Below are 57276 nucleotides of genomic sequence, written 5' to 3'. Positions count from 1 at the left end.
CGCAAAACATTGGAAGAAGGCCGTGATCCCTGAATACACCAATCTCGATATAAAGAAACCCGTTTACTTGGCGATATTTACAAAGGCTTAATTTTCAATTTTCGACCTGCTAGTGTTCAGAAAAAGGAATTGATTGTCGAGACCAAAGTTCAAAAAATAGCCCAACTGTATTGCACATATTGATTAAGAATTTCGATGCTAGTTCCGAATTTGAGCTATTTGAACAAGCCGTTGCACTTCTTGTAAATCACTCTGTTGATTTAAATGTCGCCGATGCTCAAGGATATGCTCCTATGGAGTTGGCACTGAGAAATAAGACAATGGATATCAATTTCTTAAATGTGCTAATGAAATATGGAGCAACATTCACATGTACTATATCAACGGAGAGTTTAATTCGTTGGATAAAAACAGGAATTCCAGATCGGATTGAGTTTCTATTGGAGCACTGTATTGGAGAAGAAAAAGTCGACCTGTCTAGATTGTTGGAAGTCGCTATTGAGGAAAAAATTATACGGCTTTTAATTATTTGATAAAACGGATAACTCGTCTTGTAAATCATAAAAATTTAAATTGGTCACTAATGCTATACAAAGCAATCCAAGCAGGCAATAAGGCAATATTCCAAAAGCTTTTTCAAAAGTCAGGTATTTCTGGTCATCATAAAATTTATTCTGGTCGAACTGTCTTTTGTAGCGCTTTAATCCACCAGCAAAAAGAAATATATACCTATTTATTGCGCGGAGGACAAGTTACGCTTGCCGAACATGGAGTTGCAGCACTATTCCATGCAATGATGACGGATAAAGCAGAACTGCTGCAAGAACTTATTGAAATAGGTGTTCCGGTTACATGTGATTTAAGAAATAATGAAACAGCACTAAATTTTGCGCTGTATTACGCAAGTACAAACGCCTTCTTGATACTTATCAAAAAGGCTCCAATACTTGCGCAAATGCAAAATTATGACAAACAACTACCCCTGCATATAGCTGTCATCAAAACGGAACTGACGAAGGTTAAAGCTTTACTCTCGGTATATCCAGAAGGTGCTCTCATTAAAAATGAACTAGGACAAACACCTTACTCTCTTGCCTTAGAGACAATGGACGACGCCATGATTAGCCTTTTTGAACCCTATGTTGAAGCTCACGATATGAAGCCAAAACTTAAGCGAGTAGCCCCAATAATTCCTAGTTCAAAAGAGACTTATATTTAAGCAGAGTAGACTTTTAAAATTTCATCAAAAAAAGCTTTCTTTCTAGAGGCTGGTCTTAAGCTGAACGATTTGATTTTCAATTTTTTTGTCCATAAAAAGGTCGCATCAAACCAAATTTAAGTCGAATTCTTATCCTAATTTTAAAATAGAAATGTTTAGCTTTATTGATAATATGTAGGCTATTAATAAGGAAGTGATTTTTACGTCATTTTTAATAGCCAGACTTAAAGTGATTTTAAGCAGACAAAACTTCAAACAATTGCTTATTTTCTTCAGATAAGCATTCAGCAGGTGTGAGTACAGCGCTTTCTAACGAATGATTACAGCGGCTCTGACATACTGCTGATGTACCTTGAATGTAAGTTGCCAACACTAATTTTGCTTTTTCTAAGCTAGCGCCATAGCGACTTATTACTTGTTCAACCGTAACATGGTGTGCAGGATCGTCTTGCCAACAATCGTAATCAGTGGCGATGCCTATAGTGCAATAACAAATTTGAGCTTCGCAAGCCAGAAATACTTCAGGTACATTGGTCATGCCCACTAAATCGGCATTAACCGCATTTTTTAAAAATAAGCTCTCTGCTTTAGTGCCTAGCCTTGGGCCATCTACACAAGCGTAGGTTTTATTTGTGTGTAACCTAACTTCAGACTTAATCGCTGCCTCTGAGATCTTTTGTGCAAGGGCAGAGCAAGTAGGTTCCGCTGTAGATACATGGGCTACTAGTCCATTTCCAAAAAACGTTTTTTCACGATGGCCTTTTACAAAATCAAAATATTGATCAGCAATGGCAAGATCGCCAGGTTCGATTTCTTGTTGGAGACTGCCTACAGCAGATAAGCCAATTATTTGCTTTACCCCCAAACTCTTAAGCGCCCAAATATTAGCTTTGTAATTAACTTCTGATGGTAATAGCTGATGGTTACTTCCATGGCGGGGTAAAAATAAAATTTCTTTGCCATGATAGACGCCTCGAATGATTTCAGCAGATGGTTTGCCAAATGGGGTGCTGATATCGTGCTTTTCGATAGTGATTAGGCCTTCGATATTGTAAATACCAGTGCCGCCGATAATTGCTAACATTTGTTGTTCCTTTTATACTCGTGATACTTGAAGATGCAACTTTCAGGGCTTTTTCAGCATTGTATTATTCGCGGCGTGAAAGTGCAGAACTAGCGAGCTAATTTAAGCTTTCACAACAAAGAAGAATCAATGCTGAAAAGCCCACGAAGTGCGAGTTTAATTGCCATTTATGCTGCGTTACTTCCCCTTGAAATAGAACAACTATTACTGCGGGTAAGTGCCTTACCTAAATGGCAATTAATTCTCGCTGAAATCCTGCATCTTCAGGTATCACGAGTATGATTCAATCTAGTTAGACCAGAAACCCAATTTTGTATTTCATCTCTTACTCGGCGGTAATGATTTAACGCTTCTTCATGAGAGGTTGCTTCTTTTGCTAATTTAGGTGGATCGTCAAACTGACGTTTGATCAGCTGATTTTTTTGAGTGAAAGTAGGGCAGTTGTTTGCGGCGTGTTCGCAAACCGCAACCACATAGTCAAAATCTTTGTTTTGGTATTCATCAAGGGTATTTGATTTATGATTACTGATATCTATGCCAACTTCTTGCATTACTTGTACGGCAGTAGGATTAAGACCATGAGATTCAACACCTGCTGAATAACAGTCAAATTGTTCTGCCAAAATTTTATTGGCAAAGCCATGAGCCATCTGACTACGGCAAGAGTTTCCTGTACATAAAAATAAAATAGATTTCATTTCATTCCTCCAGTATTAATTTCCCTTACGCTCAGAGTAAAAGTGCTCATAGCTGTCAGGGAAGCAATAGTGAGATAAACCAACCGTTCGTGACAGGGTGTCACAGTCGTCAGTACACGGCCGTTCACACTATTGCTTCTTTTCTAAACAACCACTTAAGCTCCTTTCACATCTCACTACAACTGGCGCCGTGGGCAAAGCAGCTATAGCATCTATGATGCTTAAGGTTGACCTTTTTAGGCATACTTTCTTGTAAGCTATTACCCATAAAGTAATCAGGATCGTCATCAACCAAAGTACATGCATAAACTTGCATTGAATCGTCTTTCTTAATGATCATTTTTGAGTTAGCACACATATAGTTGTTACGTTGTTCTTCCGTCTGATAAGCCGTCATACAATGGGTAGTGATGTGTGGCACATGGGGCAGTGAGTTCGGCGGTAGAAAGTCTGGAAACGCCACAATGTTCATGTCTGCTGGTAAGCCATTAAGAGCAAATAGATTTTGGAACTGCTTATCAACTTGAGCTTGATCTTCTCCATTTTCGATATGACGTGCTAAAGACACTGAAAATCCATGTTGATGTAGTTTTCGCATTCCAATAAACGCTTTGGAAAAATTGCCATGACCACGCCCTAAGTCGTGCTTTTGCTCATTAGGCGAATCAATGCTGATGCGAAACGAAATCTGGTTTTGATTTTTGGCTTTTAAAGCGATAAGACTATCTAATCGTTTAAGTAGAGGCTCAGTACCGTTTGTGAGTACTAAACAAGGTTTGAATCGTGAGGCGTAGTCTAAGATGGCGATGATGTCTTTGGCTAAAAAGGGTTCCCCCCCTGTAAACGAAAATTGCTCAACGCCCATCTCTATCGCTTCATCGATTAAAGGCATCACTTCTTCAAGTTTTGGTGAAAGCAAGCGTTTATCAGACGGACTAGAACCTTCCAAGCAGAAGTCACATTCCAGATTACATTTTGTACCTGTATGAAACCATAACTCCTTTAGGGAGTGAGGCTGAATGTAGCCTCGCTCATCGCCTAAAGGTGTATGCGTCCAAGAGGTGATTTGCTCTGCAATTCCCATTAGCAGCAACTCGTAATGTTGGTTTGCGCTGGAGCGCAACAGCTTGATGACGGTACTGTTGAACTTGTTCGGAAGTCGAAGTCTAAACTTGTACGCAGTTTCTGTGATTGATCAAACCCTAAATGTCCATCACCTTCATTTATAAACTCAAAATGTTGGCTAAAACGAGATTGCTTCAAACTATGCCAAACATTTCCGTTTACATGTGTAATTAAGCCTTGAGTAAAACTTGTTGCAGTATCCAGTTGCCATTTTTTCTCGTGTTCAGGGATCGTGCCTAAATATACAACCTGTTGGCCATAATCTTGAGGCTGAGGCTCTAATTGCTCTGCTTTGAATAAACGATAGGTAGCAGAGGTAAATCGAATGTCATCCAGCTTTGCTGCTAGATCATTATTATCAATGGTGATCGCACGGCTGGTGACTAACCTTGGTTCTGCAAAGCCAACTTGCTTGGCAAGATTCTCAAAGTCGTTCCAGTAGAGGGCGCCACTCAAGCATTCACCATAAAGTAGGGGATCATTCACTAGGTGTCGAGGAACTCGTCTATCTGCATAGACATCAGAGAAATAAATTTCTCCCCCCGGCTTTAGAATTCGGAATACTTCTTTTAAAACCGCATGCTTGTCTGGACTGAGGTTAATCACGCAGTTGGAAATGACGATATCAATGCTGTTATCAGGAATATTAAGTTCATCAAGCTTTTCAATATAGCCTTTTAGAAAGCGTGTGTTCGGTTCTGCGTAGCCAAACTTTTGCTGGTGGTGTTCAATGTATTTATTTGCAACGGCTAGCTGCTCGTCTGTCATATCGACACCGATAACTGAACCTTGCTCACCCACTAATTGGGCTAAGGCATAACAGTCGCGTCCCGCGCCACAGCCTAAGTCTAGAATGTGACAACCCTCAAGCGATTCAGGGGTCACCAACCCACAACCGTAGTAACGGGTAAGCACTTCATCGTGAATGTTAGATAACACGGTTTTCATTTGAGGAGATAAGCTGTCATCAGTACAGCAGGCATTGGTTTGTAAGTCTTCTGAACTTTCTAGGACTTTACCGTAGTAGTCTTTTACCGAATCACGGGTAGCGTCATCGGCTTTATTTGTGTCTGAGCTAGGGCTGCAGCATGAAGAAGTCTGAGTCATCTTGGGTACATCCTGAAAAAATAAATCGGAAATAAGTTTGAGCAATTTTTGTCGCGCTGGGCGTGGATCTCCTTGGAGATCTTGGTAGAGTATTTTGATGTCAGCTACATAATCAATATCGTAGCCACCAAGAGTTGAGGTTACGGTTAATCCTTGGTTCAGACAAGCGTTTGCAAGTGACTCACCAAGTTTATCGGTACTCCAAGGCAAATGTTTGATATTCGGCCATGGTGTCCGGTTAGCCATAATCACCACTCCGCCATCTCGTGCGTGACTTAACGCTATATCATGCTCGTTAAGACCATCAAGTGCTGAAAGGAAATGGGATTTATCTAACATTGGTGCATCGGTGCCAATATAAAAAGTTTGGCGATGGCCAAGCTTTCTAAGCTGTGAATCAATATAGTTGATACGCTCGCCTAAATTGCCATCCTGATCAAGCGGTAATTGCCCTATAATTGTGGCTTCGGGCAGTTGGGCTTGCATCCAACTTATGTCTTGTTGATGGGCACAAGCTAAGACGACACGCCCAGCCCATGCTCTGGCGTCTTCTATTGCGCAAGCCAACAATGCGTTGGCGATTGCTAACGCACTTTCTGGGCTTGTATCTTGTGTTAATCGTTGTTTACCTTGATTGAGCTTAGGCCTTTTACAAAAAACAACGAGTGTCGGCACTGGATTCTTCATTGATTGTTAAACTAATGTTTACTTAATTAACATGACCTGCCAATGGCACATTTAATTTCCAATCATATTGAAATTCTATATTGAATGACTTTTGCTTGGTGATTTCAGCAAGTTTGTTTTTCAGCTCTGGCTTAGCGAATTGTGATATATGCGTCATTAGTTCAGTTTGGTTTTCCCCAAAGTCTTCAGAAAACCAATTATAAATACTCGAGAGTACCAGTTTCTCATTGTTGATATCGACGCCTTTGTTTTGATTAATAAACATAACCGCAGCCTGATTGAGCTGATATTCAATATCACTACTACTCAAAGCCTTATAGGGTAAATCAGGACAACCTAAACTGGCACAATTGATAACATAGTGGATTCTTGGATCTTGCCAAATTGGGCGTAAGATTTTGTGTTCAATTTGGTTTAGGGTAACGGCTTGGTCTGCAATTTCGATGGCTTCGATATTCCAAGGGCCGGTTATTCCATCTCCGATTTCTTTGATAGAAGCGATAGGGTAGTGCTCAACTACTAAATCCACTGTTAATGCATTGTAGAGGTTGACCCAATAGGCTAGCTGCTCGTTACGATTAAGCTGTCTAGGGTCGATTGAGCTTAATGATTGTATATAATCTTTGAGCGCTTGTTTATCGGCACTTGAAACAGTCGAATAGTTGAAAACTCGAAAGTTTTCCTCTTCTAGTAAGTATCTATCGAGCAATATCTGCCAAGCTTGATGGTCGACTATTTGGGTACTGTTTTGGTTACTTACTTGCCAAAAAGTATTAGCCTGAGGTGTGATAGCAGAATAAAAGGAATAGCCTTTATATAAGAGTGCTGCTATCACTAGACTAAAAATGGTGAATACGACTTTCTTCATATACGGTTGGTACTGCGTTTAAGTTGAGCTTGAGTTAAAAACAGCTTGCCTATCATTGATAAAATGCCGATTCCTGCTTTTACTGAACCTTTTAAAGTGCCGCTTATTTTAGACTCACCAATTCGGATTTTTGAATCTACGGGATATTCATTGACATTCATTCCATGAATAATGGCTTTGACTTGCATTTCCACCGTCCAGCCAAAGGTTTTGTCTTGCATATCGATAGCTTGCAATGCCGAATATCTAATGGCGCGAAATGGGCCAAGATCGGTAATTTTTTGTCCCCAGAACAAGGTGATGAGGTGGCTTGAAAGCCAATTACCAAACATTTGAGTTTGGGTGAGGGCGCCTTCTTCGATTTTACCTAGATTGCGTGAACCTATGGCTAAGTCATCACCTTTGACGATACCCTCAAGCATAGGAATGGCTTGTTCAACAAAACAGGAGTCATCACCATCAACAAACAAAACGATGTCACAAGCGGGAAGGCGTTCGATAGCCGTTAAGCAAGCGATACCATATCCTGGAACGTTTTGTCTGACTGTAATCGCTCCCGCCAATTGTGCTACTGACGCTGTGTTATCAGTTGAGCCATTGTCACAGACAACAATGTCATCAATCACTTTTTGATTTTCAAACTCCAATTCAGTCAGCGCAGATGTAACAACGCCAATGGCGTTTTCTTCATTTAGGGCAGGGATCACTACTGCTACTCTGTAATCCTTATACATTTTGTACCTCTATCACTCCGTGGGCTTTTGCTTTCTCCGCCATTTGTACTTGGCTTGCAGCAAGTGAGTCAGTTTTTATCACTTCAGATGTTTTACGATTGATTTGTGCAAAAGACAAAGTACCGGTTGGACATGTGCTTACGCAGGCTGAACAACGAACACATTGAGGATCAACCATAGGTTTCCCTTTACTGGCAAACGCCATCACATCAATGCCTTGATGACATACACTGGTACATAAATTACAGCTGATGCATTTAGATTTTTCACTGGCAATGGCGAACTTACTAAAGCGAGCATAAATGTGCATAAGTGCAGCAAGCGGGCAGGCGAAACGGCACCAAGTTCTTCCTGAATATTTAAAGTACAAACCAAAGCCTAGTACGCCTGCAAACAGAACATCAATGATCCACTTGTAGCTGAAGCCGTTGACTAACTGACCGCTTGAGTTCTCACCTTTGAAGATCAAGTTAAACATCCCGTTCATCCAAGTATCTGGGAATATCCAGCCTAGAATACGGATAATCAATAAAGTCACTGCGAGCAATAAAATGAATTGCCCAAGCATGTTGAGCTTGTTCCATTTCGAACCATGCGGCATTTTATGGCGTTGAGTATCCCCTAAAGTTTCAGCCATAGCACCACAAGAACAAATCCAGCCGCAATAAGCACCTTTACCCCATTTGTACACAATGAAAGGTATGATCACTAACACTTGTAATGCAGCAATGACTAGCCAAGCGATTTGTGGAGTATCGGTAAATACTGTATAGACACTTAATGGCCAAGCGAGGATTAAACTGTAGGCATGCCAGTAGGCACGGTGATGTCCCCAGACAGGCCAATTTTGAGCGGCAATGTCTTGAGCTGAGATGTAACTTGGGAATAAGGTGTCAGCAAAGATTTTGCCAAAGCCAGCATCATAAACGCCGTTATAACCTAGATACGGAAGAATGATTTCGGGCAGTAAAAACAGTGGCAGTACTTGAACCGAAAATAACACTAAGGTTTGTCTGGTGACATAAGGCGTATTTCGCCTTTGAATCCTTTGCCAACCAAAAATGGCGATGATAATGGTATAAAGCAAGGTGTAATAAAAAGAACGACTTTTTAATGAAATCGCTAGTGTTCCAATTAAGGTGCTTCGATCATTAACTTGTGCCTGCCACCATTCGCCCCAACCAGAAATCAGTGTTGGCATTTGATCTGGATAGGAAAAAGTACTCCAAAAAGCGTTTAAAAAACCAAAGCCTTTCCAATCGTAAAGGGCGAACATCGCTGCTAAAAATAGAACGAAAGCAATCCAGCCTTGCCAAGTACTTTCACCTTGAATGTTGATTTTAGAACGTCTGAAGAAATCTAGAGGCGCTTCACGACCCGTAGCCAAAAGAACATTGTCGTTTTCTAGTGTTTCAGGCCCACCACTTTGATTAGTAAGAGTGACATTACTTTCAGTGATTTCACTAAGATTGGTGTTTAATCTTAATTTTATTTGGTTGGTATTTGCCAGTTGGTAGAGCTGTTCAACGTTTTCACTTTTCGCACGACTGAACTCTCCCTTGCGATAAGAAAGTGTCACTTCGGCTTTTTCATTGGCGGTTGCGATAGCGGATTCAAGTGCGCTATCACCACCTCCGACTATCAATAATTTCTTATTAGCGTAAACCGCTGGGTCGATCAAACGATTACTGACTTTTTCTAACTCTTCACCTTGAATATTGAGTTTTCGATATCCACCAGAACGCCCAATGGCTATAATAACTCTATGGGCTTTTAATTTGTCACCATTTTCTAGGACTACATCAATATATTGTGAGCATTTTTCTACATGGCTCACCTTAGCAATCTCTGCCTTGATGTCGAACTTAGTCAGCTGCGCTTTTAATTCAGACAATAAATTTTCTTTGTGGGTGATTTTGTCCGTAAACTCTAATTCACCTTCTGGCTCTAAATTCGTTGGATAAGTATAAATCGGTTTGTTTTTTGGGAAGTTCTCGATGGTTGATAATGGCTGATTCGTTTCAAGTAATGTAAAACTTAACCCATGCTTTTTGGCTTCAATCGCTGAGGAATAGCCGCTGACACCACCACCGACAATGATGACATCAGCTATTTCATCACTGTGAGTTCGCTTGTAAAAAGCATCTTCATTGACAATCTGTCTAATTGCTTTTGCGCCAGTGTCTGCCGAAAACTTGAGTAATGGTATGCCTGTGAGATCACCAACGACATAAACGCCTTTTATGTTTGTGGTGCCGTTAATATTAACGAGAGGGAGTTTTTCTGGTGTTCCATCGGGCCACTGTCCATGAAGCCAATGAGTATAGTTTTTGATTGCTGTGATCATAATGCGTTCCTCAAGTACCTGACCATAAGTTTCTTAAGATTTCTTGCGCTCAGCTTCAGCACTTACGGCGTTGCAATTCCGGTTACATGGCTTAGGCTATGCGCCCTTCATTGCGCCTTGTATTGCACAAAAGCCGAGCACAACAATTTTCAAAGTACTTATCGACAGGTACTTATTCTTTGGTTGTCATTGCTCAAATGGCTTTTTAATTTTAGTAATGATTTATTTTGGTAAAGCCATTTTGTGAGTTTAGTTGTTGTTATTAGATATAGAATTCCAAGAATGATGATTGGCCATAGTGCTGGTTGCCACTGCTGGCAACATAAGAAATCACCAATGACTTCATAAGTCAGAGGCATTAATAATGTCCAAGCAATTAAATAAATGTTCGGTCTTAATGCCAGTAATGGGAGCAAGGGCATTAAATACCAAGGAAATAGCACTGGGCTTAAAAACAGAGGTACAGCCAGAGAAAGCTGTAAACACCAAGCTAACTTACTGTCTTTTGATGCTAAATGCGATGACGATAAGCTGACAAAACCGATTAACAAGCAAATAATTGTCGCAATCGCTATTAGAGTTAAAATCAGCGGATAGCCAGATATAAAAGCATCGAGTGAATTAAATAGAGGAGAGGCGAATCGCCATTTTTCAAAAAAGACACTGATGCTACCAACTGGATGATAACCAAGTGCAATGGTGAGTGAATAAATGCTGACGACGGTTAGAATTGTGCTAGCCAGTAGCACTGCAAAGGTTTTGAATTCTTTTTTGCCAAGTAAAAAGAACAAAAAGGGCAGTAACAACATCATAGGTAATATCTTTGTCGACATTCCTATTCCAATCATGATCCCTGTCAACACAAATCGCTGCTGTAGCCACAAATAAACAGCCACAATCACACTCAATGCTGAAAGTGTATCCAGATGAAGCCCAACACCTGTTTCTAAAATCAATAATGGAGATAGGGCGACTAAAGGTAGATGTTTTAGCTTGCCCTGCTTTTGCAATGCTTTTGCAGAAAAATATAAGGTAAGTAGACCACTGATAAGTAAGATAACACTCCACGCCATTTGAGCATGTTCAACACCTGCTGATGCAGCCAAAGCAAATAAACTTAATGCTACAGGCGGATACAAGGTGACGTATTTTTCGTGTTCTTGAGGTGGTTGCCATTGAGCTCTAAGCTCTTTTAGTTCTGGTGCATCGTGACTGATTCGATAAGGATCAAATCCTTCGTAGGCAATTCGTCCATCAAACAAGTATCTATCGACATCATTTGAGGTGTAGGGAGTCACATCAAGCAAAACTACTCTAGCAATCACGGCTGCAATCAAAATCAGTTTAAAGTCTTTCAATTTGTTGGAAGCAGGAGCTGTCGTCCAAGCTAATAACATGAATAGCCCCATCACGCTGAACTGAATGATGATATAGACACCCATTTCAGCTAAGTGAGGAGAGTTAGGTGTCATTTTAAACTCTGATAGCCAATAACTCGCTAGGCTAGAAACAACAACTCCAGCCAAACTTGAGAAGTGCAGGTATGCTCGAAGCTTCACGGGTAAGTTTTGTTGCAAATGACTGATCAGCTGAATCATAACGTCACGCCTTATTGCTTTGATAGCTGTATGTGACTATAAAAGCTATGAAGCGCGGAGAGTACAAAACCCACAGCCAATAACAGTAAGAATGGCAACATAAACCAATGACCTTGTCCTACCGCCCATAAAAATACAGTGGAATAGACAAGGGCTATTGCCAATTCAAACAATGCACCTTTAGGAGCAATAGCTCGATATTGTTTTTTCTCTGCTTTGACTTTTACTTGTGACGAATCCACTTCATTGCCTAGCTCACCAGTTTTTGGAGTGCGAACAAACTCAGATCGCATACCAAACAAACCTTCTAAGCCTGCTTTTGAGTTGTTGATAGCAAGTAGAATTCCAAGCACCATTAAGCTGGGAAGTTTTAAAAATGCGCGAGACTTCGAGCGACCTAAAACTACTTGCCCGAAAAACAAGTAAGCCAAATGCCCGCCAGAGGACATGGCTAACAATGGAATATCTAGCCACCAAACATTGACGAAGTCATGTTGATCTCTGAGGTACAAACTGGGTACTAAAAAGATTAAGGTATCAACCAGCATGACAAAATACGCAAGGTTGTTAGAAAGGTGGAAAGTTGATTCTAGTTTTTTGGTGAAAGGAATTTTAGCTTTCCATACGGTTGGAAGCATTTTCATCATGACTTCCACACCACCTTTTGCCCATCGGAATTGCTGACTTTTAAAGGCATTCATATCCGCAGGTAATTCACCGGGGCAGGTTACATCATTCAAATAACGCATTTTCCAGCCTTCAAGCTGTGCGCGATAACTTAAATCGAGATCTTCTGTGAGGGTATCTGCACTCCAATGACCAGCATCAATAATGGCTTCGGTGCGCCAAATACCAGCGGTACCATTAAAGTTGAATAACATACCACTGGCACAGCGGACTCGTTGTTCTAGACCAAAGTGAGCGTCAAGCATAATGGCTTGGAGTTTGGTTAATAGGCTACTTCTTCGGTTTAAATGCTCCCACCTGAACTGCACCATCGCCATATCTTCTTGAGTAAAATGGTGAATGGTTTTTAGTAGGGTGTCAGGGTGCGGAATAAAATCAGCGTCAAATATGGCAATAAACTCACCAGTGGCAGTCTCCATGGCATCTTTTAATGCTCCAGCTTTAAAGCCATAGCGGTGGATACGCTGAACATGCTGAATATTAATGCCTTGCTGTTGGTAGTGTTTTACTCTTTCAGCGATAAGCTCACAAGTTTCGTCGGTTGAGTCATCAACAATTTGAATTTGCAATTTATCTTGTGGGTATTCGAGCTTTACGATTGAGTCAACAATACGTTTGGCAACTAAGCGTTCGTTATAAAGGGGGATTTGCACCGTTACTTTGGGTAATGTTGAAAATGCTTTAGGTTGCGTTGGTTGATAATGACGGTATTTAAACCAGCGAAATACCATTGAAAGGCGATGAAGACCAAAGAGGCATAAAATGCCTAATAAAACAAAATGAGTGGTGATAAAAAACCAACTTATCGACGACATGGCTAAACAACCCTTTATGAAAATTTTGTTCGGTAATTTGTAGATTCGAAAAAACACAAAGGAAACGCTCCCTTTGTGTTTCGTTAAGGGTTAAAACACTTTGGTTAAAGCCAACTCAAAACGGTCACCTTCTAATACATTCTCACCGTAAATTTCGCGGGTATAGGTAAATTCAATGCCATAACCTTTGAAAGCTTTGTTGCCAAGCTTTAGACCTGTAGTGAGCTCAAGCTTTCCTACGTCAAATTCCAGTGGGTTAGATAGATTTGAGTTGATTGTATTTGGGGTATCTGAGTTTTTTGCACTTAGGGTACCGTCTAATTTAGTGCGGAAGTACCAGATTTTATTAAAATCAAAACCATATTCAACAAGGTAACGGTATTCATCAGATGGTGCACCAGCTCTTAAACGATAACCAGCTTCAAGACCAAAGTAACCGTATTCATTCAAGCTCTTTCCGATAAGAGCACGTGCTTCATAATCTACTTGGTGGTTACCTAAACCGTCCTCTGCTTTATAAAATAGTGGTGCTTTAACTAAAAACGAAGTGGAGAAAACAAATGGGTTAGCTTGCCATTGGTATTTAATACCAAGCTCAGTGTCACTTAAACCACTTGCACTGTTTTGGCCCGTTTTTGAGTCAGATTGGTCGTATGATTGAAATAATTGAGAACCATATAGAGCAAAATTATTTCCTAGTCCGTACTCGCCATAGAATGAGACATTATCACTTTTAAAGCTCTCAAAAGTAGGGTTGTTTCCCTTATATTTATCTGCGTCATAGCCAGCGTAACCAAGCTTGGCATATCCTGCGCCTTTCTCAGCTACCCAAGCCCCTGCAGAAGCATTGGTTGCGGCAAGTAAAAAAGGAGCCGTGATTAACAGCGTTTTGAGGTAAGTATTGTTCACTTTCAGTTTGTTGGTCATAGCGTTCACTCGTCCATTCGAAATGATTGTTAGCTTTTTGTTAAGACCGAGTGATGTGTTGTTGTATTTCAAAAAAAGTAAATTTGTTTACTATTTAACCTTAAACCGCTGTTTTATGGGTAAAAATTTTGACGAATGCTAGAAAATAATTTTATCGACTTAAATCGTCAGAAAGATGACGGTTTAAGTTTTGTAATCATCTGAAAATAAAGGGTATTTACTCTATTTGTTCTACTTTGTTTACAGTACAATTGTTGATGGTGATTCATTTTGAATGTCTCCATATTTCAAATTTATATGAATTGATTTACATTGTGAAAATCTACCTGTTTAACCTGAACCTTTATAACGAAATCAGTATCGTGTTGCTTATGCAGAGCTCAGGTTATTTAGATAGCAAACAAAGTCAATCAAACGTGGAGTGCGGTATGTTAAAACCGTAATGGTCATTATGAAAAAAGCATTAAATAAGAAGTCTAAGGTAAAGCTCATGAAGCAGTATGAAAGAAGTAGTCGCTTTTTAATGCAAGCGACTTTGGGAGCAGACTACAACTTGATCCGTCAAGTACAGGAAGTTGGTGCTGAAAATTGGTTAGAGCAGGAGTTACAGCATCAAGCTGAGCCATCCCTTTTTGAATCGAAGACCAATCAAATATGGCAACAGTTCCGGCAAAAGCTGGTTTCAACTTACGGTGAACACGCAATTAACGGGGAAGGCAATAACCCTGCACTTCCTTATAAGTGGTATTTTCGAATGGCATGGTGGGACCATACCTTACAATCAAACTCAGGTTTACTAAGGCAGAGAGTTGCACAAGCGTTGAGCGAAATTTTGGTTATCTCAGACAACTCTTTGTTAGAGCTAAACTCCGTCGGTATGGCAAGCTATTACGATTTATTATATAAGCATGCTTTTGGTAACTTTGCCGATCTTCTATACGACGTTTCGTTCCATCCTTGTATGGGTATTTACCTCTCTCATATGAACAACCGCAAGGCTGACCCTGCGAAACATATTCATCCAGATGAGAACTATGCGCGTGAGATCATGCAGCTGTTTAGTATCGGATTGTTTGAATTAAATCCAGATGGCACCCGCAAACAAAACAGTCGTGGTGAAGATATTCCGACTTATGACAATGTCGATATTCGTGCAATGGCACGAGTATTCACTGGATTAAAAGCAAATAGTTATCAATATGAATGGCAAACCAGCTTTTGGCAGCCCAGTTTCAATGGCCATGACGTTGGCTTTAATGATGGTGTTGATAAGTCGTATAAAGTTGTGCCATTTGTAAACATGGTCAAACCTATGACAGCCGATGAAAATTACCATGACCGTGAACCTAAGCGTTTGCTAAATGGCCATATTAATCTTCCAGGTAATCAAAGCTGTGAACAAGAAATTAGAAGCGTTACTCGCTCATTAGTTAGCCACCCAAGTGCAGCACCATTTATTGCCACTAAATTGATCAATCAACTGGTGACTTCAAATCCATCTAAAGCGTATGTAAAAGCGGTTGCTGATAAATTTGGTACTCAAGGTGATTTAAGAGCTGCGATTAAAGAAATTTTACTTTATCCACTCAATAACCCAGCAAGCGATGCCAATTTTGCCTCTCATGATGACGGAGTGCAATCCCAAAAATTAAAATCACCAGCATTGAGAACCACTCAAATTTTAAGAGCTTTTAATGCCCACAACAATTCAGGCAAGTTGTGGTTTATAGGTGACGACATTAAAGAGCTGACACAGCAGCTACCTATGTCCTCTCCTAGTGTGTTTAACTTTTATAAGCCTGATTTTACCCCTCACGGTGAGATTGAAGATCTAGGCTTGGTTGCGCCGGAGTTTGAACTTCATACTTCTGCAACTTCTATTTCTTATACCAACATGATGTATTTCTGGTTCTTCGGAGGCTTTTATCCAGCCGTATCTACAGTCATTAATCGCTCTCCAACGATGCAAAACGTACCAGAGCTTAATCCGAATGTATTAAAGAAAAACCAACAAGACTCCTTAAAGTTGAACTTCAGCAAAGAAATCCAAATGGCAAAAGATGGTCAGCACGATGACCTGATAAAGCGCATGAGTCTTATTTTAACGGGTAAGCATAAGCTAGATATTCATGAGCAGATAAAATCGTCATTCCAGCAGTTTAAAAATAACCCAGAGTGGGTGGTGCAAACGATTGCGTTCATGTTAACGATTTCACCAGAATTTACAGTGCAGGAGGCTTAATCATGTCTACTACAAACATATCTCGACGTCGATTTTTGAAATCCAGTGCTGCGGTAGCTGCAGGTGTTGGTATTACAGGTGTCGCACCATCTTTTGCGGCGCCTTCCGCGGGAAATCAATCAAATATAAAAAATCAAAAAGCACTGGTTTTCATTATGCTTGATGGTGGTAATGACAGCTATAACATGTTGGTACCATACTCTCAGCACCATTATGCTGAATACAACAAAACCAGAAGTAACTTAGCTTTAAAGCACCCAAAACTGTTGGCGCTTGATGGTTTTAAAGATAAGGATAACAGAACTTTTGCTTTGCACCCAAGTATGCCTGAAGTGCAAGATTTATTTGCTAAAAAGAAGCTGTCCTTTATTTCAAATATTGGTCTGTTAGTTGAGCCTGTTACAAAGGAAAGCTTTAAAAACAACAGTGCGAAATTGCCACTGGGCTTGATGTCTCACTCAGATCAATTCAAGCATTGGCAATCAGCAAGACCGAATGAGCGAATTAATCAAGGCTGGTTTGGGTTTATGGCTGACTCAATTCAACCTAACCCTAAACTGAATCAAATACCGATGGGGATTTCACTCGCTGGCCGTAATATTATGCAAGACGGTGTAGGAAGTACCAGTTATGCGATTACAGAGAAGGGAAGTGTTGGCTTAGTAGTGAAACCGAGTCGTCGTCAATCTAGTGATATGCGTGAGCTAAATCGTATCATATTAAAGAACTTCGAAGCCTTGCTTAACTACAAATATGACAATGATCCTTTCAAGCAGACGTACTTATCATTAACTCGTAAAGCTCAATCATTGCATGAGAAGTTTAGAGACTCGATTAAAAGTGTACGAGTTCCGGGGCGTTTTTCGGGTTCACCTCTATCTCAACAATTGAAAATGGTGGCGCAAAGTATCAAAGCAGCTGATGAACTTGGTACGCCGCAGCAAACTTTCTTTATCCGTTATATGGGCTGGGATCATCATGATGAGCTTTTAGATAACCAGCAACGCATGTTGCGAGTGCTGAGCCGAGGATTAGGAGAGTTCCAGGCTAGTTTGGATCAAATGGGACTTACTGAACAAGTTGTGACTATGACGGGTTCAGACTTCGGACGGACGCTAACCTCAAACGGTAATGGTACCGACCACGGTTGGGGCGGCAACGTTATGGTTATGGGAGGGCCTGTAGATGGAGGTAAGGTATTCGGTAGATACCCAGACTTGACGTTAGGTAGTTCAAACTCTCTTGATGTAGGTAATGGAGTGCTTATTCCGACTACCTCTACTGATGTCGCCTATGCTGAATTAGCCATGTGGTTTGGTGTACAGAAAAATGAGTTAGGTAAGCTGTTCCCAAATCTGCATAAGTTCCATGACTTATCCAGTGGTTCTCTGCCGTTAGGTTTGATAAAGCAAGCGTAAATTTTATCGTTATGAATTTGAGGTCAGTAAATTTAACTGGCCTTATTAGGTGCTGTTTATCTTTCGAGATTATTTTTGCAGCGATAAATTGGTTATTTTATGCAAGGCGGAGCTTGTGAAGTGTGGTTGCTCCACATGAACAAGCGATAACGCTGCAGAAATGACCAATTTACGCTGTCTTCGATGCTTTTGAGCGCTTCCTGTTCTGTGTTGTGAGCAATTTACTTAGAATGCTAAGCCTCATTACTCACGCCTTGAACAGAAAAGCGCTCAAACAGCACAAAATTTCATCCTGAAAGATAAACAGCCCCTAGCCAGAAAATTTTTTCACTTCAGTATATACTTGCGGCCTTATTTTATTGGCTTACCTCAGAGTTCTCCTTATGCCGTATATTTGCCCAATCTGTGAATCTTCTTTGAAATTGGATAACCGAACATGGCGCTGTTCTCAGAATCATTGCTTTGATATTGCAAAAGAAGGCTATGTAAATTTACTACCAGTTCAAAAGAAAAAATCAAAAGATCCGGGTGATAATCAATTGATGATGCAGGCAAGACGGGAGTTCTTGAACCAAGGCCATTATCAATTTTTAAGTGATAGAGTAAATGTTCTGCTAGAAGAACATCTGAAAAATCACGCTACAATGTTAGATTTAGGCTGCGGAGAAGGCTATTACACAGGACGTTTGGCAGAAGCATTGCAAGTTAAATCGCTTCAAATCTACGGTTTGGATATTTCTAAAGTTGCTGTTAGATATGGTGCTAAACGCTATAAAGACATTACTTTTTGTGTCGCTAGCGCCTTTGATACGCCATTTGCGCCACAATCTCTTGACGCTGTCTTAAGAATTTATGCACCATCGAAATTGGAAGAGTTAAAAAGAATTATTAAACCGGGTGGGGTTCTTTTAACCGTTTCAGCAGGTCCCATACATCATTGGTTTTTGAAAACCGTGATCTATAAGGAACCAAAGCCACATCCAGAAGAAACGGATAATCTTGATGGGTTTGAATTAATATTTAGTGAAAGATTGCAGCAGAAAATCAATTTAAAACAAAAAGATGATATTGAAAATTTTCTTAATATGACACCTTATGCTTGGAAGTTAGATGACTCACAAAAACAACAGTTATGTCAGCAAGGATTAGAGTGTGAGCTTGACTTTAAGCTTCAATTACATCGACGACAATAATACACCTTCGATTTGAATTTAATGGAGTTTTAGTCAGTCATAGTTCAGTTTAAAGCTCAGTGTTTAAGCAAAAAAATCTGAAGATTTTTCATATTTTTAGCTGATTTTATTAATTTTTTTTTTAACCGTGGTTCGTAAGTTGACATAGTTGCAAAATGGTATATAGTCTACTCAGCTAGAAAGTTGGACTTATATTTATGTATTCATCACGACCTGTTCGTCCTGTAAAACATAAGTAATACCGGCATTTTCAGCTCCACCGCCGCTAAGGCTTAAATTTAAAATTTACAGGATTTATATCATGGCAAAGACTACTGGTACCGTTAAATGGTTCAACTCTGACAAAGGTTTTGGTTTCATCGAGCAAGAATCAGGTCCAGACGTATTCGTTCACTTCCGCGCTATCCTTTCTGATGGCTTCAAAACTCTTGAAGAAGGCCAAAAAGTTGAGTTCAACGTAACTCAAGGTCAAAAAGGTCCTCAAGCTGAAGAAGTATCTGTAATTGGTTAATACTGATTAGAGCAATAAGAATTCGAAAGCCGTGACTCATTGAGTTTCGGCTTTTTCTTTAGAGCGTCTCACTTAGTATTTTTAATTGAAGAGCACTGCGTTCTGTATTGAATTTGTCAACATTTGCGTGAACTCGAACAACCTTTGATTGAGGATCAAAGGAATCATAGGTTTTCCAAGGCTGATCTTTCAATGCAACTCTGCTTTCAATTGCGAATATACCCTCTCCGAAACCTGCTTGCTTTATCTTTTTGATAAACTCCGCTCTAGTAATATTTCTGGAATGTATCATATGTTCTATTCTTGCCATACATTCATTGTAGTTCTTTCTGTTTTCAGGTGAAACTCGATCTACCATGTCAGTAGGAGGCGAAGAGAGTTGCTTAGCGTATTCTATCTCCGCTTGAAATTTTGATTCTTGTATCTTATCGGCCAAAAATTTATGGCACTCTCTAATAACCATTGCAGGCTTGGTTGTTGGATTCTTAAGTATATCCCTATAGTTGTCGATGTTTAACTTGCCATCCGGACGATGATGAATAAAAGCACCCAAGGCATAGCTCATATTTTTATTGTCATGATTTAAAAAGGCTTTTAAATTTTTGAAGTCTTGTTTAGATAACACAACTTGCTGAACTTCTGATAGTTGAGTTTCTAGGCTAACAGATGTAGCTTCTACCGAAGATGGGTTGGTAGTTAGATACATATTTCCAAAAGTGCGAGCAAGTTCTGCCTGCATAACTTGATGCCCAGCTAGCCTGATAGCATTTTGTTCTTGCTGGGTAAATTGCTCTTGCGGGCGCAGGCTTGACGAAGCTAAAGCTTGAGAAACTAATTGTTTACTCATTCTCACATCCTGATGATTAGCAATTGAATCCAAATCGATCCACGAGTAATCTTTTTGTAAATCTTGTACGGCATCATCAAACGTGGGGGTTTCATTTAACTTAGGTTCGTTATGATATTGCGGTGATGCTGCACTTGAACTGTGCCCCTGTATATCTTGGATTCGATAAGCACTTGACTGAGAAGGGGCTGTGGGAAAGTGTTTTAATTCTGGCCTTGGTTCAGAATGTGTTAAAGTATGTTGCGGTTGAGGTGTAGGGATCACATATGAAAGTGTTTGTGATGTCGGGCGTGCTACCCTTGATTGATATTCTTTAATAGCAATGTTTGCGACTTTATCAAAAGTTTTTTGTTTAGTAGTTTGAGCGTCTTCATCTCCGAAATGCAAATCTATCATTTCTTGAAAAAAGCTAATAAATCTAGTAATAACGCTTTGTTTTATTGTCACATCGTAGTCATGACCTTCAATGGGGGATTCAGCTACTGTGGCAATGTAGGTTTTTCCTTTGCCGAAACTCACTTTCACAGTTGTGGGCGATACATTTTCAGTATCAGTGACTGAAGCTTTACTTGTTTGGCTCGCTGCTGAAATACCTGAGAAGGACATACTCATTACCATTGAAAAGTTACAATTTATCCTTAAAGTTTGACTAAATTAAGGTAAGTTGCAACTTTTCAATATAATTGCAGTTAGGAAAATAGCTTATCTTCTAATCGTTTACCTTTATAAATGCTTTGGTATTGGCATTGTTTTTTATGTAAGCAGGTCAGTAATTGCACTTCAAAATCTAGGCTATGTTCAGAATCATATTGAAGTGACAATTCGTTTGATTGTGTCTGAACAATGTTGCTAACTAGAGGTATTTTTTGGATTTCTTTAATGATTGGCTTTAGATTTTCTGAGCCTTTGAGGGTAAGGGTTAAAAACTCAAAAGAGTCAGAGTGTTGATGAATAGACAATGATTGCTGTAATTGTCCATTGTCTAAATACAAAACTTGATCACAGAGTTTTTCGAGTTCATCAAGGTTATGTGAACTGATTAAGAACTTACTCTTAGTTCTTTGCTCAGTAATTAATGTGCGGATAGTTTTAGCATTTGATGGATCGATGCCTGCGGTCGGCTCATCCAATAAAATTAATTCTGGTTCGCCAATTAATGATTGTGCAATAGCTACTCGCTTAGCCATACCATGACTTAATGCTGTGGGTTTTTCTTTCGCAGCATCAGTGAGTTCAACTATCTCTAAAACCTTTATTGCTTCATGTTTAGCCTTGGTATGGCTTAAGCCTTGGAGCTGACCAAATTGAGTAAGTTGGGTAATTATGGCTAAGTTAGGATCAAGTAAACTGTCTTGAGGTAGAGCAGACATCTTACTAATTAATGAATTACTCCCCGCTTTGTGCCCCAAAATTTCAATTTCTCCAGAAGTTGGAGCCATAAATCCGCAAATGAGTTTAAACAATGTTGTTTTGCCTGCACCATTGGGGCCAACAAGTGCTGTAGGAAGACCGTCTTCTATTTCAAAGCTCACTTGATCAAGAGCTTTATTAGTTCCGTAATGTTTGCTCAGTGATTTGGCAACAATAATACTCATAACGCACTCCTTTGCATGTAAACTCTACCTAAGGCTAAGAAAGCGACGGCTTGAATTATAGGGAGCATTGAATATGTTAGTACTCCAGCTCCTTGGGTATTGAGCATGTCAGACAGTTGCACTCCGGGTTTTATGAACTGTAAAAATTCGGTTACTGGAAAAAAGTAGTTGAGTATGGCAAGTCCCAAGCTAGTTAACATCCAAAATAACACCGCATAGAGTGTGGCTTGACGTGCACTATTGGCGTGAAGCGAAAGCAGAGACATTAAAGCAGTGTAAGGTAAAAGGTTAATAATAAGGGCGATAACAATGAAGCCACTCGATGAAAGTGATGGCAGCAGTAAATCGATATCTCTGTAACAAGCTAGAAATATGGTGGCCAAGAGAGAAAGGGCGATTAGTATGGTTTGAATAAGCATTTGTGCCAAAAATCGACCGAAGAATAGACTATCTCTATTCGATCTCAACAGTAAAAATCGTAACGTGCCTCTTTGTTTATCTGAAGCAAATTGATCGGCGGTTATAATGATGCTGAACATTGGATAGAGGTAAAGGGCAATGACCCAGTAAACGGTAAGTTCAGGCACTTGCCAGTTTAGTAGTTTTTCAGTTTGGCTCATTTGAGCAAAACCAATAATAAAATCTTTGAAATTAGGGTTATTTAACAGTTCTACTGCACCATGGATAGGATAAATAAGAAGAAAAAGCCAAACCAATGAAAAACAGCTTATGGCAATGACGCCACGGCGTTGAAAAAAGAGCTTTTGAACATCAAAAGCTGTGATCAGCAATGTATTTCTTAAGGTGCTAGGCTCGGAAGTTTGAAGCATTCGCATATTCCAATATTTTATATTAACGCCACAATACCTGCTGAATAGGATTAACCACAAGAGTTTTAATACTTTTTTACAATATGTTACGGCCTCTATAATGATGATGAACAAAGGTTAACCAGCTTTTGGGGGAAACATATTGTATAAAATGAATAAGTTTTACATAAATTAGAAAAGTATGTTCCGACACTTCGGAGTTATGTCTGCACCGAACCAAGGGGGGAACCCTGTAAGTGTTAACGGTAGTGTAAATGGTCAACAGCCACAAGTAGTATTCGGTTCTACTTATTCTAAAGAACGTTCGTCAGAATCTCGTCTTCGCACTTATACGTTATCCATTCCTTCTTCTAGTAATATTTTGGTTACTGGTTTTTTGGGGATTTGGAATACATGTAGAACTCCCATCATAACAGGGGCTGATGTGGTTGCGGCTGCAATATTTGTCTCTCAGCTTCCATTAAATAATGATGATGTGATGGTGTTAAATTTTAACAAGCGTCATGTGGCGTTGCTTTTACAATCTGAATATACATTACACTATTTGTCATTTGAAGATGATTTTGATCCTCATGATCATAAATTCTATTTAGCTATGTATAAAACCCGTGAGTTCAATCGGGTAAAACAACAATTTTATGACCCACAGCAAATGGAGCATTTAGCTAATGGTATTCGTCGATGGGGTTGTGAATTAAAAGACAGTAAGTTCAAAGTGACATTAAATGGCTTGGATACTAAATTGATGCTAGAAGTATGGGAAAGACATTATAAAGATAACTCTTCATATAGTTTGAAAATAAATAATGGTGCTCATGCAGCGCTGAACTTACTTAAAATTGGTCTCAGGGAGGGAGAAATGGAAGATAGATCAAAACGGCAAAGTTTTCTGCCGAGTATTAGTGTATTTGAGTATGCCTCCGAGGTGAGAAAGGAGCAATCTCGTTATCGTCTATCGGAGGGTTGTTCAGGCGTAGTTTGAAAATCGCTCTACTTAATTTAGCCGCGTTTTACGCGGTTACTATAAATGCTTTTTCATAAATGTTTAATTGCTTACTCATAATGCTTATTCGCAAATTTGCTAGCCCTGTTTTTTAGTTTTGTTTTTATACCATCTAATGCTTCTGCTGAGACGGTAACGGCGCTTTGTTTCATCTCGGGTGCAAATTTATTTGGTAAAGATAATTTGCCCAATATACCAATTAACTGTTATAGCAAGGATGGTGAAAACGATTATGCAAATTTAATTGAAGCACTAAAAGACGCCTGGAAGCCGCTGTCTGTAGGGGGAGGACATGGAGATGCAACAATAAAAAGTTACCTTGGGCAAGGTAGCATTTCAACTTATGATCATAGTGATGTTCAATCTGCAGGGATCATTATGGAAAAGTCTAGCGAATAACGTCTCATACAGGTTCCGTCTTATTAATAAAGTAATGCTCTAAAGCATTTCCTTTCCCCTTGTTAACATATACGTGATAATCACTTTGTATGTGAGGTAAATTGTGATGTATCTACGTAAATATAAAAGACTATTTACCGTAGTCCTGACTTTGTTTTGTATTCTCGGGATTCAGAGTTTGGTAAAGGCTGAGCCCAGAAAAGTTGATAGATTGATCATTCTCGGAGACAGTCTCTCCGATGATGGGGGGGACAACTCTACGCTCTATTTGCTAAAAACCATGAATGGAGAAACAGGAGATGCAGGGATAGATCATATTCAACCTTGGGTGAGATCTTGGTTATCGGATCGTATTCCGGGTTATGGTTGGTTCTGTAGTTGGAAGCTGATACCTTGCCGTACAGTTGAACGAGGGATTTTAAGTGCTGCGATTAGTATTTTAACCGTATCAAAAGCTGTACCTGTCCTTCCTGCAAAGCATTATGACAACGGCCGATGGAGCAATGGATTACTTTGGCCTGAATATTTGTCTAAAAAAATGGGAATACCTACCAGTAACAAACAAAGATATATCAATGTGTCTCATGCTGGTGGTTGGACCTTATGTTTGACTGATAAAGTAATAGGTATTGGAGATTTGTTTGGTGATTTAACTAAAGTCGCTAAGGATATGATTAATGGTAGTTTAATTCCCCCATGCTTAGATTTAATTGCCAAAGGAGTTCATTATAAATATGGGGACTACAGGCCTAATGACTTAGCCGTAGTGTTTTTTGGTGGTAATGATTACCTCAACCTTTATCAAGATCCTCAGCGAGTAGTTAATGTTCAGGCCGAGGTTATTGAGCAAGAAATTGAATATGGTGCTAGAAATATTGCGTGGTTGAATATGCCCGATATATCACTTACCCCTCGTTATATAAGCGGTGGCGCTAAAGATAAAGCGGCAGAAACTAAGCGCTTAATAGATTTAAATAATCAACTTCAGGAAGATAAATATAGAGAGTTAAAACGGAAGTATGAAAGAAAAGGTGTAAAACTAGTTTTAGTCGATGCTAATGCCATTTTTAAGGGGATTATGGATAATGCCGATAGCTATGGTTTTAAGGATATTCATGAGCCTTGTTCACGGATACCGACACCTGGTATTGATGATACTAACCTAGAAGAAACGAACCCGAGTTTGCGTGCTGCTAATGAAATGGCAATACCTAACGGGAAGATATGCCTGCACCCTGAGCAGTATATGTTCTGGGATAGTGTGCATCCGACCACAATAACTCACAAAATTATTGCTGACAAAGCTTGTGATATTTTGAAGGAAAATGGGTTCTATTGTCAGAGTTAAGAACTTATATCTTGATTAAAGGCACCTAGACAAGGTGCCTTGATGTCTTAAGAAGGAAATTCTATTTTAATAGGTTCAGTTTCACTAGAAACAAGGTAAGTTACAGTTACACCTTTTCTTGAAATATTAAGCCATCCTGCGCCCATTTTGATACCTCGTTGAGGCTCAGTTTCTGTGATTAGTTTTGGACAAGATAATAGATAACATTGATAGCCAGTGACAGAAAAATTGTTGTAACCCTGAGCTTTAAGCTCTTTTGATACCTCTAGAGCAAAAGGCTTGCTAAATGGAGTAACCAAGAGCTTTCTCCAACGCCAGTGAAGATTACAGTCTCTTGAATAGGCGAGTTCTCTTGGCACAAGTTCGTTAGGTGTTAGATAATCTGCCGAGCCATCACTGGTGATTCGCCAATCGTTCACTTTTGTCAAGTTATAACCATCTAAATGTTCGATCAGTCTAGCTGGTGTGAAAAATTCGGAGTTATTGAATCCGCCCACCCAATGCTGTCCAGCGCTTCCGTTTATAGCGGCAATATATACCGTTGAAATGTTATGCCAGTTATCTTTGGCTTGATTCAGTGGGTAAAAAGGAGAGTTTTTGATGATAAGATCTAATACATGCTCGTACGCAGAGGAGAGTTTATCTTTTTTACTTAAATCAAATTGATTTGAGTTTTTGTGTTGTAGTGTTTCGTTAGGATCAAAGTTAGCTTTCCATGATCTGTTAAATCTTTTTATCTCTTCGTCATTTTCGAATAATACTGGAAGTAAAGGTTCATTATTTAAAAAACGAGGAAGTTGTTCATTAACGATAGCGACATGATGTATATAACAATCTTCACTTAACCTTCCAGGCATGGCTAATACTTCGTATTTTTTGTTTGCTGAGGTTTCAAAATACTGCCGCAGCGTAGCAGCAGCTTGTGGAGGCTCACCTTTAGGGCTTAAAGTCAGTAACTCTCCGTCAATCCTACAATAGGAGATAGTTGTTGACATGATTCATGACCTTAACTTTTCAGAGCTACTTTATAAAGACTAACAAAACTCAGCTGTATTTAATCTGAATTGTAAAAGGTGAAATTAATTGCTTTTACATGACTTCAATAACTCTATAAAAAAAGCAGCCCCTTTCCGTTCGGTAAAAGCGATGTTTCGCTCTGGAATTGATTCTGGCTCATTATAGTTTTCCAGTGCCTTTTCTATGCTCGCCTCTCTGATGATATGTAAAGTAGGGTAGGGAGAACGGTTAGTGTAATTCGTTGCTGAATCAAAATCTTCACCTTCAAAGCAATACTCAGGATGAAAGCTGGCTATTTGGTATGTTCCTTCATAACCTAAGTCTTCAATCAAGTCTTCTGCTAAATAAACAGCTCCAAGATAGCGATTAAAGTCGCCAAAACCATTTGCCAAAATCATCAAGCTTGTTTCCACTTCAGGGTGTTGGTCGAGGTATTGGTATTCTTCAACGAGTTTATCTGCCAGTTTCGCGATTTTAGTTTCATCAATGACTAAGTAGCGAATCGTGTTGCTCTCGATTTCTTGGCGAGCAAATGGGCAAATGTTGTATTTCATGATCACACGTTTGACCCAATTGTCAGTGTGAGTAATCAACTCTTTGTAAAATTCGTTCATACTAAACTCAACTGCTCAGATTTAGGTTGTTGCTCTGAAGCACCGATAGACACTTCAACCTCATAAGACGTGAACTTTCTGATATTGATGACACCTGTATCGAATATTAAATATTGCCCTTTGATGCCGATTAATGTGCCAGAAACTTCTGGAGTTTTATCAAAGTTATGAGATTTCACTTTAGTGGGAAACTCTGTAACTGGGAAGTGAATGGGTTGCGTATTTTCATTTAAGCGTTCAATTTCATATTCACCATTTTCCATACAGAGTTCATGCAATCGACTCTCGATTTGTGGGATCAACTCGTCAGCACGAGCGCTTAAATCTTGATCTGCTGCATTACCTTTTAGCATGGCTTGCCAATGAGTTTTATCGTTCACCAATTTGGCTAGTTCAACTTCAATTAAGCCAGAAAGTTGTCGAGTGGAAACTTTGAAAATAGGCAAGCCTTGAGTTGCACCTTGGTCTATCCAACGAGTTGGAATTTGGCTATGGCGTGTAATACCCACTTTTAGCCCAGAGGTATTAGAAAGGTAAACATAATGAGGAACGAAACAGTGAGTTTGTGCCCAATCAGGCTCACGGCATGTGCCTTGCTCAAAGTGGCAAGTTTCTGGTTTCATAATGCATAAGTCGCAACTGGCTAGCTTTTGAGTACAAACAAAGCAGTGGCCTTGAGAGTAACTTTTCTTGGTGCGTTTTCCACAATTGCTACAAAGAATTTTCCCTGTATGAGTCAGTGTCAGTTTATTCCCAATGATAGGGTTTAAATGGAGTTGCTTATCGGCAACTCTAAGGTGGTATTGAACGGTGTTTTCTTCATTTAGAGATACCGCCATTTTTGAAAGTGTTCCAAACATTGCTTTGCTCATATTTATATTTTGAGTAGGAGTATATCAAATCATACTGCCTATAACGCTTGTAAATTGTATACAAAAGGGTAACATTTCTGCTTTCGCATTTTCAGCAAAGGTAAATCTGGGTGGCTAATCTTCTTTTATTATTAACGGCAGCCTTATGGGGTTTTGGGTTTATTGCACAAGTTTTAGGCATGGAGCATCTAGAGCCTTTCGCATTTAATGGTTATCGTTTCTTAGTGGGAGCATTGAGTTTGTTGCCGTTGATTTACTTCTTTCATAAAAAAAATAAGCTGGATTTAGGTGACAAGAAGTCCTTGATTGTTGGAGCCAGCTTAATGGGGCTTTTGCTTTTTGTTGGGGCATCATTACAGCAAGTTGGACTGCTTTATACTACTGCAGCTAATGCAGGTTTTATCACTGGTCTTTATATTGTGATTGTTCCAATTTTGGGTCTGGCTCTCAAACATAAAACTGGGCTTAACACATGGTTAGGGTGTGGATTAGCACTAATAGGGTTGTACTTTTTAAGTGTTAAAGAGGGGCTTAGCATTGGCTATGGTGATACTCTACAGCTGGTGGGAGCATTTTTCTGGGCACTGCATATTTTAGTTATTGATCATTTTACAAAGAAAAATTCAGCATTAGCATTATCCCTTATTCAATTTTCAATTTGCGGTGTGCTGAGTCTTATAACTTCTTTATTTATCGAAACCACAAGTGTTGAAAATATTGTTTCTGCGTCTGGTGCACTTCTTTACGGTGGTTTAGTTTCTGTAGGCATCGCTTATACACTGCAAATTGTTGCTCAGAAAAAAGCGCATCCAGCACATGCTTCAATTATTCTTAGTTTAGAAGCGGTTTTCGCTGCTTTAGGCGGCATGTGGTTATTAGATCAAATGCTGACAGAAAAAGAACTATTCGGTTGTGGGTTAATGTTGGCAGGAATGATTATTTCTCAAGTATCAATTCGAAGTTTATTACAGCCTAGGGTTCAAAAAAAACATGCCTAATCTAGCACTGTTTGATTTTGATGGAACCATTACTGATACAGATATGTTTTCTCCATTTCTAACCTTTGCTGCAAGAAAAAAGAGGAAAATTATCGGTAATATTGTCATCTTACCTTTCTATTTACTCTATAAAGCAGGGGAATTACCGACCCATATAATGCGTCCTATTGCGAGCTTTGTTGCTTTTAGCTATAGAAATCAACATGAGCTAGAACGCTATGGTGTTCAATATGCCAAGCGGGTCATTCCTGATTGTGTGATGGAACGAGCAAAGGAACAACTGGAATGGCATAAAGCAAACGGCGATGTCATTGTGGTGGTTTCAGCCTCATTGGATCTCTATCTAAAGCCTTGGTGCAAAGCGAATGGTTTTCAACTACTTTGCAGTGAGCTTAGCATGAATAACAATCAATGTTCTGGCCGCTACATTAATGGTGACTGTAGTCGAAATCGAAAGGCAGTAAGAGTGACTCAAGCGTTTAAGTTAGCCGATTTTGACCGAATTTATGCTTATGGTGATACACAAGAGGATAGGGAACTATTAAATTTGGCTGATGAGGCTTATTTGAACTGGAGCAAGCTGTAATGGAACATCTGTTGGCCATTTTTTTGTTTGCTGTTTCAACGTCGGTAACGCCGGGGCCTAATAACTTAATGATCATGACCTCAGCCATGAATTATGGAATTAAACGCAGCTTACCGCATTTTTTGGGTATTTGTGTCGGCTTTCCTATCATGGTTATTGGGGTAGGATTAGGGTTTGATGTGCTGTTTAAGCTCTTTCCAATACTGCATGATATTATTAAAGTTCTCGGCATCCTGTATTTACTTTATCTTGCTTGGAAAATTGCCAACACACCAACGAGCAAGTTAGAAGTCGAGTCAGCAAAACCACTCACTTTTATTCAAGCGGCAATATTTCAATGGCTTAATCCTAAAGCATTGATCATGGCTACAGGTGCTATAGCCACTTACAGTAGTATGTCGACAAGTTTATTGTTCCAAGTTTGCATCATTGCATTGGTCTTTTTTGCCTCTGCATTTCCATGTGTAGGTGTTTGGCTTTTAGCGGGTGCAAAATTAAAAACATGGCTTAAAAACGAGCGTCAGCAACGTTTATTCAACTTTTGTATGGCAGGATTATTGGTGCTGTCTATCGTCCCTGTTCTTGGTGAATTCATTTAGTTTTATTCTGTTTGATAAATGCGTCACCGAATTTTCAACTGCATGTAATAATTTTTTCAAAATAAATAAGTTAGAGTTTAATAAACGCAATGGTTTCGGCTTATTTGTAATATTAGTGTAATCTTTACGTCATAAAATTCCCACGGTGAAAAAAGGACAAGTGAATTCGAGGTTTTCTCGACTCACTCAGAAATAAAAATAGAGGTTCTTAATGGAAAGTCAGGTCATTCCACCTGATTCTAAGTCGCTTTTATTGCGCGGCGTTACGAGTCGACGGACAATCAAGGATAAAGCAACACAAATCGGTGTATCTATTGGTGGTACAATGGTCTTTGTTGCTCTGCTACTTATCTTCTTCTATCTGCTCTATGTGATCAAACCTGTGTTTGATAGTGCTACCTTAACTCCAGCCAATACTATTGCTGAACTAAGTGATAAAGGTGTGAGTTTGATGGTCGGTAGCGATGAACAAAATGAAGTCGTTTATCGTGTTACTCAAACTGGTGAAGTGCAATTTTATAATGCGGCTTCTGGTAAGCAAGTTTTAGACTTTAAGCCAAAATTACCAGCTGGGGTACAAGTAGTCAGTAGTAGCCGCTCAATGCCTGATCAACAAATGTTTGCTTTAGGTTTGAGTAATGGTGAAGCGTTATTGCTTTCTATTAAGTTTGGTGTTTCTTATCCAAATAATGTTCGTACCATCGCGCCAGAAGTTTCATACCCTGCGGGCGAAACACCACTATTGGTAAGTGAATCTGGTGAACCTATTGAGCATATTTCTTTCGCTTACAATCCGAGTAAGATCTCAATTTTATTTCAAAATGCTGACAAACAATTTGTGTTGAAGCGTTTTGAAGGTGAAGAAAACATGATCACCGAAGAAGTTGAGTGGGTTGCCGAAGAATCAAAATTAGAAGATACACCAAGACATATCTCTAAAGCACTCATTACACCTTATCAGCGTCAGCTAATGTTGATGTCTGATGACAAAGTATTTGTCTATGATATTCGATACATGGACGAAACCAGCTTATTCCAAGTGATTAATTTAGAACGTGCTAACACCCATGTTACAGATATTCAACTGTTGTCTGGTGCAAGTTCTATTATGGTTTCTTATGACTCCGGAGAGATTGAGCAATATTTCCAAGTTGCGAGTGAAAAAGGGCGTTTGTATCAATTAATTCGTAACTTCGATAACGTTCCTCCAGTATCTAGCATGGCGACTGAGTTTTTCCGCAAAAGCTTTGTTGTTGGTAGCCCTGATGGAACTTTGACACTTCTTTATACTACCAGTCACCGTGAATTACTTAGTGAATCGTTCAACATAGGTAAAACTCAAGCTATGGGTTTTAACCCTCGCTCAGATGGTCTTGTTGTTGAAACTGCTGGCAAACTACATTTATTTAAAGTTAATAACCCTCATCCAGAAGTTTCTTGGAGTGCTTTGTGGGAAAAAGTTTGGTATGAAGGTTATCCAGAGCCAAAATTTGTTTGGCAGTCGACGTCAGGTTCAGACGACTTTGAAGCTAAGTTGAGCTTGATGCCATTGGCTTTCGGAACCATGAAAGCGGCTTTTTATGCCATGTTGTTTGCTGTGCCTCTAGCGATTGCTGGCGCAATATACACTGCTTACTTCATGTCTGGAAAAGTACGTAGTGTGGTTAAGCCAACCATTGAAATTATGGAAGCATTACCAACCGTAATTCTTGGTTTCTTGGCTGGTCTTTGGTTAGCCCCATTGTTTGAGGAAAATTTGCCGGGCATTGTGATACTTCTTATTTTGCTGCCAACGTCAGTATTGGCCTCTGCATTTGGTTGGAGCAAGCTACCACGTAATTGGAAAAACCGCTTACCTGAAACTTATCAAGAGTTAATGCTGATCCCTGTGATTTGTTTTGTGGGATGGTTCTCATTTGCTATCAGTCCGTCGATTGAAATCGCTTTCTTTGGTGGTGACATGCGTTCATACATCACTAACGATTTAGGTATCCCATTCGACCAACGCAATGCCATGGTTGTGGGTATCGCAATGGGCTTCGCGGTCATTCCTACCATTTTCTCGATTGCAGAAGATGCGATTTTCTCGGTACCTCGTCACTTATCAAACGGCAGTTTGGCGCTTGGGGCAACTCAATGGCAAACCTTAACTCGCGTAGTCTTACTTACTGCAAGCCCTGGTATTTTCTCTGCAGTGATGATGGGCTTAGGTCGCGCTGTTGGTGAAACCATGATTGTACTAATGGCAACAGGTAACACCGCAATTATGGACTGGAGTGTCTTCGAAGGTATGCGTACTTTGGCGGCAAACATTGCTGTAGAGATGCCGGAGTCGGCGATTGGCAGTTCACACTACCGAGTATTGTTCCTCGCTGCATTTGTTCTATTCGTATTTACTTTCTTCTTCAACACGATTGCAGAAGTGGTTAGACAGCGTTTACGCGATAAATATAGCTCGCTATAAGAATGAAAAGGGACAGAATAACAATGCGATTTTATAAGAATTTTCGAAAGAGCTTGAGAGGTTCGCGTAATGGGTAAGTGGTTTAAATCTGGTTCTCCTTGGATTTGGATGACAGGTGGAGCCGTCAGCTTGAGTTTGATCGCTGTATTGGGTTTATTGCTACTAATAGCATGGCGTGGCCTAAGCTTTTTCTGGGTTGGTGATGTTTATCAATGGGAGTTGAAAGACCAGCATGGTAAAACATCGACTTTAATTGGTGAAATCTACGACCGCGAAGATGTGCCAACTGAACGTTTAGAATCAGCAGGACACAAGTTTAAAGTACATCCCGGTGAAACGGTCACTCGCTATCTAATTAAAACCGGTAACCGTGAGCGTGTAAGCCTCGATTTCCGCTGGGTGTTAGAAACCGATATTGTGAGTCGCTCAACACCGAAAGATATCGTGGTTTTAGAACGAACTAAAAACGGTAACTTTTATGGGTTCCCAGTTGCTGTGGTTGAAGATGGTAAAGAAATCAAAAACGGTGACTTACGCGCTAAGTTAGACCAATTGATTGAGCGTGCCGTAGAGTTATCAGATGAAGCTCACTCTCTTCAAAAAGGTGAAATTGGTCGTATTAACTATGATCTTGAAACTCTTAGATTAAAGAGTCGAAAGTATGAACTTGAAGGCAAATTAACTGATGCTAAAAAGCAAGAAATTGCTGATAGTCGTGAAAAGCTGAACCTTAAATATCAAGAACTTGAGAAAACCTTCTTTAAGCTTCGTACAAAAGCTGGACGAGATGCCGTTTTAGTTCGCGATATGACAGGTGAAGTATTACGTCTTCCAATGAATACCATTCTTGATGCGACTTACGTTAATGATATGGGGTTCTTTGCTAAGCTTGGACACTGGTTTGTTGGTGTTGGTAAATTCATTTCTAGTGATCCGCGTGAAGCAAACACTGAGGGTGGAGTATTTCCAGCAATTTTCGGTACCGTTTTCATGGTATTGCTGATGGCGGTTATTGTAACGCCATTCGGTGTGATCGCAGCAATCTATTTACATGAATACGCTAAAAAAGGCCCGATTACTCGCATGATTCGAATTGCGGTAATTAACTTAGCGGGTGTTCCATCCATTGTATACGGTGTATTCGGTTTAGGTTTCTTTGTGTATATGGTTGGTGGCTCTATTGACCAATTATTTTACCCTGAAGCATTACCATCACCGACCTTTGGTTCGCCTGGTGTAATTTGGTCTGCGCTGACATTGGCTATTCTAACTTTACCTGTTGTTATTGTTTCAACAGAAGAAGGTTTGAGCCGTATTCCTAGTTCAGTACGACAAGGCAGTTTAGCCCTTGGTGCAACAAAGGCCGAAACTCTGTGGCGTATTGTGATTCCAATGGCAAGCCCTGCGATTATGACAGGGCTAATTTTAGCGGTAGCTCGTGCTGCGGGTGAAGTTGCACCGCTAATGCTAGTGGGTGTGGTTAAATTGGCACCAACTTTGCCGATTGATATGAACTTCCCGTTTGTTCACCTTGAGCGCAAGTTCATGCACCTTGGTTTCCATATTTATGATGTTGGTTTCCAAAGCCCGAATGTAGAGGCAGCGCGTCCTTTGGTTTACGCAACCTCATTTTTACTTGTGAGTGTCATTGTTGCTCTAAACCTTACAGCGATTAGTGTTCGTAACCATTTACGTGAAAAATATCGTTCGTTAGAACACTAAAGCAATCGCTCCTGATAAGAATCAGGAGCAAAAAGAATTTTACGATGGCTGACAGGTAAGCCAGTCACGAATAACAGATTTACCTGATGTGATTAGGAAAGAATATGATTTCAATTGACCCAAATAAGACCAAAACGGACGCAGAGAAAGTAGATTTAGCGAATTTGCCTGATTCAGAGACTGCGCTAGAAATTCGTGGTTTGAATTTGCGTTATGGCGACAAGCAAGCCTTATTCGATATCGGTATGAAAATCCCGAAAAAGCAAGTAACGGCTTTCATCGGTCCAAGTGGTTGCGGTAAATCCACCTTGCTACGTTGTATCAATCGCATGAATGACTTGGTTGATACTTGTCATATTGATGGTGAGATCTTACTCCACGGTCAAAATATTTATGACAAAGCAGTCGATGTTGCAGCATTACGTCGAAATGTTGGTATGGTGTTCCAGCGTCCAAACCCGTTTCCTAAATCAATCTATGAAAATGTGGTTTATGGTTTGCGTCTACAAGGTGAGAACAATCGCCGTGTTCTTGATGAAGCTTGTGAGCGTTCATTACGTGGTGCAGCTATTTGGGATGAAGTGAAAGATCGCTTACACGATAATGCTTTTGGTCTATCGGGAGGTCAGCAGCAGCGTTTGGTTATTGCTCGTGCGATTGCGATTGAGCCTGAAGTATTGCTACTTGATGAACCAACATCGGCACTTGATCCAATTTCTACATTGACTATTGAAGAACTGATCACTGAGCTAAAATCTAAATACACGGTAGTAATTGTTACCCATAACATGCAACAGGCGGCGCGTGTATCAGATCAAACTGCATTCATGTACATGGGTGAACTGATTGAATATGCTGATACCAATACTATTTTCACTACGCCGCAGAAAAAGAAAACCGAAGACTATATTACTGGTCGTTATGGTTAATGCTTGGTACGGATAGAATTAAAGGGGTTTAAAATGGAAAATATTAGCTTGAACAAGCATATATCGGGTCAGTTTAATGCTGAGCTAGGTGATATCCGTAACCGAGTATTGGCTATGGGTGGTTTAGTTGAGCGTCAACTTGAGCAGTCGCTAGATGCATTAGCAACATTAGATGCCGAACTCGCTAGCAAGATCATTGAAGGCGACCACAAAGTTAATGGCATGGAAGTGTCTATTGATGAAGAGTGTACTCGCATTATTGCTAAGCGTCAGCCTGCGGCCAGTGATTTACGTTTGATCATTGCCATTTCTAAAACTATCGCGGATTTAGAGCGTATTGGTGATGCAACAGTTCGTATTGCTAAAGCTGCACTAGAAAAACGTACTAATAATCAGCAACCATTATTGGTTAGCATCGAAAGTATGGGGCGTCATGCAACTCATACGCTTCATCAAACATTAGATGCATTGGCTCGTATGGATGCCGATGCTGCGTTTGAACTACATAAATCTGACGCCAAACTAGACGCTGAGTATGAAGGTATTATCCGTCAATTGATGACCTATATGATGGAAGATCCTCGTTCAATTCCCGGTGTCTTGGATGTACTCTGGGCAGCTCGCGCAGTAGAACGTGTTGGTGATCGCTGTAAAAATATCTGTGAATACATCATTTACTATGTAAAAGGGAAAGATGTACGTCATACTTCATATGAAGATATGGAAAAAGATTTACAAGAGTAAATTTTTTAGGTTTAACAAGCCCTGCTTTAGCATTGGTAATGCCAGTCAGTTAAGCTGATTGGCATTTTTTATTCCGAGAATATTTTCGAGGCAGTAAAATGACAAAGAAATGGATGATCGCCATTACCCATAAGTTTACGTTTTTTTAAAAACTGATGTGACAGCTTGGTAAGTCATTCTTAATTATATAGTTCTGGTGGTAATCTTCTGCAGCAATAAACTCTTGTTTTTCGACAATTTCAGTAACGATTTTGCGTTCGCCCCATTTCCCGTTAGTAATCAATTCTTGCTTTGATTTTTCAGCTAGTTCACGTTGTAGCTCATCATGATAAAACACCACACTGCGGTATTGATGACCGACATCTTCGCCTTGTTGGTTTAATGTGGTGGGATTGTGGTTACTCCAAAATACATCTAATAGCTCATCATAGCTGACAATGGAATCATCATATTCAACACATACAACTTCAGCATGACCTGTGTCACCGGTCTTCACTTCTTCATAGCGTATTTTGCTAACATCACCACCCATATATCCGCTGGTAGCGTTGATAACACCATTAATTTGTCTAAAGAAGTATTCAACGCCCCAAAAGCAGCCTGCTCCAAAAGTTGCTAAAGCCATAATTTCTCTCACACTCTAACTATTATAATAAATGTCTAACTGTCTAGACGTCTATATTGCTTTTTGTCATTTATTAAATCAAGTAATTTTTTTAAATTAACTTCCGATCGTTCAATGTTTGATTTGTGGTAGGATCGCTCACCAACAAATATAAGAAATCGAATATCGTCTTTTTATTTCAATGACGATAAAAATAACACTAGGAGTTGAACGTGCTTCAAACACTTCTGCAGTCTAAAGACTTCCTCTCATTGACCCTTGCAAATCCAGAAACCATTTCAGAATCATTTTCTTTTGAACTTGCTGATCACACAGATGTTCATGTTTGGGACACCGGTGTCATCGTTTTTGAGCCTAAACAAGCAGGTAACAAAGATATTGTGCTTTCTTGTGCCGTACATGGTAACGAAACGGCGCCAATCGAGATTTGTAACCAGTTAATTAAGGAACTGCTAGAGCAGAGCACTAAAGTAAAACATCGCACCTTATTTTTAATTGGTAATCCGCCAGCGATCCACAACGGAACTCGTTTTGTTGAAGAAAATATGAATCGCTTATTCAGTGGTAATCATTCAAGCGGTGAAGGTTTAGTAAACCAAGAGCGCGTTCGAGCTAAAAAACTAGAAGATTATGTTGATCGTTTTTATACCTCAGTAACAGGTGAGCGTCACCGTATTCATTATGATCTGCATACTGCGATTCGTGCATCCAAGCACGAGAAGTTTGCTATCTATCCATTCCGTCATGGTAAACCTCATAAGGCTGAGCAGATCATGTTTTTAGAAGCATGTGGCGTAGATACCATTTTATTCCACCATGAGCCTACTACTACCTTTAGCTATTTCTCATCTAATGGTTATGGCGCTGATGCGTTCACAGTTGAACTAGGTAAAGTGCGTCCATTCGGCGAAAACGATATGACTCGTTTTGTTGCCACTCATACCATGCTTACTCGTTTAATTACAGGTGCCGACCTTGAGCTGTCAGAGTTTGATAATGACAAGGTTAACCTTTATCAAGTGTGCCGAGTGATCAACAAGAATCATGATGACTTTGCATTTAACTTTGCTAATGACGTAGAAAACTTTAGATCTTTTCCTAAGGGATATGTGTTAGCCACTGAGGGCGGAGAGAAAGTCAAAATTGAGCATGAGGAAGAAGCGATCGTATTCCCTAATGCCAACATTCCTGTAGGGCAACGTGCGGTAATTATGTTACTTCCTGTCGCTGAGCCAGTACTTGAATAATCATTGAGTTTGTAAACTTAAATATACAAGCGAGTTAAACGTAAATTGTAGTGTGACTCAGCTCAAATCTTGCGAGCGGTATATACCTTAACGTAAGGTGCATACCGCCGATAAGAATAGTTGAAATTGAATGAAGTTCATTCAATTTCAAGGAGAACAGAGCACATTATGAGCAACGCAACTCAAACTAATGAAATAGTTCACAGCGTCAGCTTTCTCGATAGGGATTCACTAAACATCCCAACATTGAGAATCTTACAAGCTGATGGCAGCGTATATAAAGATGCCGTTTTGCCAAGCATCGATGAAGAAACAGCAAAACGCATGTACGACACCTGCGTATTCATCCGTGTATTGGATGAACGTATGTTAGGTGCACAGCGTCAAGGTCGTATTAGCTTCTACATGACCTGTACAGGTGAAGAAGCGGCAGTAATCGGAAGTGCTGCAGCACTACAAGATAAAGACGTTATCTTGGCTCAATACCGTGAACAAGCTGCGTTGCGTTATCGCGGTTTCACCATTGAGCAGTTCATGGATCAAATGTTCAGTAACGCCAAAGACCTAGGAAAAGGTCGTCAAATGCCTATCCACTATGGTAGCCAAGCATTAAATTACCACACGGTATCTTCTCCGCTTGGTACCCAAATCCCACAAGCAACAGGGGTCGCTTACAGCTTAAAAATGAATAATGATAAGGCTGTTTCCATTTGTTACTTTGGTGAAGGCGCTGCGTCAGAAGGTGATTTTCATGCTGGTCTGAACATGGCTGCAACATTAAACGCACCGGCGCTATTCTTCTGCCGTAACAATGGTTATGCCATTTCTACTCCAGCCGAAGAACAGTTTAAAGGTAATGGTATTGCCAGCCGTGGTGTTGGTTATGGAATGCATACCATCCGCGTTGACGGTAACGATATGCTAGCCGTATTAGCTGCTACTCAAGCTGCGCGTGACTTTGCGGTTGAAAACAACAAGCCAGTATTGATTGAAGCCATGTCTTACCGTGTTGGTGCTCATTCGTCTTCAGATGATCCATCGGGTTATCGCTCAAAAGAAGAAGAAGATGTGTGGCGCGCACAAGATCCCGTTGCTCGTTTCAAAAGCTGGATGCTAGCTCAAGGCTGGTTATCCGAAGAAGAAGACGAAGCACTTTATGCTAAGTATCGTGAAGAAGTGTTAGCTCAAGTAAAAGTATCGGAAAAAGTGGAAGCACCGCACATTGATGAATTGATCAATGATGTATATGACGAGCCTACACCGCTACTTCAAAAGCAGCTAAAAGAGTTGAAAGAACACGTTAACAAATATCCACAAGCTTATCCTAAGACAGCAGGGAGATTCTAAGTCATGGCACAGATGAACATGCTACAAGCCATCAATGATGCTCTTGCTATCGAGATGGAAAAGAACGACAAAATGTTGGTGTTTGGTGAAGACGTAGGGCACTTTGGTGGTGTATTCCGTGCGACTTCAGGCCTAAAAGAAAAATTTGGTCCAGATCGCTGCTTCAACACGCCATTAACTGAGCAAGGTATTGCCGGTTTTGCTAACGGTTTGGCTGCAAATGGTCATACACCTGTTGCTGAAATCCAATTTGCAGATTATATCTTCCCAGCGTTTGACCAAATCGTAAATGAGTCAGCAAAATTCAGATACCGCAGTGGTAGCGAATTTAACGTTGGTGGTCTTACTTACCGTACTCCTTATGGTGGTGGTATTGCTGGTGGTCATTATCACTCACAATCGCCAGAAGCTTACTTCACTCAAACGCCTGGCTTGAAAGTCGTTGTACCAAGAAACCCAGAGCAAGCGAAGGGTCTATTGTTAGCGTCAATTCGAGACAAAAACCCTGTAGTTTTCTTTGAGCCTAAGCGTTTATACCGTGCATCTGTGGGCGAAGTACCAGAAGGCGATTACGAGCACGAATTAGGTAAGGCTGATGTGGTTCAGCAAGGCACTGACATTACAGTTCTTGCTTGGGGCGCACAGATGGAAATCGTCGAAAAAGCCGCTGAAATGGCAGCCAAAGACGGTATTTCATGTGAAGTGATTGACTTACGTTCACTATCACCTTGGGATGTAGAAACGGTTGCAGAGTCTGTTAAGAAAACAGGTCGTCTATTAATTAACCACGAAGCACCGTTAACAGGTGGTTTTGCGGGTGAAATCGCAGCGACGATTCAGCAAGAATGTTTCTTGTATCTGGAGTCTCCAATTGCTCGTGTTTGTGGTTTGGATACACCATATCCGCTCATTCACGAAAAAGAATACATGCCTGATGCGTTGAAGACGTATGAAGCGATTAAATCAACAATGAACTTCTAGGGAGTCCGACATGATCAAAGATTTTATTTTGCCGGATATTGGAGAAGGCGTTGTTGAGTGTGAACTGGTCGAATGGCTAGTTGAAGAAGGTGATATTGTTGTTGAAGATCAGCCGATTGCTGACGTAATGACAGATAAAGCCTTGGTTCAAATTCCTGCTCCAAACCCAGGGAAAATTGTAAAGCTTTACTATGCGAAAGGCGATATCGCGATTGTACACCAACCGTTATATGCAGTTGAAGTAGAAGATGAGGGTGAATCAACTCCTGCTTCTGCTCCTGTTGAGCAATCAGTTGAAACCGCGCCAGTTGTAGCGTCAGGCACTCAAATCGAGGACTTCCTTCTACCAGATATTGGTGAGGGAATCGTTGAGTGCGAATTGGTTGAATGGCTAGTCGAAGAAGGCGATGAAGTGGTTGAAGATCAACCTATCGCTGATGTAATGACAGATAAAGCGCTTGTACAAATTCCAGCAATGAAACCTGGTAAAATTGCCAAGCTATATTATGCGAAAGGCGAGATTGCAATCGTTCATCAACCTCTGTTTGCGATTGAAGTTGAAGGTGAAGGCAATGTGGCAGCACCAGTTGCGACCACTGAAGTTGCTAGAGAAGCAAAAGCTGCAAGCATGCCTTCTGAGCCTGTTCGCCAAGGTAAAGCGTTAGCAAGTCCTGCTGTTCGTCGTATGGCTCGTATGCATGATCTTGATATCAGTACCGTAAAAGGTACAGGCAAAAACGGTCGTGTTTATAAGACAGACATTGAAGCGCACTTAGCTGATGGTTCGGTAACTCCAGTTGCACCGAAAGTTGCAGAAGTTGACACTTCTCACGCTATGGTTCCAGTTGCTACAGCAGCAGGTAGAGTTGAGCCAATCAAAGGCGTTAAAGCGGTAATGGCGAAGATGATGCAAGAATCAGTTTCGACCATTCCTCACTTTACCTATTGCGATGAAATCGATATGACTGATTTGATGGCATTTCGTAAAGAGATGAAAGACAGGTATTCATCAGACGAATTAAAGCTGACTATGATGCCGTTTTTCATGAAAGCCTTGTCGCTTGCTATTAACGAATACCCAATCGTTAACAGTCGTGTGAATGAAGAATGTACTGAGTTGACGTATCTTGCTAGCCACAACATTGGTATGGCGGTAGATTCCAAAGTGGGTCTGCTTGTCCCTAATGTTAAAGACGTTCAAGCTAAGAGCATCTTAGAAGTTGCAGCAGACATCACACGCTTAACCAATGACTCTCGTAGTGGTCGAGTGGCTCCTGCGGATCTTAAGCAAGGTACGATTACTATTTCGAATATTGGTGCACTTGGTGGTACGGTGGCAACACCTATCATCAATAAGCCAGAAGTAGCAATTGTTGCTTTAGGTAAAGTACAAAAACTGCCTCGTTTCAATGACAAAGGTGAAGTTGAAGCTCGCAGTATCATGCAAGTTAGTTGGTCAGGTGATCACCGTATTATTGATGGCGGCACTATTGCTCGTTTCTGTAACCTTTGGAAACAGTATCTTGAGCAACCACAAGATATGTTGATGGCCATGAAATAGACAGTTGTTTAGTAAGAATAAAAATGGCGCGTTAAGCGCCATTTTTAATGAAATAAATTTAACTTAACACAAAACAATCATCTGACTATAACAAAGAAAAAATCATTGGAGTTATATCATGGCTTTCAAAATTGACAAACCTATTGATCAAGTTCTAGAGTTTAGCCCTGAACCTAAAGAAATGCACCATCAATCTTCTTTAGTACAAGGCTTTAATGTTGATGCAAATAAACCAGCTAAAACAATGCAATCTTCTAGAGTAAACAAATCTTCAGCTACTGGGAATGATTTAGAAGACTTTTTTGCAAAAAAAGATAAATCGAGAAATGTGTCAACTTCAAAAAGTAAGGTTAATCAAGAATTTGCTGCTGTTGCTGGATGTATGACTCCTGAAGAAATTGAAGCGAAACAAAAGCAAGAAAAAATAGAGTCAGCTCCGCGTTATTTCTCTCGAACTAGTGAGGCTTGTTACTCCACAAGAGCAACCATGAAGAACAGGAAGTAGCCTACAAATTGCAACATCAAGCCCTGCCAGTATATAATGATCGGATTACTTGTTGTACTCCATCGGAAGCGTTATGAGCCAAGCGGCACCACAAATTGAAACCATAGACTATCCATTTCCTGCTAAACCCGTTCCACTATCAGACAGCGAAAAGCAAGAATACACAGCTCGTATTAAACAATTATTAAAAGAACGAGATGCGGTTCTTGTTGCCCATTACTACACTGATCCTGAAATTCAGGCATTAGCAGAAGAAACGGGTGGTTGTGTTTCCGATTCATTAGAAATGGCACGATTTGGTCGTGCCCATCCTGCAAAAACACTGATTGTTGCTGGTGTTAAGTTTATGGGGGAAACCTCAAAAATCCTTAGCCCAGATAAAACAGTATTAATGCCAACTCTAGATGCGACTTGTTCATTGGATTTAGGCTGCCCAATTGAAACCTTCAGTGAATTCTGTGATGCACATCCTGATCATACTGTAGTGGTTTACGCCAATACATCAACAGCGGTAAAAGCACGTGCCGACTGGATTGTAACTTCAAGCATTGCGTTAGAAATTGTTGAGCATCTTGATAGTGAAGGTAAGAAAATTATTTGGGGTCCAGACCGTCATTTAGGCAGTTACATTGCCAAAGAAACTGGCGCCGATATGTTGATGTGGCAAGGTGAATGTATCGTTCATGATGAGTTTAAAGCGAAAGCTCTACGTCAATTAAAAGCAGAATATCCAAATGCAGCGGTGTTGGTTCACCCTGAATCTCCAGCAAGTGTCGTAGAAATGGCGGATGCTGTTGGCTCAACTAGCCAGTTAATTAAAGCAGCACAAACCATGGATAACGATACCTTTATCGTGGCGACAGATAAAGGTATCTTCTATAAGATGCAACAAGCGGCTCCGGGAAAAACGCTTATTGAAGCGCCAACTGGTGGCAATGGTGCAACTTGTAAGAGCTGTGCTCATTGCCCTTGGATGGCGATGAATGGTCTTCAAGCCATTGAGAATGCACTAACAGCTACTGATACTACTGAACATGAAATCTTTGTAGATGAGACTATTCGTGACAGAGCATTAATACCACTGGATCGTATGTTGAATTTTGCTAAAGAATTAAACATGAAAGTGAAAGGAAACGCTTGATTTTACTTTCTTAAGGCGGCTTAATCTAATTGGGGTACGTCCTCTAGAGTCGCCAACCTATAAACGGATTTTATTAAGGGTAACACATGACTACTCAGCGCTTTTTTCTATTAGTAATAGCTTTTATTAGCCTTGTTTTATCAGGCTGTTCTACATCTCCTACTGGTCGTAAGCAACTAAAGCTGTATTCATCTAGCCAAATAGATCAGCAAGGTGTTATGGCATTTGATCAAATCAAAGGTAAGCAAAAAGTTTCTCATAATCCAAAATATAATCGTTATGTCCAGTGTGTAGCTAACGCAATTACCCCCTATGTATCCAAAAGTGTGTTTAATGGGAAATGGGAAGTGGTTGTGTTTGACAGCAAACAAGTTAACGCCTTTGCGCTCCCTGGTGGAAAAATTGGTGTTTACACAGGTTTGTTAAAGGTAGCTAAAAATCAAGACCAACTAGCAGCTGTTATTGGGCATGAAGTAGGGCATGTAATTGCAGAGCATGGTAATGAGAGAGTTTCAAATAATGCATTAGTCGGTATTGGGCTTCAAGTTGCTGATGTCGCACTTAAAGCCAATGATGTTAAGCAAAGTAATGCCATTATGTCGGCTTTAGGTGTGGGCTCACAAGTTGCGGTCACTTTACCATTCAGTCGAATACAAGAAACTGAAGCTGATGAGATAGGTTTGAATTTGATGGCGAAAGCTGGTTTTAATCCTCAGCAATCTGTAGAGCTTTGGAAAAATATGCAAAAAGCAAGTGGTGGTAAACGTAGTTTGGAAATTCTATCAACTCATCCAGCGCCAGAGTCTCGTATCAAAGATTTACAAAAGCATATGGACAAGGCTTTGCTATTAAGAAGTAAAGCGTCTGCAGAACCAAGTTGCAGAATTTAACTCATTTAAAGATTGCATAAGGCGAAGCATTGGCTTTGCCTTATGTTGCCTTACAAAACTTTAGTAAAAAATTTAGCAAAGTCTTTGCTGTTTGATCCTAGTCAAAACCACAATCATTAATTAGTTACATGGTAAATTATCAGTGCAATCTCTGTTTACAATTTACCCTAGAACAATTACTTTACGCCCCAAAATAATAAGTAGATGGATATGGGGTTGTTATGCGCTGGCAGTGGGTTGCTGATTTAGGTATTTCTAAAAAATTATTACTTCTTGTTTGCCCTGCATTGATTGGGAGTTTGATATACGCTGGCGCAGTTATTAAACAAGAGTACGATGCAAAACAGAACCTTAATTCAATCCTACTTTTAGTAAGTATCGCTGAACGAAATAGCGATTTAGTCCATCAATTGCAAAAAGAACGTGGAATGAGTGCTGGATATATTGGCTCCAAAGGCTCAGCATTTCGGCAGAAGCTTCCAAATCAACGAGGTAATGTTGATAGAGAAGTTCGAATGCTTCAGGAAATGTTGCAATCAAGTCAAATACCAAGCTTCTTACGGACAAAAATTAACTCCATTGATGCTAGCCTCTCTAAGCTATCAAGTATTCGCCAGTCTGTTGATTCACTATCTATCTCCTTGCCTGAGCAGGTTAAATTTTATACTCAGTTAAATAATCAGTTGCTTTCGGTTATCGACATTATTTCTAAGCAAGCCAAAGATGCCACAATTTCAAATAAAGTCTCTGCATTCTCTGCTTATTTGCAGATGAAAGAAAGAGCTGGCATTGAGCGTGCGATTTCAAGTTCGATTTTTGGAAAATCTCAATTGCCAGCGGCAAAATTAGCTAAGTTACTCACTTTGATTGCAGAGCAAAACGCTTATCAAGAGCGTTTTATGGCGCTATCTGCTGGAAATGATTTGTCTGGATATAAAAGCTTGTTAGCTTCAAATTCAATTAAGCAAGTTGAAAAGTTCCGACGATATGTACTAAACCAAGATACTTCGATTATTGAGCAACAGGATCCTGAAGAATGGTTTAGTGTCGCTACAAGTCGTATTGAGCTATTAAGAAAAACGGAAAAACAATTATCAAGTAATATTGTTGCGTTAACGCAGAACAAATTGAATGACGCATCTAATTTATTATTCACAAACATTGTGATCATGGTTTCAATGTTTACCGCAGTTTTATTCTTAACATTAAGCATCGCTGGTTATTTGAAACGAACGATTAAAAATGTGAGTGGGCAAGTTTTAATCGCTGGAGAAAAGCTTGATTTAACGACTCGTATAACTGCTGAAGGTAGAGATGAGTTTGGCGCGTTAGCTAATACCTTCAACAAAATGATGGGCGAGATCGAACAAGTTATTGTAAATGCTAGAGCTAGTACAGTAAGTATCACTGATGCAATTGAGGTACTCTCACTTAGTTGTGAACAGATGAATTCTGATGTTCAAATCGGTCAATCAGAAGCTGAACAAGTTGCATCTGCTATGTCTGAAATGAGTGCAACTGTCAGTCAAATTGCAGGAAATGCTGCCGAAGCTGCAAAGGCATCTAATGAAGCCAATAAAGAAGCGCAGCAAGGCAATGGTGAAGTTGAGAAAACGGATTTATGTATTCGTGAGCTGGCTAATGAAATGCAAATGGCTTCAAATACTATTGATGCCTTAGATGATGAAATTCATAGAATTGTCGGTGTCTTAGATGTCATTTCTGGAATTGCTGAGCAAACCAATTTACTCGCCTTGAATGCAGCGATTGAAGCAGCAAGAGCGGGTGAGTCAGGTCGTGGTTTTGCGGTGGTTGCGGATGAAGTGCGCAGTCTTGCTCAACGAGCTAAAGCCTCAACAGCAGATATTAAAAACATGACTGATAGACTACAAAGCGGAGCATCTGAAGCGGTTCAAGCTATGGCAAGAGGCATGGAAAAAGCAGACGAGAGTGTCGAGGAAGTTAAGTTAGCTGGTGAGGATTTAAAAGACATTGTTCAATACGTCAGTACTATTGATGAAATGAATATCCAAATTGCGACAGCCACGGAGCAGCAAAGCTGTGTAACGGAAGAAGTTAACGCTAATGCGATTAGAATTAATGAGCTTTATCAAAACTCTAAAAGCGTCGCTTCTGAAATTATGCAGTTAAACGAACAACTTTCGGTGGCTTCCCTTCAACTTTCTGAACGAGTCAGTCAGTTTAAAGTGTCTTAGCAAATTTCCATTGATAGAAACCGAGGATAAGCAAACGCTGAAACGTTTCAATCCTATCCATGGGCGCTTGGCCTCGGCATACATGCCACAGACATTCAGCTTGTTGACTATCCTCTCCGCTGTATATGCAATTACTTGAAATTTTGAGAAAAGAGCCTAATTTTTCCTAAATCCTGAGATGATAAAAAGTCGTCGAATGAATCAGCCAGCTTTTCTGTTTCAGCTAAAACTGTTTTCCAGTATTTGATGCGTGTCTCAGCATCCATAGTTTCAAAGTCTTTTCGATCTGGAATCTTCCCATACGGTAATGAGGCAATAAATTCTGCAGATGGAACTAACATTACTACGTTGTCGTAATGCTGATTCATTACTTTTCGAGACAAGTTTTTATCAAACCAACCCGCTTTTGGTTCAGGATTAAAGTGAGGATAGAGCACTAATTTGTCATTATGACTAATTTGAAAGTCAAAGTGGTAATCGATAATGCCACCATCCCAATATTTTCCTTTGGGTGCACCCGGAATATCGTTAATTCCTTCCATGACAAGCGGGATAGAACCTGAAGCCAGTAGTGCCTGTTTTAAGTTTTCATTTGTTAATTCAACGTGTTGAGTATTAAAACCATAAGGGTCATTGATTTGAAGTTGGCTTTGTGGGTGATGGAATACATATCGATCAAACTGGCTTTTTAGTAGCTTTCTATCAACACGATTGAGTAAGTAACTTTTGAACAATGACGCAAGCTGTAACCCTTTCGAATCAGACTGCATGAACCCATTGGCTTTATTTACTAAAAAGTGAGTTTTGAAGACTTGATTACCAATGATTTCTTCAACTCCGTTATCGCCTAGCGCGTAATCGAGTAATTCTATAGCTTTAGCTGACACTTCAGAAGCATCTACTTCACCCGAATAAATCGTTTCGGAATAAGACTCAGCCATTCGAGAAATAGCAGCAACAGGATCATTTTGTGCAAAGCAGGCACTGCGAAAAGCTCCGGCGGAAGAACCAATTAAATAAAGTTCTTCTGTTCTGTTTTTAAAAAACTCACCGAATACATATTTGTCTAAGCCGAATAGACTAAACCACTTAGGGCCACCACTGGCACCTAAAAAAACACTAAACAGATCTTGATTAAAGCCATGTTGCTCAATGGTTTTTAACGCTGATTTTCCTGCAATAATATCTAACAAAGCTATTCTCATGAGACAAAAAGAGCTCATATGATAATGAACTCTATATTGTAATCCAAGCTGACCAGAGTCTTAAATTGAGATTGATTAAAGGTGTTTGGACGTCTACGGTTAGCCCATGAAAACAAACCGATGATTTAATGGCAGCTTGCGGTCGGTTAAATATTCATGATACCTGAAAGTTGCATCTTCAAATATCACGAGTATATACGCTAGAGAAGCTCGAAATAGGCTAGCTATTTCGAACTGTTCTGTCTTGAACTACACAATTAGCCGCACTGTTGATTATTTGACTCGCATACCAGGCTGTGCACCTTCATGTGGTTCTAAAATCCAAAGATCCTTCCCACCAGGGCCAGCAGCTAACACCATGCCTTCAGAAATGCCAAATTTCATTTTACGAGGAGCTAGGTTAGCAACCATAACAGTTAGCTTGCCTTCCAAATCTTCAGGGTTATAAGCTGACTTTATGCCCGCAAAGACTTGCTTAGTTTCACCACCAAGATCGAGCTGGAATTTAAGTAGTTTATCTGCGCCTTCAACATGTTCAGCCTTTGCAATTTTTGCAATTCGAAGATCTAATTTAGCAAAGTCATTAAATTCAATAGTATCTGAGATTGGATCATCAGCTAAAGGACCAGTTACTTGAGGTTTGTTAGTAGCTTCTAAATGTTCTTTAGATGCTTCAACCATGGTATTCACTTTATCCATTTCAATACGTTGCATCATTGGTTTGAATGCATTGATTTCATGGTTAGCAAAATCAGCATCTAGGCTACCCCAAGTTAGCTCTATATTCATAAAGGCTTCAACATCTTGTGATAGACGTGGAAGAACTGGCTTCAAGTAAGTCACTAGAATACGGAATAGGTTTAAGGCAGTGCTACATACTTGGTGTGCTAAAGGTAACTTGTCTTCTTCTTTTACAAGTTTCCAAGGTTCCATTTCAGCAACATAAGCATTCGCGATATCAGCCAGAGCCATAATGTCACGCATGGCTTTGCCAAATTCACGCGCTTCATAGCTTTCTGCAATCGCATCTTTCTTAGCAATAAATTGCTCGATAAGCGTTTTATCTTCAATAGCCGCTAGCTTGCCGTCAAAACGTTTCTTGATAAAGCCAGCAGTACGAGAAGCAAGGTTAACCAGCTTACCCACTAAGTCAGAGTTCACACGCTGAGCAAAATCTTCAAGATTTAAATCTAAGTCATCAATTCTGCTGTTTAGTTTTGCAGCATAGTAATAACGTAGATATTCAGGATCTAAATGCTCAAGGTAAGTACGAGCCTTGATGAATGTGCCTTTCGACTTAGACATTTTCGCGCCGTTAACGGTCACAAAACCATGAACATACACGTTGTTTGGTTGGCGATAGCCAGAGCCTTTAAGCATTGCAGGCCAGAATAGGCTGTGGAAGTACATGATGTCTTTACCGATGAAGTGATACACTTCGGCATCTGAATCTTGCTTCCAGAACTCGTTGAAATTCAAATCACCACGCTTGTCACAAAGGTTTTTAAATGAGCCCATATAACCGATAGGTGCGTCTAGCCATACGTAGAAATATTTACCTTCAGCATCAGGGATTTCAAAACCGAAGTAGGGTGCGTCACGGGTGATATCCCATTGTTGTAGACCTTGCTCAAACCACTCGTTCAGCTTGTTAGCCATTTCTTGCTGTAATGAACCTGAGTGAGTCCACTCTTTCAGCATGTCTTCAAAAGCGGGCAAATCAAAGAAGAAGTGCTCAGTGTCTTTCATTACTGGTGTCGCACCAGAGACCGCAGATTTAGGGTTAATTAAGTCTGTAGGGCTATAAGTTGCGCTACATACATCACAGTTATCACCGTATTGTTCTTCAGCTTTACATTTAGGGCAAGTGCCTTTAACAAAGCGATCAGGTAAGAACATGGACTTTTCAGGATCGAATAGCTGAGAAATGGTACGCGTTTTAATGTAGCCGTTTTCTTTTAATTTAAGATAAATTTCACTTGCTAGCGCTTTGTTTTCTTCACTGTGAGTAGTGTGGTAGTTATCGAAAGCGATTCTAAAATCGGCAAAATCTTGCTCATGTTCTTTTTGAACTGCTGCAATCATTTCTTCTGGCTTAATACCCATCTGTTGAGCTTTAAGCATGATTGGGGTGCCGTGAGCATCGTCAGCACAAACGAAATGACATTCGTGACCACGAAGCTTTTGATAACGTGTCCAAATGTCAGTTTTGATAAAACCAAGCATATGGCCTAGATGGATAGAGCCGTTGGCGTATGGAAGTGCATAAGTCGCTAAAATTTTGCGTTGAGTGTCAGCCATTTTCTTCTTTCGTATAAATATTTCTTACAATTGCTGGCATCTTAACTGATGTACTTAAACTTTTCATTAATGAAAGTGGATTAGGCGTTGATTTGTTGCCTTGGTAATTACACTTCAGAGGCCGTACCCGATTAGATTTTTGATTTGCTGCAGTTAATTTTTTAGGTTAATTTAGGTGTAAAGTGTGAAGTGTAGTTATTCTACATGAGCATTTTTCAACGAAGTTTAAACAAAAAAGGAACGCAGCCCTTCGGGTTACGCCCAAAACTTGCAAACTTTGCGTTACTCAGTTTTCGTTTAGTTCACTAAACTTCAATCTTCGTGCCTTAATTTTGCCAATTTTAGGCAGTAACAAATCAAAAAATCTTTAATCGGAAACGGCCTCTAGAAAAACATGACAATTTATTGATGTGTTCGCTCTAAAAATAATCGCTCAACAAGACGAATATCACGTTTATCTGGTAAACTTGGGCAAATTTTTCTGCGGGTTGCGTAAACGCATTATGAATCCACCAAATCAGAATTCTTCACTCTTATTAAAATCGGTTAAGCATGTAATTGCCGTCGCATCGGGTAAAGGTGGTGTTGGTAAGTCAACCACCACGGTAAACCTTGCGCTTGCAATGGCGAGAACAGGAGCCAAAGTTGGGGTATTAGATGCGGATATTTATGGTCCGTCCATTCCTTTAATGCTAGGAATTGAGGATTTTAAACCTGATGCGGTTGGTGAGAAAAAAATGACAGCAGCTTCGGCTCATGGCATTACCGCTCAATCCATTGGTTTTCTGATCAATAGTGAGGACGCTGCTATCTGGCGTGGTCCAATGGCAGCAGGCGCATTAACTCAGTTGATGAATGAAACGGCTTGGCCTGAGTTAGATTACCTATTTGTTGATATGCCGCCGGGTACGGGGGATATTCAGTTAACGCTATCTCAAAAAGTGCCATTAACAGGTGCTGTTATCGTTACCACTCCTCAAGATGTTGCTTTGTCTGATGCCCGTAAAGGGATTCAGATGTTCCAAAAGGTGAATGTGCCAATATTAGGGGTCGTGGAGAATATGAGTATTCATATTTGCAGCCAATGTAATCACCAAGAGCCTATTTTTGGTGCACAAGGTGGTAAACGCACCGCAGAGCAATATCAAGTTCCATTTTTGGGAGCGTTACCGTTACAACTCAGTATTCGGGAAGCTATGGATATGGGTAAACCAACTTTGGTTTCAGACCCAGACTCTGCCATTAGTGATTTATATATTCAGATTGCTAACCAAATTGTGAAGCAAGTTGCAGCTCAGCAACAATCAAGTGTCTCTATTAGTATTTCAGATGATGAGTAAGGTATAAGTATGAATTCTCAGCAGTGTGTGATCATCGCTATCGCAGGAGCATCAGCCTCAGGAAAGAGTTTAATTGCAAGGACGATTTTCGATGAACTTAGACGTGATCTAGGAACGGACCAAATTGCCGTAATTAACGAAGATGCCTACTATCATGATCAAACCCACATGACCATGGAAGAAAGAGTCAAGACTAACTATGACCATCCACAGTCTATGGATCACGCTTTACTTAGAGAGCACCTGTTGGAGCTGAAAGCGGGTAATGATATTGAGATCCCACAATATTGTTATGTAACTCATACCCGAAAGCCTGATGAGACTAACCACATCACACCTAAAAAAGTCATTATTCTTGAGGGGATTCTACTGCTTACCGACCCTAAACTAAGAGAACTTTTTGATGCGAGTGTGTTCATGGATACTCCATTAGATATTTGCTTTTTGCGTCGTTTACAGCGTGATGTTGAAGAGCGTGGTCGTACGATGGAATCGGTTATTTCACAGTATAAAAAGACTGTTCGTCCTATGTTTATGCAATTCATTGAACCTTCTAAGCAATATGCTGATATTATTGTTCCAAGAGGCGGTAAAAACCGTATTGCAACAGACATACTCAAAGCCAGAATTCAACATTTATTGGCGAAGTAACCCACTAGCTTAGGTTATTGAGGCTAGTGGAAGGACATTGTATTTGGCACAAGGAATCTAATTAAAAATGCGTTTAACTGATATTGAAATCGAAAAAGCGTTAGATAACCAAGAAATCATTATTACTCCAAGACCAGAGCCTGAAGCCATTTCGGGAGTCAGTATGGATGTTCGATTAGGTAATCAGTTTCGTGTATTTAAAGATCACACTGCGCCATTTATCGATTTAAGTGGTCCTAGTGCTGATGTGCAAGAAGCGCTAGATAGAGTTATGAGCGAGCAAATTGATATTCCAGATGGTGAAGCTTTCTTCCTTCACCCTGGGGAATTAGCGCTCGCAGTGACCTATGAAAGTGTCACTTTACCTGCTGACATAGTGGGTTGGTTAGATGGTCGTTCGTCCTTGGCTCGATTGGGCTTAATGGTTCACGTTACCGCTCATCGAATCGATCCGGGCTGGCAAGGAAAAATTGTTTTAGAGTTTTACAATAGCGGTAAATTACCGCTGGCACTACGACCAAATATGACCATTGGTGCATTGAACTTTGAGCGACTCTCAACACCAGTGGCTAGACCTTACAACAAACGTAAAAGTGCCAAATATAAAGACCAACAAGAAGCTGTAGCCAGTCGTATTAGTCAGGATTGATAATGCAAAAGTTATGGATAAATGGTCAGAGGCAATCTGATTTGCAGGGAAAGCATTGTAATGCCTTTGATCGAGGAATGGCTTATGGTGATGGTGTATTTGCAACAATGTGCATAGATTCACATGGGCAAATTCAGTTTCTTGAAACTCATATCCAGCGGCTCACACAAGCCGCTTTTCGATTACAGATAAAAGTAGACGATCAATTCTGGAGTCCTAGTCCACTGCTCATTGAACACCTAAAGAAAATCGCGCTTCAATATCCTTCACAAGGACTAAAGCTTCTTATCTCTCGTGGTGTCGGTGGTCGTGGCTACCAAGCACCAGATTCATCCAGTGTTACTGAGTTGGTTTCTACATTTTCACTGCCAGAGCTATATATAAATTGGCAGAAGCAAGGTATAAAACTTCAAAGTTCAGAAATAAAATTAGCCAAGCAACCAATATTAGCGGGAATGAAACACTTGAACCGTTTGGAACAAGTGATGATAAAATCTCAACCATTGAATGAAGGTTTCCAAGATTGGCTGGTCATGGATACTGACGATATGGTGATTGAATCGTCAATGGCGAATATTTTTTTTCATGATGGTGATAAGTGGTCAACCCCTTGCCTTTCCCAAAGTGGTGTATCCGGTGTCATGCGAGAACAAGTCATCCAGCAATTACTTGAGTCTGGTGAACACGTTGAAGTTCTGTCCATTCCAAAAGAAAAAATTAAGCTTATGCAACATGCTTTCATAACCAATAGCTTGATGGGCGTGGTTGATATTGTGCAAGTTGATGACATGACATTAGCTAAAAGTCCGATAACTGAGATGCTAAGATCTCAGTTAGGAGTCAGCTTATGAAATGGCTGAAAATAACGCTTTCGGTTTTGTCCATAAGTGTGATTGCTACGGTGCTTGTTGTTAAGCAACAAGTCGAATCATACATGAAGACGCCAATGAAGATCTCTGAACCGAGAGAATTGTGGGTAGAACGTGGTGCCTCGATGAATGGCACACTGAACAAACTGGCACGTCAGGGTGATCTTATTGATGTGTGGAAATTCAAACTTTATCTAAAGCTTTATCCTGAGCATCAAAATCTACAAAAAGGTGTTTATCAGTTAACACCAAAAGATACACCGCTTACCCTCATTACTAAGTTAAACACGGGTGATGTTAAAAAATACCGAGTGACTTTGATAGAAGGGCATACGATTCAACAATGGTTAGCTTTGCTTCAACGACAACCGAGACTTGAAGTAGATAATGATATTTTTGAACAAGTATTAAAGCTCAATGGAGACACTTCAGGTAAACCTGAAGGAAAGTTTTTTCCAGATACTTACCAGTACACGTCTTCAACAAAGCTGCTGGATATTCTTAATCAGAGCTACAAAAAAATGCAAACCGAATTGCAAAAGATATGGGATAACCGAGCTGAAAATGTTCAGGTTAATAGTCCATATGAGTTACTCATTTTGGCATCCATCATCGAAAAAGAAACTGCAAAACCGAGTGAGCGAGACGTTATTTCAGCGGTGTTTAATAATCGTTTAAGTAAGAAAATGCGCCTGCAAACTGATCCAACAGTTATTTATGGAATGGGTGAGAGATTTAAGGGAAATATTACTCGTAAAGATCTTAGGGAAAAAACACCTTTTAATACCTATCGAATAAATGGCTTACCGCCAACACCAATTGCAGCGCCAAGTCTTGCATCCATTCAAGCAGCAGCTCATCCTGCTGATGTAAATTACTTATATTTTGTTTCTAGAAATGATGGCAGTCATATTTTTTCAAGAACATTAAGACAACACAATCGAGCTGTGAATCAGTACCAGAGAAATAGAAAATGACCGTAGAACAAGGCAAATTTATTGTTATTGAGGGCCTTGAAGGTGCTGGAAAATCTAGCGCCATCAATTTAGTTCGTGATTATATTGAAAAGCACACAGGACAAACCATTGTTTGTACTCGCGAGCCGGGTGGTACGCCACTCGCTGAAAAAATGCGTGATCTAGTAAAAGTCGCTGATGACAATGATCCACTTTGTGATGAATCAGAATGTTTACTTATTTATGCTGCAAGAGCACAGCTCATCGCCAATGTGATAAAACCAGCACTTGATAAAGGTGAATGGGTAATTGGAGATAGGCATAATTTATCTTCATTAGCCTATCAAGGAGGAGGGCGCGGTTTATCCAACCTCGTTGACTCGTTAAGTGAAATTACCTTGCAAGGTTTTAAACCTGACTTAACCTTGTATTTGGATATCGATCCTCAATTGGGTTTATCACGTGCTGCAAATCGAGGCGCACTGGATAGAATTGAACAGCAAAAAATGGATTTTTTCCAACGAGCTAGAGCTCGATACTTACAAGAAGCATCAAAAGATGATTCTATTTATGTGATTGATGCAAGTCAGAATATTACCGAAGTTCATAAAGACATTATTAGCGCACTGCAGGCGATGCCATGGTTAAATTAACTCAACTCTCTTGGTTAGATGATGCAAGGCAGGTTTTTTATAATCAACTGAATAGTGATAGCTTGCCACATGCACAGCTATTGGGCATCGAATCTGGCTATGGAGCTGAGTTATTGTTGGCGCACCTTGCACAAACGGCATTATGCGAAAAGCCCACGTCAAAAGGGGCTTGTGGGTTTTGTCGTGGCTGTCATCTCGTTGAGGCAGGAAATCACCCAGATTTACACACCATTAAGCCTGATGGTAGTCAAATCAAGGTGGATCAAATTCGCCAGCTTTGTCAAAGTCTTGCAACCACAGCACAACAAAGTGGTCGTAGAGTAGCTGTGATTCATCATTGCGAAAAGTTAAATCAAGCAGCTGCTAATGCGCTTCTAAAAACACTCGAAGAACCGGGTGATGACACCTTATTATTGCTACAAACCGACTCACCTAATTTATTGATGGCGACGATTTCGAGTCGTTGTCAAAAGCTAGCAATAAGAAAACCGGATAAAAAACAGATATTAGATTGGTTGAGTCAACATTCTGATGTCAAAGGTGATGCCACTTGGTGTATTCCTCTCGTCGGAGGTCCTTTAGAGCTGATGTCGGCTATTGATTCTGGTCACTATCAAGCTTTACTCAACTATCGTAAAGCTTGGGCAGAAAGCTTGAGCCTTGGGCATTTAAGCCAGTGTTTTCTTGCAACTAACGAGCAAGATATCGTTGATGCTTTAGATGTTTTATATCTGGTGCTTCGTCAGTTTGTTTTGCAAGGGAAGTACAGTGATGCCTTATTGCATTCCAGTGTTATAGCATTAGCATCTGATGTCATGCAGGTTCGACAAAAGCTCACTATGATGAGTAACATCAATGCACCAGCGTTATGCCAGCAGTTTCTTATTAAATATCGTCATTTAGTTAATTCTTGATTTAGTTAATTTCTAAATTAGATTTCTCAATTATTGGATCACTGAGTCGATGCAGTCTTTTATAACCTTCATTCAGCAACTTGAAATTCCTCAAGATACCCAGCGCTTGTTTCATGGTCGAGGAGGGAAATACCCTCAATCAGAACATTTGTGTTTAGATTGGTTTGAACCTGTTTTGTTAATCACAAGCTTTAAACCACTAGAGGATAGCGAACTTGAGCAAATAGTAGATGCCATCAAGCAAAGGTGGCAGCAGTTAGCTGAAGAAACGCCACTAAATTTGGTTTATCAGTTTCGTTCTGGTTTAGGCACTAAGACCCAGCTGATTTGTGGTCAAGTGCCAGAACCTCATGTCGTTACTGAGAACGGTAATCAATATAACGTTCACTTATTAAAAGGGCAAAACCACGGTTTGTTTCTTGATATGAGAAATGGTCGCCAGTGGGTACAACAAAACACTCAAGGTAAAAAAGTACTTAATTTATTTGCTTATACTTGTGGTTTTTCGATTGCGGCGTTGGCGGGTGGAGCAGAATCAGTTGTTAATATTGATATGAGTAAAGGTGCGCTTTCAATTGGTAAGCGTAACCATAACCTCAATGACTTTGTTGGAAATGCGAGTTTCTATGGTCATGATATTTTTAAGTCTTGGGGTAAGCTCAAAAAGCAAGGGCCATACGATTTAATTATTGCTGATCCGCCAAGTAACCAAAAAGGTTCATTTGTCGCAACAAAGGATTACGTGAGGTTGCTTCGTCGCTTACCTGAGCTAATGTCAGAGCAATGCGAACTATTGTTGTGTTTAAATGCACCAGAGTTATCACCAGATTTTTTAAAGCAACAAGTCGAAGAGTCTATCAATAATTTAATTTTTGTTGGACGTGTTGCAAATCCTGCCGTTTATGCAGATATTGATGAAGAAAAGTCGTTAAAGGTTTTTCATTACAAGAAATAGATGTGAAGAGACAATATAGTTTGCCTCTAACAATTAAAGTTTGCCCGTAGCAACAGTTCATCCTATGTTTTTTGTGAAAATCTTGAAATGTACTGTGCTACGAGGTCGGAAGTTAGAACCTTTTCAGGAATAGCAAAAAGGTGTAACAGTGTTTTTCCCTCATTTACACGCTTACTAATAGCCCAGTTAAATCAAGTGATTTAGGTGCAGCTATCTCATTTTTGTCGGATAAGCGACACCTGTTACCAGATGCCGCTCTCCTAAGAACCGTACGTGCAACTTTCACTGCATACGGCTCAAGCCTCCACTAAGGCATATTACGTTACCCAGCAACTTCACAACTTCACAACGCAGGCATGACAGGTTCAAACCAAGAGTTTCTGCTTTGCTTATTGAGTTTACGCCTTTGAAGGTAATCGGCGTACTCGGGGTTATAAGGTGTT

The 57276-nt window shown here is 40.1% G+C and carries 51 protein-coding genes and 1 pseudogene; 33 read left to right on the top strand and 19 right to left on the bottom strand.

All coding sequences use genetic code 11. The features are described 5' to 3' along the window. Positions 1 to 179: 179 nt before the first annotated feature. A complete protein-coding gene (locus tag D5018_RS03435; RefSeq protein WP_121837587.1) occupies positions 180 to 533 on the top strand; it encodes a hypothetical protein in 354 nt (117 codons plus the stop codon). Between the two features lie 50 nt (positions 534 to 583). Continuing rightward, the gene (locus D5018_RS03430; RefSeq protein ID WP_133309223.1) at positions 584 to 1219 is read left to right on the top strand and encodes an ankyrin repeat domain-containing protein; all 636 of its coding nucleotides are present in this window, start codon (positions 584 to 586) and stop codon (positions 1217 to 1219) included. A 235-nt stretch (positions 1220 to 1454) separates the two neighbouring features. On the opposite strand, the gene mtnP is transcribed toward D5018_RS03430, so the two are convergent. Beyond that, positions 1455 to 2303, bottom strand: a complete 849-nt coding sequence (mtnP, locus tag D5018_RS03425; protein WP_121837585.1) for an S-methyl-5'-thioadenosine phosphorylase — start codon at positions 2301 to 2303, stop codon at positions 1455 to 1457. A 129-nt stretch (positions 2304 to 2432) separates the two neighbouring features. Between mtnP and D5018_RS21605 the strand changes: the two genes are divergently transcribed. After that, the gene (locus tag D5018_RS21605; protein WP_165904986.1) at positions 2433 to 2585 is read left to right on the top strand and encodes a hypothetical protein; all 153 of its coding nucleotides are present in this window, start codon (positions 2433 to 2435) and stop codon (positions 2583 to 2585) included. On the opposite strand, the gene D5018_RS03420 is transcribed toward D5018_RS21605, so the two are convergent. The 9 genes from D5018_RS03420 to D5018_RS03380 form a co-directional block, all read right to left on the bottom strand. Continuing rightward, positions 2567 to 3001, bottom strand: coding sequence for an arsenate reductase ArsC (locus D5018_RS03420; RefSeq protein ID WP_121837584.1), 435 nt, complete (start codon positions 2999 to 3001; stop codon positions 2567 to 2569). The genes D5018_RS21605 and D5018_RS03420 overlap by 19 nt on opposite strands. Before the next feature lie 166 nt (positions 3002 to 3167). Beyond that, a complete protein-coding gene (locus D5018_RS03415) occupies positions 3168 to 4085 on the bottom strand; it encodes a radical SAM protein (RefSeq protein ID WP_121837583.1) in 918 nt (305 codons plus the stop codon). Continuing rightward, positions 4085 to 5920, bottom strand: a complete 1836-nt coding sequence (locus D5018_RS03410; protein ID WP_121837582.1) for a DUF2064 domain-containing protein — start codon at positions 5918 to 5920, stop codon at positions 4085 to 4087. Before D5018_RS03410 ends, D5018_RS03415 begins: the two co-directional genes overlap by 1 nt. 22 nt (positions 5921 to 5942) lie before the next feature. Next, positions 5943 to 6788, bottom strand: coding sequence for a DUF547 domain-containing protein (locus tag D5018_RS03405; protein WP_121837581.1), 846 nt, complete (start codon positions 6786 to 6788; stop codon positions 5943 to 5945). Next, complete coding sequence (locus tag D5018_RS03400; protein ID WP_121837580.1) at positions 6785 to 7522, bottom strand: glycosyltransferase family 2 protein; 738 nt, start codon at positions 7520 to 7522, stop codon at positions 6785 to 6787. Before D5018_RS03400 ends, D5018_RS03405 begins: the two co-directional genes overlap by 4 nt. Further along, a complete protein-coding gene (locus tag D5018_RS03395; protein WP_243637369.1) occupies positions 7515 to 9869 on the bottom strand; it encodes an NAD(P)-binding domain-containing protein in 2355 nt (784 codons plus the stop codon). The genes D5018_RS03400 and D5018_RS03395 overlap by 8 nt, the downstream gene beginning before the upstream one ends. A 158-nt stretch (positions 9870 to 10027) precedes the next feature. Continuing rightward, entirely contained in the window at positions 10028 to 11467 is a 1440-nt protein-coding gene (locus D5018_RS03390) for a glycosyltransferase 87 family protein (RefSeq protein ID WP_121837579.1), read from the bottom strand. Positions 11468 to 11478: 11 nt separating this feature from the next. Beyond that, entirely contained in the window at positions 11479 to 12969 is a 1491-nt protein-coding gene (locus tag D5018_RS03385; protein WP_121837578.1) for a glycosyltransferase, read from the bottom strand. Positions 12970 to 13059: 90 nt separating this feature from the next. Next, on the bottom strand, positions 13060 to 13896 hold the full coding sequence (locus tag D5018_RS03380; RefSeq protein WP_121837577.1) for a hypothetical protein: 837 nt from the start codon (positions 13894 to 13896) through the stop codon (positions 13060 to 13062). A gap of 490 nt (positions 13897 to 14386) precedes the next feature. Here D5018_RS03380 and D5018_RS03375 point away from each other — a divergent pair, with 490 nt between their 5' ends. The 4 genes from D5018_RS03375 to D5018_RS03360 all read left to right on the top strand — a co-directional run bounded on the left by D5018_RS03375 (position 14387) and on the right by D5018_RS03360 (position 19260). Beyond that, on the top strand, positions 14387 to 16138 hold the full coding sequence (locus tag D5018_RS03375; protein ID WP_121837632.1) for a DUF1800 family protein: 1752 nt from the start codon (positions 14387 to 14389) through the stop codon (positions 16136 to 16138). A 2-nt stretch (positions 16139 to 16140) separates the two neighbouring features. Next, positions 16141 to 17556 (top strand): DUF1501 domain-containing protein, encoded by a 1416-nt coding sequence (locus D5018_RS03370; RefSeq protein ID WP_121837576.1) that lies wholly within the window; start codon positions 16141 to 16143, stop codon positions 17554 to 17556. Positions 17557 to 17939: 383 nt separating this feature from the next. After that, a complete protein-coding gene (gene rlmA / locus D5018_RS03365; RefSeq protein WP_121837575.1) occupies positions 17940 to 18749 on the top strand; it encodes a 23S rRNA (guanine(745)-N(1))-methyltransferase in 810 nt (269 codons plus the stop codon). A 301-nt stretch (positions 18750 to 19050) separates the two neighbouring features. Beyond that, positions 19051 to 19260 (top strand): cold-shock protein, encoded by a 210-nt coding sequence (locus tag D5018_RS03360; protein WP_121837574.1) that lies wholly within the window; start codon positions 19051 to 19053, stop codon positions 19258 to 19260. A 58-nt stretch (positions 19261 to 19318) separates the two neighbouring features. On the opposite strand, the gene D5018_RS03355 is transcribed toward D5018_RS03360, so the two are convergent. The 3 genes from D5018_RS03355 to D5018_RS03345 form a co-directional block, all read right to left on the bottom strand. Next, positions 19319 to 20626, bottom strand: a complete 1308-nt coding sequence (locus tag D5018_RS03355) for a VHS/ENTH/ANTH domain-containing protein (protein ID WP_133309222.1) — start codon at positions 20624 to 20626, stop codon at positions 19319 to 19321. Positions 20627 to 20796: 170 nt separating this feature from the next. Further along, complete coding sequence (locus tag D5018_RS03350; protein WP_121837572.1) at positions 20797 to 21702, bottom strand: ABC transporter ATP-binding protein; 906 nt, start codon at positions 21700 to 21702, stop codon at positions 20797 to 20799. Beyond that, positions 21699 to 22532, bottom strand: coding sequence for an ABC transporter permease (locus D5018_RS03345; RefSeq protein WP_121837571.1), 834 nt, complete (start codon positions 22530 to 22532; stop codon positions 21699 to 21701). The genes D5018_RS03350 and D5018_RS03345 overlap by 4 nt, the downstream gene beginning before the upstream one ends. Before the next feature lie 202 nt (positions 22533 to 22734). On the opposite strand from D5018_RS03345, the gene D5018_RS03340 reads away from it, so the two are divergent. From D5018_RS03340 to D5018_RS03330, 3 genes are all read left to right on the top strand, one after another. Then, positions 22735 to 23514 carry a hypothetical protein gene (locus tag D5018_RS03340; RefSeq protein ID WP_121837570.1) on the top strand — a complete coding sequence of 260 codons (780 nt, stop codon included), beginning with the start codon at positions 22735 to 22737 and terminating at the stop codon, positions 23512 to 23514. 96 nt (positions 23515 to 23610) lie between these two features. Further along, on the top strand, positions 23611 to 23934 hold the full coding sequence (locus D5018_RS03335) for a hypothetical protein (protein WP_121837569.1): 324 nt from the start codon (positions 23611 to 23613) through the stop codon (positions 23932 to 23934). A gap of 106 nt (positions 23935 to 24040) precedes the next feature. Continuing rightward, the gene (locus D5018_RS03330) at positions 24041 to 25282 is read left to right on the top strand and encodes an SGNH/GDSL hydrolase family protein (protein WP_121837568.1); all 1242 of its coding nucleotides are present in this window, start codon (positions 24041 to 24043) and stop codon (positions 25280 to 25282) included. 47 nt (positions 25283 to 25329) lie between these two features. On the opposite strand, the gene D5018_RS03325 is transcribed toward D5018_RS03330, so the two are convergent. The 3 genes from D5018_RS03325 to D5018_RS03315 form a co-directional block, all read right to left on the bottom strand. After that, a complete protein-coding gene (locus D5018_RS03325) occupies positions 25330 to 26277 on the bottom strand; it encodes a hypothetical protein (protein WP_121837567.1) in 948 nt (315 codons plus the stop codon). 84 nt (positions 26278 to 26361) lie between these two features. Beyond that, positions 26362 to 26913 carry a DUF1415 domain-containing protein gene (locus D5018_RS03320; protein WP_121837566.1) on the bottom strand — a complete coding sequence of 184 codons (552 nt, stop codon included), beginning with the start codon at positions 26911 to 26913 and terminating at the stop codon, positions 26362 to 26364. Continuing rightward, a complete protein-coding gene (locus tag D5018_RS03315) occupies positions 26910 to 27773 on the bottom strand; it encodes a DUF2797 domain-containing protein (RefSeq protein WP_121837565.1) in 864 nt (287 codons plus the stop codon). The genes D5018_RS03320 and D5018_RS03315 overlap by 4 nt, the downstream gene beginning before the upstream one ends. 122 nt (positions 27774 to 27895) lie before the next feature. Here D5018_RS03315 and D5018_RS03310 point away from each other — a divergent pair, with 122 nt between their 5' ends. From D5018_RS03310 to phoU, 7 genes are all read left to right on the top strand, one after another. After that, complete coding sequence (locus D5018_RS03310; RefSeq protein ID WP_121837564.1) at positions 27896 to 28783, top strand: DMT family transporter; 888 nt, start codon at positions 27896 to 27898, stop codon at positions 28781 to 28783. Further along, entirely contained in the window at positions 28776 to 29369 is a 594-nt protein-coding gene (locus D5018_RS03305) for an HAD-IB family hydrolase (RefSeq protein ID WP_121837563.1), read from the top strand. Before D5018_RS03310 ends, D5018_RS03305 begins: the two co-directional genes overlap by 8 nt. Beyond that, positions 29369 to 29968 carry a LysE family translocator gene (locus D5018_RS03300; RefSeq protein ID WP_121837562.1) on the top strand — a complete coding sequence of 200 codons (600 nt, stop codon included), beginning with the start codon at positions 29369 to 29371 and terminating at the stop codon, positions 29966 to 29968. Before D5018_RS03305 ends, D5018_RS03300 begins: the two co-directional genes overlap by 1 nt. 211 nt (positions 29969 to 30179) lie before the next feature. Then, entirely contained in the window at positions 30180 to 32432 is a 2253-nt protein-coding gene (locus D5018_RS03295) for an ABC transporter permease subunit (protein WP_121837561.1), read from the top strand. 69 nt (positions 32433 to 32501) lie between these two features. Further along, positions 32502 to 34154 carry a phosphate ABC transporter permease PstA gene (pstA, locus tag D5018_RS03290; protein ID WP_121837560.1) on the top strand — a complete coding sequence of 551 codons (1653 nt, stop codon included), beginning with the start codon at positions 32502 to 32504 and terminating at the stop codon, positions 34152 to 34154. A 104-nt stretch (positions 34155 to 34258) separates the two neighbouring features. Then, on the top strand, positions 34259 to 35083 hold the full coding sequence (gene pstB / locus D5018_RS03285) for a phosphate ABC transporter ATP-binding protein PstB (RefSeq protein WP_121837559.1): 825 nt from the start codon (positions 34259 to 34261) through the stop codon (positions 35081 to 35083). Positions 35084 to 35116: 33 nt separating this feature from the next. Beyond that, positions 35117 to 35827 (top strand): phosphate signaling complex protein PhoU, encoded by a 711-nt coding sequence (gene phoU, locus D5018_RS03280; RefSeq protein ID WP_121837558.1) that lies wholly within the window; start codon positions 35117 to 35119, stop codon positions 35825 to 35827. A 145-nt stretch (positions 35828 to 35972) separates the two neighbouring features. Here the strand turns inward: phoU and msrA are convergent, their stop codons facing one another. Continuing rightward, the gene (gene msrA, locus D5018_RS03275; RefSeq protein WP_121837557.1) at positions 35973 to 36452 is read right to left on the bottom strand and encodes a peptide-methionine (S)-S-oxide reductase MsrA; all 480 of its coding nucleotides are present in this window, start codon (positions 36450 to 36452) and stop codon (positions 35973 to 35975) included. A 212-nt stretch (positions 36453 to 36664) separates the two neighbouring features. On the opposite strand from msrA, the gene astE reads away from it, so the two are divergent. The 8 genes from astE (at position 36665) to D5018_RS03235 (ending at position 46340) form a co-directional block, all read left to right on the top strand. Next, the gene (astE, locus tag D5018_RS03270; RefSeq protein WP_121837556.1) at positions 36665 to 37699 is read left to right on the top strand and encodes a succinylglutamate desuccinylase; all 1035 of its coding nucleotides are present in this window, start codon (positions 36665 to 36667) and stop codon (positions 37697 to 37699) included. A gap of 168 nt (positions 37700 to 37867) precedes the next feature. After that, positions 37868 to 39046, top strand: a complete 1179-nt coding sequence (locus D5018_RS03265) for a thiamine pyrophosphate-dependent dehydrogenase E1 component subunit alpha (RefSeq protein WP_121837555.1) — start codon at positions 37868 to 37870, stop codon at positions 39044 to 39046. Between the two features lie 3 nt (positions 39047 to 39049). Next, positions 39050 to 40027 carry an alpha-ketoacid dehydrogenase subunit beta gene (locus D5018_RS03260; protein WP_121837554.1) on the top strand — a complete coding sequence of 326 codons (978 nt, stop codon included), beginning with the start codon at positions 39050 to 39052 and terminating at the stop codon, positions 40025 to 40027. A gap of 10 nt (positions 40028 to 40037) precedes the next feature. After that, positions 40038 to 41588 (top strand): dihydrolipoyllysine-residue acetyltransferase, encoded by a 1551-nt coding sequence (locus D5018_RS03255; RefSeq protein WP_121837553.1) that lies wholly within the window; start codon positions 40038 to 40040, stop codon positions 41586 to 41588. Between the two features lie 118 nt (positions 41589 to 41706). After that, positions 41707 to 42093 (top strand): hypothetical protein, encoded by a 387-nt coding sequence (locus D5018_RS03250; RefSeq protein WP_121837552.1) that lies wholly within the window; start codon positions 41707 to 41709, stop codon positions 42091 to 42093. A 73-nt stretch (positions 42094 to 42166) separates the two neighbouring features. Beyond that, positions 42167 to 43234, top strand: coding sequence for a quinolinate synthase NadA (gene nadA, locus D5018_RS03245; RefSeq protein WP_121837551.1), 1068 nt, complete (start codon positions 42167 to 42169; stop codon positions 43232 to 43234). Between the two features lie 86 nt (positions 43235 to 43320). After that, positions 43321 to 44124, top strand: a complete 804-nt coding sequence (locus tag D5018_RS03240; RefSeq protein ID WP_121837550.1) for a M48 family metallopeptidase — start codon at positions 43321 to 43323, stop codon at positions 44122 to 44124. Between the two features lie 221 nt (positions 44125 to 44345). Then, positions 44346 to 46340, top strand: coding sequence for a methyl-accepting chemotaxis protein (locus tag D5018_RS03235; RefSeq protein ID WP_121837549.1), 1995 nt, complete (start codon positions 44346 to 44348; stop codon positions 46338 to 46340). Positions 46341 to 46471: 131 nt separating this feature from the next. On the opposite strand, the gene D5018_RS03230 is transcribed toward D5018_RS03235, so the two are convergent. Next, positions 46472 to 47533: a patatin-like phospholipase family protein gene (locus D5018_RS03230; protein WP_121837630.1), complete on the bottom strand. Its 1062-nt coding sequence runs from the start codon at positions 47531 to 47533 to the stop codon at positions 46472 to 46474. Between the two features lie 285 nt (positions 47534 to 47818). Continuing rightward, positions 47819 to 49846, bottom strand: a complete 2028-nt coding sequence (metG, locus tag D5018_RS03225; RefSeq protein ID WP_121837548.1) for a methionine--tRNA ligase — start codon at positions 49844 to 49846, stop codon at positions 47819 to 47821. A gap of 536 nt (positions 49847 to 50382) precedes the next feature. On the opposite strand from metG, the pseudogene apbC reads away from it, so the two are divergent. The 8 genes and pseudogenes from apbC to D5018_RS03185 all read left to right on the top strand — a co-directional run. Beyond that, positions 50383 to 51186 (top strand): annotated as a pseudogene (gene apbC, locus D5018_RS03220) (iron-sulfur cluster carrier protein ApbC); the annotation flags it as partial. A 9-nt stretch (positions 51187 to 51195) separates the two neighbouring features. Then, the gene (udk, locus tag D5018_RS03215) at positions 51196 to 51837 is read left to right on the top strand and encodes a uridine kinase (RefSeq protein WP_121837547.1); all 642 of its coding nucleotides are present in this window, start codon (positions 51196 to 51198) and stop codon (positions 51835 to 51837) included. A 67-nt stretch (positions 51838 to 51904) separates the two neighbouring features. Then, entirely contained in the window at positions 51905 to 52486 is a 582-nt protein-coding gene (dcd, locus tag D5018_RS03210; RefSeq protein ID WP_121837546.1) for a dCTP deaminase, read from the top strand. Positions 52487 to 52488: 2 nt separating this feature from the next. Continuing rightward, a complete protein-coding gene (gene pabC / locus D5018_RS03205; RefSeq protein ID WP_121837545.1) occupies positions 52489 to 53337 on the top strand; it encodes an aminodeoxychorismate lyase in 849 nt (282 codons plus the stop codon). Continuing rightward, positions 53334 to 54332, top strand: a complete 999-nt coding sequence (mltG, locus tag D5018_RS03200) for an endolytic transglycosylase MltG (protein ID WP_121837544.1) — start codon at positions 53334 to 53336, stop codon at positions 54330 to 54332. Before pabC ends, mltG begins: the two co-directional genes overlap by 4 nt. Then, a complete protein-coding gene (gene tmk, locus D5018_RS03195) occupies positions 54329 to 54964 on the top strand; it encodes a dTMP kinase (protein ID WP_121837543.1) in 636 nt (211 codons plus the stop codon). Before mltG ends, tmk begins: the two co-directional genes overlap by 4 nt. Next, on the top strand, positions 54952 to 55878 hold the full coding sequence (gene holB / locus D5018_RS03190) for a DNA polymerase III subunit delta' (RefSeq protein WP_121837542.1): 927 nt from the start codon (positions 54952 to 54954) through the stop codon (positions 55876 to 55878). Before tmk ends, holB begins: the two co-directional genes overlap by 13 nt. Positions 55879 to 55927: 49 nt before the next feature. Further along, positions 55928 to 56833 carry a class I SAM-dependent methyltransferase gene (locus D5018_RS03185; RefSeq protein ID WP_121837541.1) on the top strand — a complete coding sequence of 302 codons (906 nt, stop codon included), beginning with the start codon at positions 55928 to 55930 and terminating at the stop codon, positions 56831 to 56833. Positions 56834 to 57276: the final 443 nt, after the last annotated feature.

This window comes from Parashewanella curva (assembly GCF_003675895.1).
GTDB lineage: Bacteria > Pseudomonadota > Gammaproteobacteria > Enterobacterales > Shewanellaceae > Parashewanella > Parashewanella curva.
This window is presented reverse-complemented; position numbering and strand designations above follow the sequence as displayed.

Bases quoted from the DNA above. Each gene is read 5' to 3' on its own strand.
- D5018_RS03400 (WP_121837580.1), bottom strand. From the start codon at position 7,522: ATGTATAAGGATTACAGAGTAGCAGTAGTGATCCCTGCCCTAAATGAA.
- D5018_RS03260 (WP_121837554.1), top strand. From the start codon at position 39,050: ATGGCACAGATGAACATGCTACAAGCCATCAATGATGCTCTTGCTATC.
- D5018_RS03300 (WP_121837562.1), top strand. From the start codon at position 29,369: ATGGAACATCTGTTGGCCATTTTTTTGTTTGCTGTTTCAACGTCGGTA.
- D5018_RS03240 (WP_121837550.1), top strand. From the start codon at position 43,321: ATGACTACTCAGCGCTTTTTTCTATTAGTAATAGCTTTTATTAGCCTT.
- metG (WP_121837548.1), bottom strand. From the start codon at position 49,846: ATGGCTGACACTCAACGCAAAATTTTAGCGACTTATGCACTTCCATAC.
- D5018_RS03415 (WP_121837583.1), bottom strand. From the start codon at position 4,085: ATGGGAATTGCAGAGCAAATCACCTCTTGGACGCATACACCTTTAGGC.
- D5018_RS03320 (WP_121837566.1), bottom strand. From the start codon at position 26,913: ATGAACGAATTTTACAAAGAGTTGATTACTCACACTGACAATTGGGTC.
- mtnP (WP_121837585.1), bottom strand. From the start codon at position 2,303: ATGTTAGCAATTATCGGCGGCACTGGTATTTACAATATCGAAGGCCTA.
- nadA (WP_121837551.1), top strand. From the start codon at position 42,167: ATGAGCCAAGCGGCACCACAAATTGAAACCATAGACTATCCATTTCCT.
- pstB (WP_121837559.1), top strand. From the start codon at position 34,259: ATGATTTCAATTGACCCAAATAAGACCAAAACGGACGCAGAGAAAGTA.
- D5018_RS03295 (WP_121837561.1), top strand. From the start codon at position 30,180: ATGGAAAGTCAGGTCATTCCACCTGATTCTAAGTCGCTTTTATTGCGC.
- D5018_RS03395 (WP_243637369.1), bottom strand. From the start codon at position 9,869: ATGATCACAGCAATCAAAAACTATACTCATTGGCTTCATGGACAGTGG.
- D5018_RS03255 (WP_121837553.1), top strand. From the start codon at position 40,038: ATGATCAAAGATTTTATTTTGCCGGATATTGGAGAAGGCGTTGTTGAG.
- tmk (WP_121837543.1), top strand. From the start codon at position 54,329: ATGACCGTAGAACAAGGCAAATTTATTGTTATTGAGGGCCTTGAAGGT.
- D5018_RS03305 (WP_121837563.1), top strand. From the start codon at position 28,776: ATGCCTAATCTAGCACTGTTTGATTTTGATGGAACCATTACTGATACA.
- D5018_RS03235 (WP_121837549.1), top strand. From the start codon at position 44,346: ATGCGCTGGCAGTGGGTTGCTGATTTAGGTATTTCTAAAAAATTATTA.
- udk (WP_121837547.1), top strand. From the start codon at position 51,196: ATGAATTCTCAGCAGTGTGTGATCATCGCTATCGCAGGAGCATCAGCC.
- D5018_RS03265 (WP_121837555.1), top strand. From the start codon at position 37,868: ATGAGCAACGCAACTCAAACTAATGAAATAGTTCACAGCGTCAGCTTT.
- D5018_RS03405 (WP_121837581.1), bottom strand. From the start codon at position 6,788: ATGAAGAAAGTCGTATTCACCATTTTTAGTCTAGTGATAGCAGCACTC.
- D5018_RS03410 (WP_121837582.1), bottom strand. From the start codon at position 5,920: ATGAAGAATCCAGTGCCGACACTCGTTGTTTTTTGTAAAAGGCCTAAG.
- holB (WP_121837542.1), top strand. From the start codon at position 54,952: ATGGTTAAATTAACTCAACTCTCTTGGTTAGATGATGCAAGGCAGGTT.
- pabC (WP_121837545.1), top strand. From the start codon at position 52,489: ATGCAAAAGTTATGGATAAATGGTCAGAGGCAATCTGATTTGCAGGGA.
- D5018_RS03315 (WP_121837565.1), bottom strand. From the start codon at position 27,773: ATGTTTGGAACACTTTCAAAAATGGCGGTATCTCTAAATGAAGAAAAC.
- D5018_RS03430 (WP_133309223.1), top strand. From the start codon at position 584: ATGCTATACAAAGCAATCCAAGCAGGCAATAAGGCAATATTCCAAAAG.
- rlmA (WP_121837575.1), top strand. From the start codon at position 17,940: ATGCCGTATATTTGCCCAATCTGTGAATCTTCTTTGAAATTGGATAAC.
- D5018_RS03330 (WP_121837568.1), top strand. From the start codon at position 24,041: ATGTATCTACGTAAATATAAAAGACTATTTACCGTAGTCCTGACTTTG.
- D5018_RS03185 (WP_121837541.1), top strand. From the start codon at position 55,928: ATGCAGTCTTTTATAACCTTCATTCAGCAACTTGAAATTCCTCAAGAT.
- D5018_RS03420 (WP_121837584.1), bottom strand. From the start codon at position 3,001: ATGAAATCTATTTTATTTTTATGTACAGGAAACTCTTGCCGTAGTCAG.
- D5018_RS03380 (WP_121837577.1), bottom strand. From the start codon at position 13,896: ATGACCAACAAACTGAAAGTGAACAATACTTACCTCAAAACGCTGTTA.
- D5018_RS03390 (WP_121837579.1), bottom strand. From the start codon at position 11,467: ATGATTCAGCTGATCAGTCATTTGCAACAAAACTTACCCGTGAAGCTT.
- D5018_RS03250 (WP_121837552.1), top strand. From the start codon at position 41,707: ATGGCTTTCAAAATTGACAAACCTATTGATCAAGTTCTAGAGTTTAGC.
- D5018_RS21605 (WP_165904986.1), top strand. From the start codon at position 2,433: ATGCTGAAAAGCCCACGAAGTGCGAGTTTAATTGCCATTTATGCTGCG.
- phoU (WP_121837558.1), top strand. From the start codon at position 35,117: ATGGAAAATATTAGCTTGAACAAGCATATATCGGGTCAGTTTAATGCT.
- D5018_RS03350 (WP_121837572.1), bottom strand. From the start codon at position 21,702: ATGAGTATTATTGTTGCCAAATCACTGAGCAAACATTACGGAACTAAT.
- D5018_RS03370 (WP_121837576.1), top strand. From the start codon at position 16,141: ATGTCTACTACAAACATATCTCGACGTCGATTTTTGAAATCCAGTGCT.
- dcd (WP_121837546.1), top strand. From the start codon at position 51,905: ATGCGTTTAACTGATATTGAAATCGAAAAAGCGTTAGATAACCAAGAA.
- D5018_RS03385 (WP_121837578.1), bottom strand. From the start codon at position 12,969: ATGTCGTCGATAAGTTGGTTTTTTATCACCACTCATTTTGTTTTATTA.
- mltG (WP_121837544.1), top strand. From the start codon at position 53,334: ATGAAATGGCTGAAAATAACGCTTTCGGTTTTGTCCATAAGTGTGATT.
- D5018_RS03325 (WP_121837567.1), bottom strand. From the start codon at position 26,277: ATGTCAACAACTATCTCCTATTGTAGGATTGACGGAGAGTTACTGACT.
- D5018_RS03375 (WP_121837632.1), top strand. From the start codon at position 14,387: ATGAAGCAGTATGAAAGAAGTAGTCGCTTTTTAATGCAAGCGACTTTG.
- D5018_RS03345 (WP_121837571.1), bottom strand. From the start codon at position 22,532: ATGCTTCAAACTTCCGAGCCTAGCACCTTAAGAAATACATTGCTGATC.
- D5018_RS03360 (WP_121837574.1), top strand. From the start codon at position 19,051: ATGGCAAAGACTACTGGTACCGTTAAATGGTTCAACTCTGACAAAGGT.
- msrA (WP_121837557.1), bottom strand. From the start codon at position 36,452: ATGGCTTTAGCAACTTTTGGAGCAGGCTGCTTTTGGGGCGTTGAATAC.
- D5018_RS03340 (WP_121837570.1), top strand. From the start codon at position 22,735: ATGTCTGCACCGAACCAAGGGGGGAACCCTGTAAGTGTTAACGGTAGT.
- pstA (WP_121837560.1), top strand. From the start codon at position 32,502: ATGGGTAAGTGGTTTAAATCTGGTTCTCCTTGGATTTGGATGACAGGT.